A 54,709-nucleotide genomic window follows, 5' to 3' on the forward strand; every position below is an offset into this window, starting at 1 on the left:
CTCCAGTTAATAGGACCTCTAGAAATTTTCCTCTGATTTCCCGTTTTTTTTCGTCTTCCCCGAACCGCTTTCTCAAATCCGCGGGGTTCCCTCCCGCTACCTGTTTCAAAACTTCCACTTCCCCTGGCCAGAGCGGCTTCAGGTCAGGGGAACTCTTACACGTAATCTGCGCCTGAACCAGGTTGGCGCTACTCATTAAGAAAATTAACCATAGCGCCAGGAGCGCCAGTCGGGACTTTTTCATATCATCACCCTCTTTAGTGATTAAAAGGAAATGGACCGAAAGATTTGTAGTCCCGGTAAATATTAATCCGGACTTCCTGGTGGGAATTCGAGAACCAGTCTCCCGAGCCTGGCCGGCAATTTTAACGGAATCACTGTTATGATTCATGATAGCTGAGCGCGGTCATCACGCCGCTATCATTTATACAAATATGTGGGCAACATACAAAAATACCAGGATGAAGGCCCCGGAACTCATCCAGCACAAGGTCTTCTTCTGGGGCCGATACATCATTTCCGTGGCGGCAATGCCGGTCGTAATCATCCCCATCAACCCGGTGCCCACGTGTAGGGTGGACACTACCTGCAATAAGGGCTCTTTAACATAGATAAAAGCCCATAATTTCCAGGATGCCAGATTGATCAGGTTGCTGCCGAAAAAGGTTGCCTACCGCCAGGTCCACTGCGCCGATCTGGAGGGCGCTCAGGGTTACCACCAGCTCGGGCAGATTAGTGGCCGCGGCCGCAAAACGGTGTCCACTGCCGATTTCTGCGTTGGGCTGAGGGACACTCTCTATCACTTAAAAGCAGGATATTAATTGCATAGGCTTTTTATTAATCAAGCCATAAGCCTATCGGCCATTAGACATGAAAAGTCTCGAACAGAAGGTGTCTACAGAATAATATCGTATAACTACTAAGAACTTATCAAATAAACGTATACGGCATAATTTTATTATAAATCTTTAATTAAACTAATCACACTATCGATGTCAATAGAAGAAATTTTATCTGAGCTTTTCCTGTGGGAAAGCCTGTCAGTTGCCCTTTGGGTTTTCAATGATCGCAGCTCCCATTTCCGTGGACAGGAACAAATGTGGTGCAGATTGGTGGCGGGGTAAAATAGAACCTCTCTTGCCAAAGCCTTGCCTTATCATCGAACCAGCATAACTTGTAGGTATGATTTGCATATCGAAATGAGTTCCATGTGGTCCCACTTGCCCTCTGTCTCCAACAATCCCAGCAGAACTACCCCCAATTGCAGCGCTGGATTGTGTGCTGACATACCTATGCCGTCATAAGCCGGAATCAACAAGGAAGGCGAAAAAAAGTAACGGGGAGACGCTTGGGCTGCGTAGAAGCGCAGTTGTAGTCGGCGTCCGCCTGCGTGAGAAAGTCGATGTCCTGTCCGGTCGTCAAGTGGTACTTTACCAAGAAGCACTCGCCTAAGGTGCGCCTTGAGCAACGCAGAAGGTGTCAACCTTAAGGCGCTTTGTTATGTATTTTTGATTCCGATTACGTGACCAGCAGACTGCAAGGGCCTCAAGAAAGGGCGGCGTTACAGACTATTGAAACACCGCCCTCATATGTTGTTATAGCCTCCGTAGATCGTTCAAAACATCCGTAAGCTCATGGCGGTTATCGCTTTCTGATCATCCGATTTGCAGTTCAGAATACGCTTCAGAAGCCCTCGAAGACGTTTATGCTACGATCTGGCGAGGTCGAAGCGGTCAAGGTTCATTACCTTGTTCCACACCGCGGCAAAGTCGTGCAGGAACTTCTCCTGGGAGTCCTCACAGGCATAGACTTCCGCCACGGCCCGGAGTTGGGAGTTCGAACCGAAGATGAGGTCGACACGGGTGCCGGTCCACTTGAGTTCGCCCGTGGCGCGATCACGACCCTCGAACACGTTTTCGTCTTCCGAGGTTGCCTTCCACGTCGTTCTCATGTCGAGCAGATTCACGAAGAAGTCATTGGTGAGCGTCTCCGGCCGCTTGGTGAAGACGCCGTGCTGGGACTGTCCGAAGTTGGTATTCAAGACGCGCATACCGCCAATGAGAACCGTCATCTCAGGAGCGGTCAGCTTCAGCAGGTTCGCCCGATCAACCAGCAGTTCCTCTGCCGTTACTGCGTATTTGGTTTTGAGGTAGTTACGGAACCCGTCCGCAACCGGTTCGAGTACGGCAAAAGACTCCACGTCGGTTTGCTCCTGCGACGCATCCGTACGTCCCGGCGAGAAGGGCACGGTCACATCGTGATCCGCGTTCTTTGCGGCCTGCTCGACGCCGGCGCAACCGCCCAGAACAATCACGTCAGCAAGCGACACCTTCTTCCCGCCGGACTGGGCGGCGTTGAACTCCTTTTGGATACCCTCCAGGGTTTTGAGCACCTTCGCCAGTTGCGCCGGCTGGTTGACTTGCCAATCCTTTTGCGGCGCCAGACGAATACGCGCCCCGTTCGCCCCGCCGCGCTTGTCGGAGCCGCGGAACGTGGATGCCGACGCCCAGGCGGTGGAGACCAGTTCCGAAACCAATAGGCCCGAGGCCAGGATCTTCTTCTTGAGGTTGGCGATATCCGCCGCGTCGATCAACTCATGATCGACTGCGGGCACCGGGTCTTGCCAGATCAGTTCCTCTGCTGGCACATCCGGGCCGAGATAGCGTGATCGGGGGCCCATATCGCGGTGGATCAGCTTGAACCAGGCCCGGGCGAAGGCGTCTGCCATCTGGTCCGGGTTCTCGTAGAAGCGCCTGGAGATCTTTTCATAGATAGGGTCGACCTTCAAGGCAATGTCCGTGGTCAGCATGTTGGGCGTCCGACGCTTCGACGGGTCGTGGGGATCCGGCGCTGTACCGGCGGCGGCGCTATCCTTCGGTTGCCACTGATGCGCTCCGGCCGGGCTCTTCGTCAATTCCCAATCGTAGCTGAACAGGTTCCGGAAGAAGTTGTTGCTCCACTTCGTGGGCGTCTGGGTCCAAATGACCTCCAGGCCGCTGGTGATCGTGTCATTGCCTTTGCCGGTGCCGAAGCTGCTCTTCCAGCCAAGGCCCTGTTCCTCAATGGGGGCGGCTTCGGGCTCAGGCCCCACATGGGACGCCGGGCCGGCGCCGTGGGTTTTGCCGAAGGCGTGACCGCCGGCGATGAGCGCCACCGTCTCTTCGTCGTTCATCGCCATGCGCGCGAAGATCTCGCGAATATCTTTGGCCGCCAGGAGGGGATCCGGGTTGCCGTCCGGCCCTTCCGGGTTGACGTAGATCAGGCCCATCTGTACGGCGGCCAGTGGGTTTTCCAGATCCCGGTCGCCGCTGTAACGGCTCTTGGGCTTGTCGCTCGTAGCCAGCCATTCGCGTTCGGCCCCCCAGTAGGTGGTGTCATCCGGCTCCCAGACATCCTCGCGCCCGCCGCCGAAGCCGAAGGTCTTGAAGCCCATCGACTCGAGTGCGCAATTGCCGGCGAGGATAATGAGGTCGGCCCAGGAGATCTTGCGGCCGTATTTCTGCTTGATCGGCCAGAGCAGCCGGCGCGCCTTGTCGAGACTCACGTTGTCGGGCCAGCTGTTGAGGGGCGCAAAGCGTTGGGCGCCGGACCCCCCGCCCCCGCGGCCGTCGCCGATGCGGTAGGTGCCCGCACTGTGCCATGCCATCCGGATGAAGAGCCCCCCGTAGTGACCGAAATCGGCCGGCCACCAGTCCTGCGAGTCGGTCATCAGCGCATAGAGGTCCTTCTTCACGGCCTCCAGGTCGAGTTTTTTGAATTCCTCAGCGTAGTTGAACTCCACGCCCATGGGATTGCTCATAGGACAGTTCTGGTGAAGAATTTTCAGGTTCAACTGGTTCGGCCACCAGTCCCGGTTCATCGTACCTCTCAAGGTAACGAGTTTGCTATGTTCATTCATAAAGTTTCCTCCTTGCGTTGTCTGAACTTATGCACCGTGCCTCCTTTGCACGGGGTTCGGTAACCTCAAAAAGCCCCGGCGCCCGCACCCTTGGTAGGCACCACCCATCCGGGAAGGCGTTCGCACCTCAATGTGAGCTGACTTCTTTAGGAGATGAACCTCTTGCCTCAGGACGAGCCCGCGCTCACCCGCGGTCAGGCTGTTCTAATTGTTGGCCACCGTATTCCAAAGGTCGTAGGTTAAGGTTTTTTGCTCTTTTCCATATCCTCTTTATTCTGGCGATTGCCTTGACACGTGGGGCAAAGGCCAAAAAAGTTCAACTGCTGATGGGTGATCTTATACCCGGTCTGCTGCGCTATTTCTTGAGAAATACCAGCCAAGGCCTCGTACTCTGGATCAAGGATCTGACCGCATTGGGTGCAAATGAGATGGGGGTGCGGGTAGGGCTTATTGCCGTCGTAATGGCTCCCCATGCTGGCAAAAGTAATTTCGAAGATCTCGCCCACATTCTTTAGCAGACTTAAAGTCTTATAAATTGTGGCCAGGCTGGTTGTGGGATAATCGGCTCTGATCTGTTCGAAAATCTGCTCTGCGCTCGGGTGCCCTTCACTCTTAGATAAGATCCGCAACATGGTCATGCGCTGCGGCGTAAGCCGGCACCCTTTATCCTTCAGCACCCTGATCATATGTTCCAGACGCTCTTGAGGATCAGCCAAAACTCCCCCTTATACTATTTCTCTATAAATAATAACTATCAATTAGATGTCAAGGACCTGCTAACATCGTAGGCGACCATGAACGTCCAACTTGAAGGCAAATGCCCCTCCTCTCAGCATCTCAAGAAACATTTATAAGATAGCGTCTAGCGAATTACTTGCCAAACCCCTCCCTTATCACCAGGCCAACAAAAACTGCATGAATGATCTCCATATCTTGCATGGGTCTTTGTGGGGAGGACGATTTCAGATGTTAAAGATTAAAGGAGGTCAGGAAGCCGAAGGAAATAGCCGGAACCCTTCAGGTCAAAAAGTATTGATATGCTGTGGATATGGAAGAGGGGGGAGGCGACAGTCTGGCTAGCAGGCATTTTGAAAAAGCAAGGGCACCCTGTTAGAAACAGAGTGCCCCATGCCCGTATAGCCGCCGAGGTAGTAGTCCGACTCCCCGGTAAGCTTGAGTATAGCATGTTCACCCTGGTTGAGCATTTTCGGAATCTAGGAATCTGTCAACCGAGGTCGCGATTTTCAAAGTTGATTGAACGGTTATGTGCTGTTTTGCCGTTTCCTTTTTTTCCACGGCTGGGTTTGTTCACCCAACCGTAGCGAACAGAATCGACACTTAAAAGATAGCCTTTCAGTTCTTCTTGTTTGGCTTTGTTAGCACGCATAAAGATGGAGTGAAGCTCATGGTCCACGTCATCGATGTTTGCACCTCTCTTGACCGCCTCGGCAAACCACTCATCACCCAAGCTGTAGTTTCCTTTCTCGTAATACACTACACCAAGAAGTGTGCAGGGATGGAAACTATCGGGATCGAATGAAAGTGCACTCTCAGCCAACTGTATGGCGTCATCGAATTGGTGTAAGTCTCGCTTGCATGCCCCTTTGGTTGTACAAAGTGCCGATTTGAGATGCTTGTTCCGTTGGCTCGTCACCTCTATCTTGCTCAAAACTTTGAGTGCTTCAGTTGGGAGATTTGCCTTTCGATAATGGCTACTGGCATTTACCGCTTGCCAGGGATCGTTGTCCTTTTCGAAAAACCGGCGATACCACATCGCCTCATTTATATGAAATTTCCGCTTAATCCCAGGATATTTGAAAAAGTAGCCATTAGTAGAAAGCCAAAGCACATTCTTTTCCGATAGCCTGTCACCCTTTTCAAGTTTGAGTAGAATCTTTTTCATCGGGTACAGATGATGAACTTCGACATGGTAGATATCGTACTTTTGCCATAACTTTCGGCGAATATTTCTTTTCTCTTGTCCCTCAATTTTAGCGCGCAACATCTTAAAATCAGCCTCTCCCGTTTCTTCCAGCTTTCTAACAAATTCGCACAGATCGAACATGCCTTTATCACGGATCCACTGTTTGTCCTCGACAGATAATGCTCGATTTACATCCAACCGATCGAGAATCGAGGACAATTCACTTCCGACACCCGAATAATCGCCCATGTATGGAACGAAATATTTGGCTATGAGTTGATTATGGCGTTCAATGCTCAGGGGAGAAGACATTAAAGACAAATCCTTTTCAAAAACACCTGACTGGTAATGTCATATCGGCCTAAATCTTTGAAACCATAAATTGTCACCTGGGACGGTGGATTCCTGGTTTGGTGCGGGCACGAACCTCGGTAAAGCTCCATTTGTAGCCCGGGCGCGCCAGGTTCTATGACATATTAAATTCCTCGTTCATGTATTTTCTTGTCAAAAGACGAGAATAGTTTTTCTGGTGAAAATTCTTCTATTTTGTACTTAGAAAATCATCCCTATCCCGGAGGGCAAGGATGCAGGTCATCGATTTTCCCTGGGCTTGGCGTGCCGTTATGAACGCTGAACGAGGAATAGAATATAGCTTGCCAGCCCAGGAACTTATCACCGGTCCAGCAAAAGAAAAACCTATGAACTTCATATCTTCCCAGTGCATATGTGGGGGGAAGAATTTTAGAGGTCTCTGCCGATGGTGTGCAATGTTGCATGCTGGAAAGAGGGTGATCCAGAGGTCGAAAAGAGTCGATCTGTTCTATATATGAAAAATCTGTTCAGCTGGTAATAAGTTAAGAATCAGAGCAGGTATCCGTCTTTTATCATCAAACTTTTCGTCAATATTACAACATGGTTTAAGAGTGATAATAATCAAAGAATCATTCCTAAAAACTGAAAACCGCCCCCAGCAAGGGGCCGTGAAACCAACCGTGGATCGCAATATCCTTAGTGCTACCACTTCCCGAAAAATAACGGCCGCGATAGCCACCGTAGATACGAATGTTTTTATGCACCTGGTAACCCAGCAAAGCCTCAAGCACACTGTCAACGTTGTTGTAAGCGACAAAGCCAAAGCCACCGCAGTCGGCTCTGAGCAGCAGGTTAACCTTCGGCGTAAACCAGAAACCAATCCGCATCCCCAGGAAAGGTTCAAAAATCGAGAACTGGAGTGAACTAACCAGTGACCCGCCGCGGGTTACCAGCTCCTGGCCCGAAGTATCGGTTAGAGTGGCATTCAGGCCCAGCCTGATGTCCTGATTGAGGTAAGTGTAACGAAGACCACCCAAAAGCTCGAATGATGCCACGGGAACCGGCTTGTCGGGAGTGATAGGTATGGTTCCTACGAGATAGCGCACTCCTACATCCTGCCAAAGGAGGCGAGACCAAAGCTTAAGGTTGCCCGAAAGTTGCAGGCGCACCGGAACAGGAAGCAGCTGGCCTTTTAGCTCCCTGGCCCCGCCGGCACTGATGGAATCGCCGATATAGATAAAATTGGTGTCGGATATCAAGCCCCATCTACCATACCAGATCTCCAACCGGCCCATGCCTCCCATGACTTTGCTGAAAAGCAAGGGGACCAGGTTATACCAGGGGACGTCGGCCACGGTGGTGCCCCTGAATCTACCCTGGTGGCTGAGGTCAAGATGAGCCCCTGGAACCCATAAATACGGGGCCAGAAAGAACTGCCAGCCTTTTTTATAGATGGGGAGGCGGTCATCTTCCTTGGCGGCATCAGCTTTTTCCTTGGCGACAACCGACTCCTCTTTGACTAAGGCTGGCTCCTCCTGTGAGTAAGCACCCGTGCACCAGACGAGCAGTAGGATGATGATAAGTGTGACTTTCCATCCCCTCATGGTTTCCCCTCCAGATGGTAATTCCCCGGAGCTCCCTGCACCGGATATTAGAGCGAACCCCTACTCCCAGGCAAAGATCTTTTTCCAATCCTTTTTCATGGAGATGACGAACCAGCCATCCTGCTTCGCCTCATCGTAAAGCGCCTGGGTGAAGGTGCCGACCTTGGTGGCCGGTAGCCCCTCGGCCGGGCCATAGGCATACTCGCGCTGGGCATCGTCATGCAGCACCAGCATCATAAGCCGCGCCCCGGAGCCTGCCCCGGTGTACTCCAGCATCTCCCGGTCGCCCCCGGAGTTGCCAAAGGCGGCCAAGGGGCGCTTGCCGATGAACAGGTTGATACCGATGGCCTTGCCGGCGTGGTCGTCAATGAATAACACCTTGGGCAGCCGCATGAGCACCGGCTTGCGGTCCTGATACTCATACTTGGTGGCGATGCTCGAGCCCACCACCTGCTCCGGCGGTATGTCGTAGACTTGCTCGCTGTATACTCGGACAAACTCCTGGCCGCCGCCGGTGACGATGAAAGTCTTGAAGCCGTTGACCCGGAGATAGTGCATGACCTCCAGCATGGGGAGGTACACGAGTTCGGTGTAGGGCTTCTGGAAGCGAGGATGCTTGGCCCGGGCCAACCATTCCTGGGCGATCTTTAGAAACGCCTCGGTGGTCATACCGGCGTGCGTAGCCCCAATGATTTTGGCCCACTCCTGCTCGGTGAAACTGGCAATGGCCCCCTGGTCGTTCCCCAGGATCGCTTTGAAGGGATGCTCGTTCTTCCACTCTAGATGCTTGGGCGCAAGTTCGTGCACCCGGTCCAGGGCAAACATAGCCTGGGTGTAGATAGGATGTTCCACCCACAACGTGCCGTCCTGGTCGAAGGTGGCGAGGCGGTCCGCCGGCGGCACATAAGCAACGCTGGACTTATCCGTAACTTTCCGGACAAAACTCACGATCGCCTGCTTCGCCGGCCCTTCGTTCCAGGAGGGCAACGGGTCCTGGGCCAGGGCCAGGCCGGTAAAGGTCAAGACCGCACAAGTCCCAATGAGGCAAAGAACCACGATTTTCCTAAGAACATTTCTCCATTTCACAGCTAACCCTTCTGTTGGAGATAAGGGGAGTGCGGGCCAGAGTAGCCCAGGCATGGCTTCCTCCATTCTTGGTTGGTTTCTCAGGCAGCTTCGTCTATGGGCCGTAGCCAGTGGGACGAAGCCGATAAATAGGGTTAGAAAGAGAGAAGCCGCCAGGGGCTTGTTGATGATGATTCCAGCCAACAAATGCGGAACGGCACCCCTCGATTTATTTAAGCATTCTTTTAACTAATTCAAGGATAAGATCATTACTTTGCAAGTGACCCCTCTCTGCGCTGCCTCCTTGACAACGGCTAAATGGGCACTACTTTTTAGCTAATTATTGTCTTCCCAGTTTTCTCACCCTTATGAGCCCTCTCCATGAGCAATGAAAACCTACCCCCCCGAATCCACGTGCTGGCCAAGCCCACCGGGGCGACCTGCAACCTGAACTGTTCCTATTGCTTTTTTCTGAATAAAGAGCAGCTCTACCCCGGCAGTCACTTTCGCATGAGTGATGCGGTATTGGAGCATTACATTCGGCAGCTCATCGAGTCCCATCGCACTGATAAGGTGACGGTGGCCTGGCAGGGCGGAGAACCGACTCTGATGGGCATCGACTTCTATAAGCGCGCCCTCGAATTCCAGAACCAGTACCAGCGGCCGGGCATGAGCTTCGAAAACACCATGCAAACCAACGGCACGCTCCTGAACGACGCATGGTGCGAATTTTTCCGCGAGCAGGGCTTTCTCATCGGCATCAGTATCGACGGTCCGGTTGAACTGCACGATGTCTACCGGGTGGACAAGAGCGGCCGGCCAACCTTTGACCGGGTGATGCGCGGCCTGCGGCTGTTGCAGAAGCACGGGGTGGAATACAACATTCTGACCACCGTTAATCGGCGCAACGCTGATCACCCCCTCGAGGTTTACCGATTTTTAAGGGACGAAGCCGGCGCCACCTGGATGCAGTTCATTCCGGCCATCGAGCGCCTCAACCAAGCAGGGGTTTCCCTTTACCAGGAAGGGACCTCCGTTTCGGAGCGTTCAGTGCTGCCGGAACAGCTCGGCAATTTTCTGAGCACCATTTTTGACGAATGGGTCCGGCATGACGTCGGCCGCGTGTTCGTGCAGACCTTCGAGGCGACCGTGAGAAACTGGCTGGGCCTGCCTTCCTCCGGCATGTGCGTCTTCGATGCCACGTGCGGTCATGGACTTGCCCTGGAGCACAACGGCGACCTGTATTCCTGTGACCATTTTGTCGAGCCCAAGTACCTACTGGGCAACATCCGACAAACTCACATGATGGATCTGGCAGGCTCAGAGCAGCAGCGCACCTTTGGCCGCGCCAAGCTTTCGACGCTGCCCCGTTATTGCCGGGAATGCGAGGTGGGCTTCGCCTGTAAGGGCGAATGTCCCAAAAATCGGTTTCTTACCACGCCGGAGGGGGAACCGGGACTAAACTATTTGTGTGCGGGTTACCGGGCCTTCTTCCACCACGTCGACCGCCCTTTGAAGATCATGGCTGGCTTGCTGCGCCGGGGCCATCCAGCCGCGCAGGTCATGGAAGTCCTCACCGATGAGGCTGGCCGGTCCGCCCTACCGTTTTCCAAAACCGGTCGCAATGATCCCTGCCCGTGCGGCAGTGGTCTTAAGTTCAAGAAATGTCACGGCCGGGAGGTGAATGTCCAGGCCAGGAGAACTTCCCTGTAATTAACGCGGCCTCACCCATGCCGGGAAACCTCTGAACCAGGAGTCCAAGCTTAATGATCAACTGTTTTATTGCACCCTAAAAAGGAGGATTTATGCCAGCAGAGAAGCAACCCAACATTCTGGTCATCTGGGGCGATGACATCGGCATGTGGAACATCAGTGCCTATAGCCACGGCATGATGGGCTACCGGACACCGAACATCGACCGCATCGCCGCAGAAGGGATCATGTTCACCGATTGCTATGGCGAGCAGAGCTGCACCGCGGGGCGTTCGGCGTTCATCACCGGCCAAAGCGTCTTCCGCACCGGCTTGAGCAAGGTGGGGATGCCGGGAGCCGATATAGGCCTGCGCGGCGAAGATCCCACCATCGCCGAGTTGTTGAAGCCGCTGGGCTACGCCACCGGTCAGTTCGGCAAGAATCACCTGGGTGACAAGGACGAATTTCTGCCTACCAAGCACGGGTTCGATGAGTTCTTCGGGTTCCTGTACCACCTGAACGCCTGCGAGGAGCCGGAACTGCGCGACTATCCCCCCGAAGCCGACTTTCCCAACTTCAGGAAGAACTACGGCCCCCGGGGCGTGCTCCGCTGTTCCGCCGACGGCCGCATCGAAGATACCGGCCAGCTAACCAAAAAGCGGATGGAGACCATCGACGACGAGGTCCTGGATGCAGCCACGGAATACATCGACCGCCAGGTCAAAGCCGATAAGCCGTTCTTCGTGTGGTTCAACACCTCGCACATGCACTTCCGGACCCATGCCAAGCCCGAGAGCCTCGGCCAGTCCGGCCGCTGGCAGTCGGAATACCACGACGTCATGATCGACCACGATAAGTGCGTGGGCGCCCTGCTGCAGCAACTGGATGACCTGGGCATCGCCGACAACACCATCGTCATGTACAGCACCGACAACGGGCCGCATATGAACTCCTGGCCCGACGGCGCCATGACGCCCTTTCGCAACGAGAAGGATTCCAACTGGGAAGGCGCCTTCCGGGTGCCTGCTATGATACGCTGGCCCGGCAAGATCAAGGCCGGCACCGTGTCCAACGAGATCGTCAGCCACCTGGACTGGTTACCCACCTTCCTGGCCGCCGCGGGCGACCCGAACATCAAGGAGAAACTCCTCAAAGGCCATCAGGCGGGGGCCAAGACCTTCAAGGTGCACCTGGACGGCTACAACCTCCTGCCTTTCTTAAAGGGCGAGGTTGAGAAAAGCTCTCGGGTGGAGTATTTCTACTTCTCCGACGACGGCGACCTCATGGCTCTGCGGTACGATAATTGGAAGCTGATCTTCATGGAGCAGCGGATGGTAGGCACCCTGCGGATCTGGCAGGAGCCGCTGGTGCCGTTACGGTTTCCAAAGCTCTTTAATCTGCGCACGGACCCCTTCGAGCGGGCGGACATCACCTCAAACACTTACTGGGACTGGGTGCTCGATCACGTTTACCTGTTTCTGCCGGCGCAGAAAGTCGTGGGAGAATTTCTGATGACGTTCCAGGAGTATCCCCCGCGCCAGAAGGCGGCGAGCTTCACCATCGACCAGGTGTTGCAGAAACTCCTGGGGGGCGCCGGTAGTCGTTAACGTTATCTTAATACCCCGCAGATTCAATGGCACAGAGGATTTGCGGGGTACGCCTTTTCAATAAACATCGGTTATATCGGGTCGAAAGCAGGAGGCCCCGATCATTCCATCAAATAGCCAAAGCATCGAGGTTCGCATGCCTCTCTTGCACATCTCAATCTCAGACGCTTTAATAATTTTCTTTTTAACTCTCGGTCCGCTCAAGGCCATTGCCCCTTTTGCGCAGTTGACTCAGGGAACCGACTCTGCCTTTCGCCGGACCTTAGCCTGGCGGGCCACGGCGATTGCCACGCTTATCGTGATTATTGTGGCCCTGTTAGGTGCAGTCATCCTACAAAATTGGCATGTTTCCGTCGCCGCGATCGTCATCACCGGGGGCCTCATCCTCTTCTGCCAGGCATTCCAGCTGATCATGCAGCCCTCGGCCGTTGCGCCACCTCCCCAGCAAAAACCCGGACAGGCTCCGCCAACCATGGCGATGGCCCAATTCTCCCTGGCCCTTCCTATCCTGGTCACTGCTCCCGGCATCGCGGCCATTGTCGGATTCATGGCTATTGCCGGAGGCGATTGGACTCAAAAAGGCATTGTCTTCGCGTCGTTACTGGTGATCATGGGGCTGAACCTGGTCACCCTACTAAACATGGAGGCGATTTTAAAACGTGGCCCCTCACCTGCGCTTAAAGTCCTGGGATGGGTGATGGCCATACTCCAAGCGGCGCTGGCGGCGCAATATATAATTAATGGTCTGGTTCGGTTAGGGGCGCTCCCCACTCTGGGATCATAGGGTAAGAAATGAGATGAATGTCTCCAACGAACTCGCTAGAGAACGCACCCGCGAGGCTGCTGACCGAACCCTTATGGCATGGATTCGTACCTGCCTCTCGTTGATTGGGTTCGGGTTTGGCATCGCCAAATTCCGGGACATTTTGGTTGAAGGTGGTCTTATCCGCCGAGCCGGCGATAATATTAACTCCACCATGATTTTTGGATTGAGTTTTATCTCCCTCGGCATCCTTGGTCTCCTCGCCGCGGTTATCCAACATTGGCGAATTCTGCACCATATCAAGCTTGAGGATTTCCAATATACCGGCTTCCGCCCAGTGGTAATGATAACCGCGATCCTATTGCTGCTCATCGGGCTCTTTGCTTTCATCTCTATCCTGCTAAGGGTTTAATAGTAAATGAAAGATAGAATTATGAAGGCTCAATAGATTGAAAAGAACCAGTATTTGAGAAGGGCCTTCGTACTTGATAGCTTGCCATCCCCTTCACTTATCAGCGAGCCATCAAAAATAGCATGAATGATTTGCATATAGAAATGGGCCTGTTGTAAGGCGCATTTTCAGGCTCCATCACATTGAGGAAAGGACAAGGACCCAATAGTTTTAAACCTACCCTCACGGTTGTCACCCCAAAAAGCGCTGTTAAAAGCTTATCTCAAGCATCATTCCCAGCCAATCCCTTCGGTACTTATCAATTCAATAGATAGATCAAGACACTAATATCAGTACTATAAGGAATCTTTATATTATTAGCGCAATTACTGCAATTAAATACCATAGTTACTTGCTAAGGAGAGTTATAAAGCCATCTTATTTGACTTTACAAGCTATTTGTGTTACATTTACAATTATGACACACCAAAAGCAGGCCTCAAAGCGTAGTATTGAGATAGTAAAGCAAATTATTAAGGCTCATCAGAGGCTATTTGATGATGTCTTTGTTGAAGATGCACACGAAATACAAGCTATTCTGCAGCAAATGATTCATGGGAAGCCTAACCACAAGTCTGTCATGCTTTATCAATACTTACTTGGATGCTTTCTTTTTGCTGGGGGTGGGGACCAGTCGAACTTAGGCTACTACGCCAAGCAGCGGGTCAAACCGACCTTAAACAGGGTCAAACGAGTTGTCACAGCCGCTCAGTGCCCGAAGTTAGCCACTTTTGAAGCGTTTAAGAGTTGCGGCTACCAAAAAACCACGCAAAAGTGCAATGAACCGGCTTTCTTGGGAACCTGTCCACTGCCGACTTTCGACATGAAACGGGGGTCTTTGAATCACATGGCGTTCTCGCTGTTCTTTTTTCTGCGAGATGTCTGTAGGAGGGACTTTTACGCATATGTCATGCAGCACTTTGGGGAGGGCCAGTTGCCCGCTGGGGCCATCAACGAGCGCCTCCACGACTTCATCAAGAAAGTCACCACAATTGCCAACGTCGGCCCGAAGCTGGCTCACATGGCCCTGTCCAGCCTGTTCTTGACCCGCTACCCTGGCTGGGACTATCGCCAAGTGGGGCTGCACATGATTGCCGTCGACAGCCTGGTTCACAACTTCCTTCACCGGACCGGTATTTTGGACAGCTACCAGCTCGACCATGCCTATGGACCTCGCTGCCACACGGAAAAGGGGTGTTTGGGGGTGATCCAAGATTTGGCCAGCCGAATTGACTGCCGGGAGTTTAACCCCAACCTTCCAGCCCACTTTCCCCGGTTCATTCAGTACCACATATGGGCCTATTGCGCCAAAGACGGCGAAAACATTTGCAACGGCAACAAGTGCAAGTCCGGCAAGCCGAACTCGGCATGCATCCTTCACCAACAGCGGTTGTGCAACCAGTTGCCGCCGCAAAAACCAGCCAATCAACCTGTGGACCCTTACTTATTCCCATGAACCACGCCAAGAAGGGGTATTTAACCATGTCAACGTTAGAAGCCCACTGCCAGGAGTCCATGAGGCGGTTTGGACAGGCGTTCGAGGCAGTCCACCGGTGGCTGGATGAACTTGCAGGAAAGCCGCCTTATGGGATGCGTCACCGCCGGGTCCGGCACCATGAGGCTGGCATGAGGGAAGCCAAGGTCCTGTTTGGTGACATAGCTGGCGAAGTGGCTCGGCACCACATCATTTCCGACCTCAAGGAAGAAGGCTGGACCGAGACTGATCCATTTCCCCGGGATGAGCAGCACTATGTGGCATTGGGCCTGTTTTGAACCGAGTGGCTCATGAACAACAAGGAAGGCCATGGACAGCGAACGTGAACTAAAATGTTTGGCAGCAGTGTGGGCCCTGAGGGGGATTCTCACCCCGGCAGGGTTCAAAGACTTTAAGCTGAATGACGGGTTGGTCTTCTGGGACAAGGAAGAGCTGGAAGACCTGCTGGACTATGTCAAAGCCAAAGAGACGCCGGCGACGGCAAAGCTCCTGTCAACCAACTCCCGTAACACCATAGAAGAAGGGGTGGACGCGGTCAACTTGACTCGGAATGGGGTGTTTTTTAAGAACTTGGCACAGTTAGGTGGTTTGCTGAAGCTGACCGAAGTCGAACGGGACGTCCTCCTGTTTGCCCTGCTGTTCCGTGAGGAGCCCGGTTTGCGGCAAGCGCTGCACGAACTGACCTATTGCGGAATCCAAGCATATTTTGACCACTTGGCCCGCATTCTGAAGGTGCCCGAGGCCGAACTTCGGAAGGCGGTGCGCAAAGACGGCACTCTTGCCACGGCAGGCCTTCTCGAAGTGTTTAAAGGCACCCACGGCTCGTTTGAGCTAGAGCCCTTGGAAGGCCTCTACCAAGCCTTAGGGAAGCCAGAAGGTGGAGTGGAGGGCATACTGTCGTCGTATTTTACCAAGTCTCCGGCGCCAGTCCTGTCATTGCAGGATTTTGCCCACTATCCCAACTTCAGCCTTTTGGTCCGTTATGTGCGGAAAGCGGTGAAAGCGCGGGAACCGGGGACCAACGTCTTGCTGTATGGCCCACCCGGTACCGGCAAGACCGAATTGGCCCGGACTCTCGCACAGCATGTCAAGGCGCGGCTGTTTGAAGTGAGCACCGCAGACGACGACGGAGAGGCTTTACCAGGTGGGCAGAGGTTACGGGGTTACCTCCTCAGTCAGCGAGTGCTGTCTCATGCCTCAGACTGTCTTTTGCTGTTTGATGAAATTGAAGATGTCTTCCCTTGGCCCGATTTCACTCTATTTAAGGACTTGCATCAGCACAACTCCCGGAAAGGGTGGACTAACCGCCTCTTGGAAACCAATCAGGTCCCGGCGGTGTGGATTTGTAACCGAATGGACGGGATTGATCCCGCCCATGTCCGCCGGTTCGACCTAATCATCGAAGTCCCTCTGCCGCCGCTACGTGCCCGAGAGAAAATGCTGGCAACCAGGCTGGGCGGCTTGAAAGTAGACAATGCCAGCCTTCGGGAATTGGCTCAAAACATCCACCTGGCCCCGGCTCACATCGACAAAGCCGCGAAAGTGGCATCATACTGCGGAGCCCGGACGGCCGAAGACACCGGCACAATCCTCCAAGCCGTCATTGGCAACGCTCACAAGGCGCTGAACTTGAAGCAGGGGAAAGAGTTTGGGCACCAATTGGACGCTGCCTACAGCTTAGCCCATGTCAATGCCGATCATGATTTGCAGGGGCTGGTCAAGTGCTGCCGCCGATCCCATTCCATTCGCCTTTTCCTCCATGGCCCGCCGGGGACCGGAAAGAGCGCTTTTGTGCAGTATTTGGGGCAAGTATTGGGAAAAACGGTACTGCTCAAAACCGCTTCAGACCTCCTCCGGCCGTATGTTGGCCAAACGGAAAGGGAAATTGCGGCGATGTTTCGGAAGGCTGGTGATCAAAAAGCGATCCTCTTCGTTGATGAGGTGGACGGCTTTTTTCAAAACCGCCAGCAGGCCCATCACTCGTGGGAAGTAACCATAGTAAACGAGTTTTTGGGGCAGCTCGAGCGGTTTGGCGGGACCTTTGTCGGCGCCACAAACCTCAAGGAAAGCCTGGACCTCGCTGTGTTCAGGCGGTTTGATTTCAAGGTGGGGTTCACTTACCTGAAGCCGGAGCAGGCATGGCTGTTGTTCAAGGCCATGGCGAAGGATTTGCAGGCTCATTTACCCCTTTCGGAGATCGGGCCTTTCCAGGCAAGATTGGCCCGCCTGCATCATTTAACGCCCGGGGATTTCGCCGTTATGAAGCGCAAAAGTCTAATGCATGAGAAAAAGCCAACTGCCGAAGCGCTGCTCACCTGGCTGGAGCAGGAAATTTCCGCCAAATCAGGTCTTAAAAAGGGCTTGGTCGGCTTTTAAGGCCCGATTAACTACAACTTCCGAAAAAATCTCACTTATTTATCTGTTGGACGCCCTTCTTTTCCTTTAAACTTTATGCATGCCCCAAGGCTCTAAATTCAATCTAGACCCCTTTCATTTCCGTAATATTCATCCCCTCATTGCCATCGGTACGGCCAGTGATCGTTATGCCGGCTAGATCGGACCAATTTATTCACCCGACCGGTACCAAGGCCGCATAACCCAACGAAGCAAAATCATAGCCGGAAGAACATTTGTCGAAAAAGTCCTGCCAGTAGATAGTGTCGAAGAGTATTTCGAACATTTTTCGGTTCTCGAGATCGATTTCTCGTTTTACCGGCAGCTCCTGGACCAAAACGGCGACCCAACCCAAAACTACCGGGTGTTGAAAGACATACGCCAAGCACCTTAAAGACGATGACCGAATCATTCTCAAGGTCCCGCAATTGGTCACCGCCCAGAAGTTCCACAAGGGCGACCAATACCTTGACAACCCAGCCTATTTCAACCCCAAACTCTTCACTAGCCAATTCTATGAGCCCGCCGTAAATCTCTTGAGTACCAACCTCACCGGCTTTATCTTTGAACAGGAATACCAGCGGAAGGAAGACCGGGCTCCTGTGATGGCGATGGTCCACGGTTTGGATAAGTTCTTCAGCCAGATCCCCAAAGACCCCCGGTACCACATCGAATTGAGAACCGACCTTTACCTCAGGGATCAGGTGTTTGAAGTTTTGGGGAAACACGGCGTAGGGCAAGTCTTATCCCATTGGACCTGGTTACCGCCTTTGAGGAAGCAATTGGCCAAAGCCGATGGACGGTTCTTCAATGCCGGGAATGAATGTGTGGTCCGGCTACTGACGCCTCTGAACATGCGGTATGAAGACGCTTATGCAAAAGCCTATCCTTTCGACAAACTCGTAGACGGGATGCTCCAGACGGAGATGGTTTTGGAAACGGTGGACATTATCAAGGGCGCCATTGAAAAAGGCCTGCTGGCCAACCTCATCATCAACAATAGGGCCGGCGGCAACGCCCCGATGATTGCCCAAATAATCGCTGAAAAGCTATTCCCAAAAGCCCCGCCAAAAAAGAAAGGCCAACTGAGCCTCTGGTAGCTGCCATTGATTCCCGGTCCATCATTGAAAAGCTTGGAGAACTGTAGTATTGCTATTGTACTACAGGGCCCAAGATCCTATGTTAAATGCAGACTGGAGATAAGCAGTGACTTCCGTCTTTATTTCCTATTCCAGCAACGACCTGATGAGGGTTGAACGGTTAGCCGAAGCCTTGGGGCAGGAACAGGATATTACAGTTTGGCTTGACACCACCAACATCTATCCCGGTGATGATTTTCTGGAGGAAATGAAAAAGGGGATTCGGGCAGCTGACAAAATCATTATTTGTCTGAGCCCTTCCTTTAACAAAAAGCCCCCTGTTTCGTGGGTCAAGAAAGAGCTCAAAATGGCCATGTTGAGAGAAAGTGAGACGGGCAAAGGCATCATCATTCCCGTGAGAATAAAATCTGGAGGACAAATCCCAGAAGAAATCGGCACCAAGGCATATGCCGATCTATCGACCAAGAACAGGTGGAACCGGAACCTGCCACGGTTAATTGCAGCGATTAGGCGATCGGTTTAATTGATGGTGAACTTAGAGGGTAGTAAGTGCCCGGATTGCAAGGAATTGAGGCTTTTTCTGGAAGGCTGCAAGGTCTTCCAGCGCCAATATCGTATGGGCCATGGTGACATCAAGCCTTTATCATTATTATAAAGGGTTTTCGTCACCATTGCTTGATTCCCGAGTTTGAAGCATGACCGGTAAGGACTTGAAAGGTAGCTACCAAATAACGCCAACTTAGTTCAAGGAGATGATCCCATGCCCAGCGAAATTCTCAATTTAACGGCGCAGATCGTCATATCCCATGCCTCCATGACTGCACTGACTCCCAAAGAATTGCTGGCGACAATTAAAGCAGTCCATGATGTTTTGGTATCATTGGATAAAGAGGATAAAGTTGAAGTTCCGGAAACCAAACCTTCAGCCAAACTTCAGCGAAAACCTCGAAAAGTAAAAATGAAAGAATCACCTGAGGCCAAAGCAGTTGAAAATGAGGAAGGATTGCCTGTTGGAGACCCAGATTACATGGAGTTTATGGAAAGCCGAGAGGGGTAAACGGCACCAGGTACCGTCTCAACCCATTCTGACTTGATTTACCCTATAATCAATGAACCAAAAGGAGATAACTCCATGTCCAGCGAAGTTTTGAAACTAACCACAGAGATTGTCATTTCCCATGTTTCCTTAACCGAACTGACCCCTGAGCAATTGGTGCAAGAAATCAAAGAAGTCTACAATGTCTTGGCTTCTCTGTATGGCGGGGGAATTTTGGAGGAAGCGGTTTCTGAAAAAGCCGAAGAAGCTGGCGTTGTAAAACCTTCAATCCCCTTGAAAGATATCGTCAAAGCCAAATATGTGGTCTGCCTGGAATGCGGCAAAAAGCTGAAGACTTTGAAAAGACACCTGCTCAAGGCTCACGGTTTAATGCCGAAAGAATATTATCAGCGCTATGGCCTTGATCCCAAGAAATTCCCGCTGGTTTGCAAGGATTATTCTGCGGCCAGGAGCAAAATGGCTAAGGACCGGGGATTTGGGACGAAAGGTGCCACGGTAGAGTAACGGGACCCAGCAATGTTATTTTGTACTCAATTGAGGGACCTGTCGCGGTCCCTTTTTGTTGGGCCAAAAAATAGGTAATATTATCAGAATATCTAAAAACTTGCCAGGAGCTTATAAGGCATTGTCAAATCTCGAGAAGCTACACACGCCGGTCCAAGGGAAAACTTACTCACTGTTTGCCGAGGGTGACGATAGCGAATATTACTACACAGAAATAAAGCGCTTGGCAGATGTTTTCCTCCAGCGCTGCCCTGACGAAAAAAGGCTATTGGGCCTGATACAGAAGGTGGGAGAAAGGCCCTTTCTTTTGGGCTGGAAAACTACGAGGGCTGATCGGAAGACACTCAAATTTGTTAGAAAGACTCTTAGGCAGTCATTGTCAATCTATACCCAAAATGTTTCGAACCACTTGAAAACCTTGCCCCTGGCGAAGAGAATGGACAGTACGCTTGTCACGACGGAGGAGCAATACCATCTGTACATGCTTGAGATCGAATTAGTGAATAGAATCTACAGAGAAGAGTTCAAACGCTCCGAATACAAGTTCGCTCTCATGGCCCACTGCCTGCGTGACTTCAGGCCGGGCTGCCGCTCAGAAGAAGGTGAATTCGAGGCCGTGTGCAGGGGTTGCACCGAGGACTGCTTCATTCACCTCGGGAGTGTCCTCCTCGAGAAATATGGCATTAAACCTTATATTTCTGTAGAAATGGACCAGGAAAGGCTCTTTAGAAGACTCAAGCAAGAGCACTCCAGCATCGGTGCCCTCGGAATCGCATGTATTCCGGAGCTTGCCATGGGCATGAGGCTGTGCATCCGCACAGGCATCTCACCCGTTGGAATTCCATTGAATGCAAATCGATGTGCCAGGTGGATGTCGCAGGCTTACGAGACCTCTTTCAACCTCGAACAACTTGAAGAGCTTCTTAAGTGAGCACCAATGTAGTTCAAAAATAGCTGTCACATGGGGCAACAAAATCTTCTGACCCAAAAGTATTGTTATATTCTGGATATGAAAGGTTTTTGGCTTCGTGATAAGTGTCGGGTCATAGCAGTTATCTCGCCATTTCTGCAAGTAGTGCCCCTGCTTAATGGCGGCGGCCCAGATGGTTGCGGATGGCTAAAAGAAACAAGGAGGATGAGCCGATCACCAGGTTCCCGAGAGCTATCTGGGGAACTCTATGATAAATTTTGTCCCGGCTCCGGGTTTGCTCCAGACCAGCAGCCGGCCGTCAACTTTCTCCAACAGATGCAGGGTCACCTTTATTCCCAGGTGAGAGCTCTCGGCCTCCCGCCGGTCACCAGGGATCAGCAGATGCTCCCTGAGATTTTCCACCTCCAGGCCGGGGCCGTTGTCCTCTACTTCAACGGCTACCTTGCTATCTCTTCCCTCCACCCTAATCTGAATTTGATCGGCGTATTTCATGGCGTTGCCGATAATATTCTGCAAGATGACTTCCATGGTGTAAGGCTCGAAGGGAAAGACCAGGGAACACCGGCATTCCTCGCAAGAACCACCATCTATTTGAACTTGTACTTCTTTATCCTGAAAACGCAGTTCCTTCAGTTCTTCTATGCAATGGATCAGGACGGGATAAAAGTCCCGGGACGTAAGGTGCAAGGTATCGCTGGTAAGGGCCTTGAGGAACAGGACTTCCTGCCCGAGGGTATGGGTCAGGCGTTGGGCGGCATCTTCAACGACGGTAAAGCTAGTTACCAGAGAGTCGAATTCCGGTTGTAATTCTTCATAAGAGGGACAGTTGCCCTGAGAAAGACAATGGTGAAGGGTCTTGTCCAGATTGGCCAGCTTCCGCTTGATCCTGCCAGAGAAACCGTGAATGCCCAAAGCCAGGTTTTTATAATGGTGTCTTAAGGTGGCCACCTGGAATTCGAACTCCTGGTGCAAGGTGTCCAGACGCAGGCGGTTATCTCTAAGACGCTTTAATACGAAACCTATAATTCCCCAGGATATCCCGCCAAATACGGAGAAGAGAAGCATCATGGGCCACATATGGAAGGCGAAGCTATGAAAAAGAGCGTCGGTCACATTACAAGTGGTCCCTGACATCAAACATTCGTGAAAGTTAAACGCCAGCATGGCAAGGGGATGCCCGATCAGGATGCCGCTGGCCACGCCGAACATGACGCCTACCCAGGGATAGAACCAGGTTTTCTCTTTATGGGTAGGGGATTTCAGCACTACCGGATTGGGAAGTTCATCGTTCATGGGACATCCCTCGGAGACTCGAACGCTTTCAGCCGGGCTTCGAGTTCTTTTTTCAAGTCGATCATCTTCGTCTCCCAGGAGCCGATATACCGGGCATGTTCGATTTCCGTCAAACTTTCCAGGGAGGCGATCACCGCGTCGATTTCCCGGGAGGCTTGCTGAATCATCTCTAACTGCCGCTGGGCCTCCGGGTCGGGAGCCTGCTTGATGAGGCGACTGCTGAAGCCGCCGATCACCACATTGGCGTTTCGTACATGATGCGCCAGGGTGACTATCAATTCCTGCAAGGTCTCCAGGGCTACCTGGCGTCGCTGCGATTCAAGCCTCTCCTCAGTCAGCCTCTCTTTCTGGAGGTACCAAATCCCCATGCAGAAGCCCGCCAGCCCGCCCATGAAGGCAAAAGCCATGCCCATGGTCAGCATCTCCGGACCGAAGGAGACTCGCAGATGGTGTCCCCAGAAGGAGAATGCCACGGGAAAGTGAGATATGCGGGGGCCAAGAGTATTGGCCAACATGGCGAAGGGATGGATCAGGAGGTAGCCCAGTAACATCCCGGCCAGGGTGAACCAGATTATCTTGCTTTTTTGCATAATAAAAAGTTCCTTAGGCTTCCAAGGACCCGCCCTTGCACTCCTGGTAATTAAATAGGGATGTCGGCGGCCTGGCGGTATTTGACGCAAGGGGTCCATGATCTTAGCGGCCGCTTACATCCCTTGCAGGACGTCTGCCCCTGGCGCTGCTTGCAGTAGCTATTAATGACGTACTCGAAGATCCTGGCATTCCGAATGGCAAAGGCGATTTCTTCGGCGATGGAGTCCAGTAGAAGACGTTCTTCGTCCGTAAAGGGCTCGCCACCGGATTTATTAAGGACCTCCATCACGCCGATCTTTTCCTCGCCCGCGGTCAGGGGAATGGCGATCAGGTTTTGGGTGACAAAGCCATGTTCGGAGTCGATCTTCCCAAAGAAGCGTGAGTCGGAATGCACATCGTTGACGACCTCCGACCTCTGGGTTTGCAGGATTGACCCCGCTATACCCTTGTCGGCGGGGAAGGTCACGGACATGAGGCACTGCTTGGCAGGGCCCTCGATGCTATAGAACCGGAAGTTCACCTGATCCTCGTCCAGGAGAAGAACAGAGGCTCCTTCCGCAGACACGGTTTCCATGATGATGTTCAAAACCGCCTCCAGGAGTTCGTGGGGATCCAGGCATTGGGCGACCATGGAGCTAATCGTCAGGTAGGTGTTGAGGTACCTGGTCTGTTTCAGAAGTTGCCGGTTCGAGGCGTCCAAGCGTAAGCGACTCTCTCGGAGACGCTGTAAAATGAAGCCTATGAAACCCCAAACTATCGCTCCAAACCCGGCGAAGATGAGCGACATGGGCCACATATGCCAATGAAAGCTGTGGGAGAAGGCTCTACTTATATCCAACGGGGCGCCCGAACTAATAGAATTGTAAAATTCATGCGCCAGCATCGAAAGTGGATGGCCGATTAAGATTCCCACAGCAATGCCAAACAGGATGCCTATCCAGGGATATACCCAGGTTCTCTCCTGTCGGATCGGTTCGCACTGGTCAGGATTCATATATACCCCTTGATTGACTTGGTAACCATACCCAGCGACTTAGTAATTGAACATAAGCGGTCTCTGCGTTCTCTGCTCCTCTGCGCTGAAAAATAATTAACCGCAGAGACGCTGAGGGCGCAGAGACAAATATGTCAAATTGTTTATGAGGCTATGTGTATTTGAGTATATGTTAAATTTTTTTCTTCATTTCAAAGTGCCATTTCCAGGTGATGAACACTGCTGGGTAGATCAGCAGTTCCAGCATCAATGATGAAAAAACACCTCCCACCATGGGAGCGGCGAAGCGCTTGGCCACCTCCGCGCCGGCGCCGACGCTCACCATGATCGGCAGCAGTCCGAACAGGTTGGCCATGGAGGTCATGAGCACGGGCCTGAGGCGTGAGAGCGCTCCGTCCATCACCGCGTTCCGCAAGTCTTCCAGAGTGTTCATCCGGCCTTCACGGATACCTTCCTCATAAGCCATGTTGAGGAAGAGGAGCATGATCACCCCGGTCTCCACGTCCACCCCGGCCATGGCAATGAACCCAACTACCACGCCGATGCTGATGTTGTAGCCCAAGAGGTAACAGAGCCATAACCCGCCCATGATGGAAAAGGGGAGTGAGAGCAGGATGATGGTTAACTGCACCACTGAGCCGGATTCGAAGAAGAGCAGCAGAAATACCAGGGCCATGGTGACGGGCACCACCACCAACAGTCTCTCTTTGGCTCGCTCCAGGTACTCGAACTGCCCGCTCCACGTAAGCGTATAACCCGGGGGCAGTTGCAGTCTGGTCTTGATGGCCTCTTTGGCCCGGGCGATGTAGGTGCCCAGGTCGATGTCCCGGATATCCACGTAAATCCAGGAAGTGCGCCGGGCGTCCTCGCTTTTGATCATGTCCGGACCCTGGTGAATGTCAATGGCGGCTAACTGCCCCATAGGCACCTGGGCGCCGGTGGGCGTGGGAATAAGTACCCGGTTGAGAGCCGGGAGGTTGTCGCGGTAATCCTGAAAATAGCGCAGGTTCACGGGATAGCGTTCCAGGCCTTCCACCGTCTGGGTGATGGTCATGCCCCCCAGAGCGCTCAAAATCACATCCTGGACCTCCCCAACGGTAAGCCCGTAGCGGCCTGCTTCCTTACGGTTGATTTTGAAGTCCAGGTAGTAGCCCCCGGTAGTGCGTTCGCCGTAGACGCTGGCAGTACCCGGAACGGTTCGAAAAATGTTTTCCGCGTTTTCCGCCAGGGTATTCAAGACTCCCAAATCCGGTCCCAGGATTTTCAGACCCACCGGAGACCTGATGCCGGTGGAAAGCATGTCGATGCGCACCCGGATGGGAAAGCCCCAGGTGTTGGCGAGGCCTGGAAATTTGACCGCCGCGTCCAGTTCACGAATAAGTCGCTGGGTATCATAACCCGGCCGCCATTGACTGGGGTCCTTGAGTTTGATGGTGGTTTCAATCATGTTCAGGGGCGCCGGGTCAGTGGCCGTCTCCGCCCGGCCGGCCTTCCCAAAGACATACTCCACCTCCGGAAAAGTATAGATGATACGGTCAGTCTGCTGGAGCACGGCCTTGGCTTCGGTAACCCCGATTCCCGGCATGCTGGTGGGCATGTACAGGAGATCCCCCTCGTCCAGGGGTGGCATGAACTCTGTACCCAGCTTCAAGAGGGGGTATAGGCTGATCAACAAGAGGGACACCGCGATCAGGATGGCGGCTTTGGGATTTCGACAGGTTGTGTGCAAAATGGGCCGGTAAACCGCGGTGGACCAACGCACCAGGGGAATCTTTTCTTCCGGGCGGATCTTTCCCCAGACGAAGTAGTACATCAGGACGGGGATCAGGGTAATGGCCAGGATGGAAGCCCCGGCCATGGCAAAGGTCTTGGTGAACGCCAGGGGGCGGAAGAGCCTGCCGCTCTCGCCTGTTAGGGCAAAGATGGGGAGAAAGGAGACCGTGATGACCATGAGGGAGAAAAACAGGGACGGCCCCACTTCCTGGGCTACTTTCAGGATAATGGACTCCCGGTCGGCCTCCGGGCCGGCGGCGTGGAGGCGCTTGTGGGCATCTTCCACCATGATGACCGCGGCGTCCACCATGTCCCCGATGGCCAGGGCCAGCCCGGAAAGGCTCAGGATATTGGCGGTGATGTTAAGTTGATGCTGCAAGATAAAAGAGATTAAAATCCCCAAGGGCAGGCTGATGAAGGCCACAATGGAACTCCGGAAGTGGTACAAAAAAAGGCCGCACATCAGGGAGACGATGATCAATTCTTCCGTCAGGGCCTCTTTCAGGGTGTCCACGCAGCGCTCGATGAGCCCGGAGCGGTCATAGGCCGTAACCAGGCGAACCCCTTCCGGCAGCCCGGCCTTCAGTTCCTCCAACTTAACCTTAACCCGGTCGATGACCGCCCGGGCGTTTTCCCCGAAGCGCATCACCACGACGCCGCCCACCACTTCGCCCTTGCCGTTGGCCTCCGCCAGGCCCCGGCGCATGTCCGGCCCCAGGCGAACTTCCGCCACGTCCTTGATGCGGATGGGAGTCCCTTTGTCGGTGCCTACCGCGATATCTTCCACGTCCTCCAGGTTCTGGATGTAACCCAGACCCCGCACCATGTACTCGGTTTCGGCCATTTCAATGACCCGGCCGCCAACATCCTGGTTGGACATGCGGATGGCGTCCTTCAATTTGGACAGGGGAAGATTGTAGGCCGCCAGTTTGTTGGGGTCCACCAGCACCTGGTACTGCTTGACGAATCCTCCGATACTGGCAACCTCGGCTACCCCAGGCACCCGCTGGACCTGGTAGCGCAGGTACCAATCCTGGATGGTGCGCAGGTGGGCCAGATCATGTTTGCCGGTGGTGTCTTCCAACGTATAGATATAGACCCAGCCCACTCCGGTGGCGTCGGGACCGAGGGCGGGATTAACGCCCTCAGGCAGCCTCCCCCGGACATAATTGAGGTATTCCAGCACCCGGGAACGGGCCCAGTAGATATCGGTGCCGTCCTCGAAGATGACGTACACCAGGGAGAGACCGAACTGGGAATAGCCTCGCACCACCTTGGAGCGGGGGACCGCCAGCATGGTGGTGGTCAAAGGATAGGTCACCTGATCTTCCACCACCTGGGGAGCCTGCTCGGCAAATTCGGTGCGGATAATCACCTGTACGTCGGAAAGATCGGGAATGGCGTCAATGGGGAGGTTATAGGTAGCGTAAAGCCCCCAGATCAGAATGAGGGTCCAGATGACCAGGACCAGGAAGCGATTGCGGTAGCAGGCTTCAATAAACCGGGCGATCATGGAACCGGAACTCCATCATAAAAAAGGCTACACTTGACGATCAATGCCGGTGAACCGGCGGCGGAGCCTCAGGCGGTGGAGCACTGGGTGCTGGAGCCCCTTCCAGCTTGGGAGGCTGCAGCATCTTGGTGGCCGCTTCCCGGAACCGGGATTCGGAATCCAGCAGGAAGACCGCGGAAGTGACCACCTCTTCACCGCCTTGCAGGCCTTTGAGAATCTGCACGAGCCCCTCTCCGCTTTGGGCGCCCAGTTTTACTTCCCGGGGATCGAAGCGCCCCTGTCCCAGGGCCAGAAAGACGTGCTGCTTTTCACCGGTGTTCAAGACGGCTTCCCTGGGCACCACAACTGTGGGATGCTTCAAGGGTGATTTGATTTCCACCTGGGCGAACATATCGGGTTTCAGCTTGAGCCCGGGATTGGCGAATTTCAGGCGCACCTTGGCGGTGCGGGTCATATCCTTTAAATAAGGGTAAAGGTACTCGATGTGGCCGGTGAAGGCTTTTCCCGGGAGATAGCTCAAGGTCATTTCGGCCCGTTGGCCCACCGCCACCCACGGCAGCTCATACTCGTAGATATCCGCTTCCACCCAAACCGTTGACAGGTCGGCCACCTCCAGAAGGGTCATACCCGACATCACGAACTGGCCTTCGGTCACCATGCGTTTGACCACGATGCCGTGCACCGGGGAAGTCAAGAGCAGGTCCTTTTTCACCTTGCCGGTTTTTTTCAGGGCCTCGATTTGGGAGGGACTGATGTCAAAATATTCCAGCCGCCGGCGAGAAGCCTCGGCCAGACGCTTGCCACCCTCGGCTATTTCGGGAAACGGGCTTTTGGCCAAACTTTGCTCATACCTCAACGCCAGCAGATATTCTTGTTGGGCCGGCACCAACTCCCGGCTGTAAATGCTGAGGAGCGGCTGGCCCTTCTTAACCAGCTCGCCGGTGGTTTTGATGTAAAGGCGGTCCACCCAGCCTTCCATCTTGGTGTTCACCAGGGTCAGGCGGCGCTCGTCATAGGCCACTTTGCCCACCGCCCGGATGGTCCTGGATAGAGGTCGGACCTCCGCCTTTGCCGTTCTCACTCCCATGGATTGCAGAGTCTGGGGGTCTACGGCGATGGTGCGGGGACCCATCCCGGGCTCGTCTTCATAAACCGGCACCAGGTCCATGCCCGTGGGGTCCTTACCAGGTTTGTCGCTGACGTACTTGGGGTCTATGGAGGACACCCAGTGCTTTACCTTGCGGCCTTCTTTGGCTGCGGGAGCAGGAGTCAGGGGACCGGGGGCTGCGCCGTGCAGCATAAGGCGGTAACCTTGCCAGTAAAGTACGCCTCCGGCAGCCATCAGGATGACCAGGCCTAGAACCAAACCCGGCAAAAATCGACGGGTGTTCATCCCTTTACCTCCAGCCAGCGGGGCAGCTCTCCCCCACCAGCCATTCCAACGCGGTCTACCTTCAAGGTCATCGGAATATTGGGCATCGCCATCATCGCCGACCTCCGGTTTCCATGGTGCTCGCGCTTTCAGAAATCTTGGGAGCCTTTTCTTGGTCTCCTTTCTCCTTAAGAACTTTTGGCCATGCGCCTGGCATCTTGCCGCATCAACCACTTGGTCACTTCCACCACCGGGAGGAGCAGAAAAGCCAGGAACGCGGCGAAGAGCCATTCTTTCCAGCCCAGAGGCACCGCGTGGAACAGTTGCGCCAGAGGAGGCACCTGCACCACCGCCACCACCATAATCAGAGAGATGAGCGTGGCGAAGAGCAGAAAACGGTTGGCAAGCACCCCCACCCTGAAGATTGAATGATATTCCGAGCGGCAGTTGAAGGCGTTTACCAACTCCGCCAGGACCAGGGTCACGAAGACCATGGTCTGGGCCCGGGTTAGCGATAGCTCCTGGTCCCCGATCACCGCCAGATAGCCGTGGTAATAATGGTGAAACAGAGGAATCAGGCCCACGGTGAGATAGGCGGTGATCACCACCATCAGGGCGATCACCGATTTGGTGAACACCCCTTCTTCCGGCGGGCGGGGCGGCCGCTGCATGATATCCGGGGCTTTGGGGTCCACCCCCAGGGCCAGGGCGGGAAGACCGTCCGTGGTGAGGTTCACCCAGAGGATTTGCAGGGCCACCAGGGGCAGGGGCATGCCCAGGAAGAAGGTGCCGGTCAAGACGGTGATCTCGCCGAGATTGGCGCTCAGAAGAAAAATCAGGTATTTTTTGATGTTGTCGAAGATGGCCCGCCCTTCCTCCACCGCGGCCACCAGGGTGGCGAAATTGTCGTCGGCCAGGATCATGTCCGCGGTCTCCTTGGTGACCTCGGTGCCGGTGATCCCCATGGCCACGCCTATGTCGGCTCTTTTCAATGCAGGAGCGTCATTGACCCCGTCCCCGGTCATGGCCACCACTTCCCCTTGAGCCTTGAGCAGATTCACCAGGCGCAGCTTGTGCTCCGGGGCCACCCGGGCAAACACCGGCGCTTGAGGTAAAGCCATGGATAATTCTTCGTCACTCAAGCGGGACAGGTCGGCCCCCGTTAACACTGCGGCGCTGGTCTGCACTGGGGGGACCAGCCCAAGTTCTCGGGCAATAGCCACAGCGGTGTCCGGATGATCGCCGGTGACCATGATCACCCGGATGCCCGCCTGATGGCATTTGCTCACGGCCTCTTTGGCCTCGGAGCGAGGCGGGTCCATCATTCCCACCAGTCCTACCCACACCAAATCCATCTCCATCTCTTCGGAAGGCGACTCCGGGACCGACTCCAATTTACGGTAAGCCAGTCCCAGGACTCTCAATGCCCCCCCGGCCATGTGCGCGGCTTCGCTCATAATGACCTGGCGATTCCCTTCGGTGAGAGACCTTTCCCCAAAGGTTGAGAGAAAATTCCGGCAACGGAGCAGGAGACCCTCTGGCGCGCCCTTCGTACAGGCCACAACAATTGAGGGGCAGTGAAAGGTGGTCATGCGCTTCCGCTCCGAGTCGAAGGGAATTTCCGCCACCCGGGGGCACTCTCGGGCCAACACCGCTTCATGGAGACCGGCTTTGCGGCCCAGCACCACCAGGGCCCCCTCGGTGGGGTCGCCCTGGATGGTCCAGGCCCCCTCCACCGTTTCCGTCAAGACGGCGTCATTGCACAACATGGCGATACGGGCGGCTTCCATCAGGACCGGATCATCCCCCGGGGCAATAACGTTCTCTTCTATGAAAAAGTCGCCTTCGGGCTCATATCCCAGGCCGCTGACTTCAACCTCCCGGTTATCCAGGAAAAGCAAGCGCACGGTCATTTCGTTTTTCGTGAGGGTGCCGGTCTTGTCGGTGCAGATCACCGTGGTGCAGCCCATGGTTTCCACCGCGGGCAGGCGCTTGACGATGGCGTTGCGCCGGGCCATGCGAGTGGTGCCGATGGCCAGGGCCCCGGTCACCACTGCAGGGAGGGCCTCGGGCACCGCCGCCACCGCCAGGCTGATACCCCAGATCAGCATTTGCAGCCAGTTGTTACCCTTCAGGACCCCAAACACTATGGCCCCGGCGCTCACCGACAGGCACAGGATGCTCAAGACCAGGCCGATGGAAGCCATGCGGGCCTCCAGGGGGGTCTTCTCCTGAACCACCTCCCCCAGCATGCGGGCGATGCCGCCGAATTCGGTGTCCATGCCGGTGGTCGTCACCACCGCCCGCCCCCGTCCGTAGGTGACCACGGTGCCCCCGAAGACCATGCCCTTCTGGTCGGCGACGGGAAGGTGAGGGCGGGGATCGGGTGCCGCGGTCTTATTGACGGAGGTCGATTCGCCGGTGAGCAGGGATTCATCGTTCTTGAGGTTGATGGCTTCCAGCACGCGGCCATCGGCGGCCACCTTATCGCCGGTATGCAGGACTAACACATCACCGGGGACCACCTCACGGGCGGGAATGACCTGTTCTCTGCCGTCCCGAAGCACCGCGGCCTCTGGCGCCGCCAGTTTCTGGAGGGCCGCGGCCGCCTGCTCGGCCCGGTACTCCTGGACGAATCCCAGGACGGTGCAGGCCAGGATGATCACCAGGATGACGTAAGCGTCCAGGTGTTCCCCCAGAAAGAAGGAAATGCCGGTGGCCGCAATCAGAATGATGATAAGGAGATTCTGGAACTGCCACAAAAAGATGGTCCAGGGAGAGATTTTTTTCGGCGGGGTCAGCTCGTTAGGACCGTATTGCTCCAGGCGTTCCCGGGCCTGGGAAGCGCTAAGCCCGGAGGGGCCGGTGTCGAAGATCGACAAAACTTGCTCGGAAGGGAGCGTATAATATGGACCCTCGGCGGTTTCTGGTTGAGCTTCTTCAGGAATAGGCATGCCCTCTCGCCTCCTCCTTCGGCATTGCAAGAAAATCCGATGACTAGAATCTATCGGTTATTTTTCTGTGGCTCTCCATCCGGTTGAAGATCATACAAGGCGAGGCTGCCGTTTTTCGGCAAAAATTAACCACCTCCCTGAGAGTCCACCCACTGTGGCCAAAACTGTGGATCACTTTGTATCCTCTGTTCCATGATCTTTTGCTTCTGCTTTTCCAAAAGACCCTGAAGGCGCCCGTACGCCGCTTCATCCCCGATGTACATGGTTTTCGAAGCTGGGTCTGAAAAGGCGTAACACTTAGCGCCTGGCCGCTCATGAACCATTAGCGTATCTGATGGGCAGGTTTGCAGATGGGCCATTTTTTGGGGCGTATCCGCGACATACACCTTGAAGCCGGCGGCTTTGAGCATTTCAGGCATGTTCTTGGTTGGAGCCGTGGCAGTGGGTCCTGTTGAACAACCGGCCAGGCCGATTACGATAGCCCCGACCAGCATGATAAATAATAGCGACGCGGTTCTCTTTTCCATGAGTAATTTCCTCCTGGATAGTTTATTTATCGGGTTCGGCTGTTCTCATAGAGGCCGGCGCCCATTCGGAGTGCCCCCGCCTCCGGCGCCTTGTGTCTCCGGGCTTTCCCAAGTTAATGCTCGTGCTCCTGCTCCTGCTTTGACTTCGGTTTCTGCTTCGGTTTCTGCACCTGGCCCTTCATCTCCTTGAGCCGCTGCTGCATCTCTTTAAGCTGCTGGGTCTGTTGCTGCTCCATCTGGGGACTTTGAGGACCTTGCATTTCCTGCTTCATTTGGTTCATCTGGTTCATCATTTGCCGCATTTGGCGCTGCTGCTCCGGGGTCATCTGGTGCGACCCCATCATCTGGTGCATCTCATCCATCATTTGGTTCATCATGTCCATGTTGTGCTGGCCCATCATGTGCTGCTGCCCGGCGCCGCCGCCGTGCATCCCGCCGCCGGGGTGCTCCTGAGCCTCTCCCGGTCCGTGAACCAGACACAAGGCCGCCGCCAGAATTGCAATCATTAATCTTTGTTTCATGTTCCACCAACCTCCTTTAATGGCATTATTAAGGGTAGGGAGTAAAGTCCCAGCCCTAATTCAACCATAAAATAGTACCCCCCCGAAATCCAGGATGGTTCCTAAGTATTATTGATATCCCTGGAGATGGCTAAAGGCGGCGGCTTCGCCGAAGTTGGCGCGTCTTGGCAGCGAAACCCCTGGCCCCGGCCGCCTCTTTGCAGGCATGGCTCCGGCGCGGCGCAACCCGTAAACAGAGCAGTTAGCAGGGCCAGGCCGATGAGCCGATAAAGCCTTGAAAGATTCATCGAATGCGCTTGCATATTCGGGCCTTACCTGGGGCCGGAACTGATCACTCTCCCCCTGAGGAGGATTTATCTGAATGACTATCCAGCCAATCAGGTTCCAAAGGAGGGCGGGAAACTGGCATCAAGGGCGCATCTTGCGGCTTTTGGAGCCGGCAGCAACCCAGGTCTAATTCCCATCCCATATTCGAAAACACGATGGCAGCGGTCAATTTACATATAACGCTCTTGCCTTCCCGCCTTGATTCTATAAGATCTTCATTGCGCAGGATTTTCAGATGATGGGAAAGGAGGCTCTGTTCCACCCCCAATTCCTTCGCCAGCTCCCCCACGGTCTTCGGGCCGTCCATAAGCATTTCGATGACCGCCCATCGTATTTTGTCAGAAAGGGCCTTAATCCGACGCAGGCAAGATTGATTTCGAGAGGCATGTTGCGATTTCATAGGTTCCCTCATTTAATGAATATAATTTCATATGAATATTTACTGAAATGAAGGTAGTAATTTACTTGGGTTTGTCAAGGGTCAATCCGTTGGGGAAGATATGCGCCAGTAATTAGGCCGGGAAATGGGGAGACCGGGGCCCGGATCAAACGTGGGCCTTGCATAAGCCGGGAATCGCTGATCTTCTGAAACTCGAGGATAATCTTTCAGGTCTGCGGCTTGCCGCTATAGAATGGACAATGAAGGGGACGGGTGCTGGCTCAGCCCTCCCCGTAACGCCGCGGGTTATTTTACGACAGCTTTAATGTCCTTAAGTGCTTCTTCGGCATTGCCGAAGACCCCCACATGGACCCAAACAATTTTTCCGGATTTATCCAGAACCATCGATACCGGATAATTAGGGAAATTTAAAGCCTTGGCAAAGGCGCCGCCGGGATCGGCGATCATGGGGAACGGCACCTTGTGGAAGGCCTTCCACATCTTCATCGCCATTTCATCATTGTCCTTGCCCACTCCCATGAATTTCAGCTTGCCTTTGAGAGCCGGGTCTAGTTTGGCCAGGTTGTAAAGCTCGTTCAGCACAGGAGCGTGTGCCATACAGTACTGTCAGGTCGTGTTCATCTGCTCCACCAACACGTATGGAGCTTTGATGTCCTGCAAAGTGAATTCTGCAGGTTTTCCCAGCCCCAGGTATTTGGCGTCTTCGTCGGACATGGGTTTGGTGAATTTCACGTTGCCCACCGTTTGCCCCACTTTCGGCTCTGCATCTGCGGCCAGGGATGCAGCGCAAAACAGGAAAATCAGCGCCAGGCCTGCCATTGCCATTGCCACCCCGTTTCGATTCATTGGACCTCCTTTATTTTTGATCTTATTGTATTACAGCGCCACTCATTACATAGATGGTCACGGTCCTTAAGGATTTTCGATATTCAAATCCACAATGTCATTTGGTTTGACGTCGCCGGTCACTATCTTCGCATTTGCCATGTGGCTTTCAACTTCCGTGATCTTCACCGTGCCCACAGAGTCAACCCTATACTGCCCTCCCCGCGATCCTCCAATTTTCACGTATCTACGTACCGTAAGTACCTGCCCCACTTTTGCTCCCTGCTCAGTGCCCAGGCAAAGGTAAGCTGTCCCGTCCTGGACTTCCAGAACCTGGCCCCTCATGAAGTATTTGTGTCTCGCAGTCTCCAGGGTAGCACAACCCATGGCCATCAACAAAATCACCAGCAATGTGCTCACAACCGTTCCATTTCTCATAACCCTTGGTTTCATTTTACGGCTCCTTTGGGTCTATTTATCCATCCGAAATGGATAGATTTTACGGCGACCTTACCCACTTAAAAAATTGAGCACCGCGTTTCCCCTCAAGCAGGCGGACACACCGCTTTCCGCAGATTCAACAAATACTGCCGGGCCGACAGGGCGGCCTTGGCCCCTTCGCCGGAGGCGATGATGATCCTCTTGCCAAAGGCGTCGGTCACGTCACCGGCGGCAAAAATCCCTGGGTAAGAGGTGGAGCAATCGCGGGAAATGATGATCTCTCGCCGGGAGTTGAGCTTCAGCAGGGGAGCGGCCAGGAAAGAGTTAGGTTCCAGACCTACGGCGATGAATGCGCCTTTTGCCGGGAGATCCAAGGTGCCGGCGCCAGCCATCTTCCTGATGGTTAATCCGGTTAAGGTCCCATCACCGATAAACTGGACGACTTTATAACCAATATAAGTCTGCAAATTTGAAAGACAACTGACACGCTCCACTACCGCCGGGTCCGCCGTCAATTCCGCCCTGGAGATGAGATGGATATTACGGGCCACGGTATGAAGGTTTTCCACGATTTGTAAGGCCGAATTGCCCCCACCGATGATCGACGCGTCTTCCCCCTCCACAAAGGAGAGATCCTGGAGGTTGCCATAAGAAATGCCCCTTCTCAGGAACTTTTCTTCTCCGGGGACCCCAAGGCCCCTCCGGGTCATGCCGGTGGCGATGATGAGAGCCTTGGCGGTGTAGATAGCCAAACTCTGCGGTGGTGACCTTAAACCCGCCTTCATGGGGCTCAATGCCCTCCACCTCGCTCATCAGGTGGTCGATATAATGAGAACCAAAGAGATGGTGCTTGAATTTGTCGATCAGCTCCGGACCGGTAATGAAATCGAACCCCAGGTAATTCTCGATTTTGGTGCTGTCCACCGCCTGCCCGCCCAGGTCCTTGGCCAACAGCAGGGCCTCCATTTTCAGAGTGGCGGCGTAGACCGCCGCGGTCAGACCGGCAGGTCCGCCACCGATGATGATCAGGTCGTAGGCGGTACGGGCGCAGGTTCGCTCTTTGAGAAACTTATCGCGGCAACCCTCCGAACAAAAGTAATGGATGGCGCCGTCGCATTCGGCGGTGACAGCATCCTCTTCCCTGACCTCCATCCGGCAGATGGGATCCCTTTTCATAATTTTTCCCCACCTGATAGATCTACCCGGCCTAACAGGGCCAAGACATCCGCCCAGGAAAGGCCCTCCGGATATCTCTAATTATCCTGCCTCTGGGGGAAGCAGACTGAATTAATATATATTAAAAGATATGTATCTTAGCGACTGAAATCAATGCCGCGTGAATCCTCTCCATCACTTAGCACGATATCTAGATTTACCGGTTCCTTGATGCCTTCGGGTCGGTTTTGGAGTTACGGAGCACCACAATTACCTTGAGAACTTCTGTCATAAGAATCAACCGGCGGGGGACTTAACAAAATGCCGAAATGGCCTTTGCAATATTCTTTTCTGGCAGTTCAGTTTAACAGCCTGAAACTCCTCTCCCTGATTTTGGGATGTGTGCCGTTCTGCCTGGCCGGTATGGTTTACGCTCTCTACCTGACGAGGCTTCCCCTGGGAGCCACGGTGGTCATCGGGGTGCTCATCGTGGTGGCGGCTATGGTTAACGAAGGGGTGCTGCTCTTGACCTTTGCGGAAGAACAGCGGCAACGAGATCAGCTTTCTCCACGTGACGCTGTCATCGGTGCCGCCAAGATTCGACTGCGGCCCCGGGCCATGATCTCTTTCGCCATCATCTTCGGGTTCATCCCCCTGGCCTTAAACCTGGAAGAAGGCGGCGAGATGCTCCAACCCATGGCCGCTGGAGCCATCGGCGGACTCACCCTTGGGAATCCTGGTGGCCCTGTTCATGATGCCGTGCCTTTATGTAATTTTTGCGGGAAAAAGGCAGGGGCAGACTTCCTCAAGCACCTTACCTGAGACAAACCATCGGTCCATATAGCTTGCCACTATACGCCCTTCTCCAATTTTAAAGGTTTGAAATTCATATCGAAACCTCCTTTCCAGATTATCCAGCCACCACAGCCCAACCCATAAAGATTTATCCTTCCGCCCTTCCTCACCTTGTAAAACCTCCCGAAAAAGAATCAAAAGTATGGTATCAATAATGCTATGTGCGCATTTCAAAGAAAAGTGGTGGGTTTTACTTCATCAACTATGCATTAGCCAGCACATCTAAACAATACAGGCTCAACAATAATGCGTTATTGACAACAACACTGGATTGTGCTATAATAAATAACAATAATTAAACAGCAACAATCGCTGCTGCAACTCTCATTTCTCCATCAAAGGGGGCCAACCGGCCTCCTTCACTTCTTTAGAGGGTAGGTCAATTTTTAGAAGATAGAGGTACGGGCATGTTATTCGATGAACTCGGGATTTATGGGTGGGACGTTGTTGAGCCGTTAGTGCTCGCGGCCATTGTGGCTGACCTGCCGGTATTGCTGGTTGGGGACATTGGCACCAACAAGACCGAAGGGTCGAAAACTATTGCGCGAGCAGTATTGGGCGCTGGAAGCGCGTTTCGCCACTATGAAGTCCCCACTCTCAATTTCGACGACTTGGTGGGGTTTCTCAACCCGAAAGGACTTGCTAAAGGCGTTCTCGAGTTTGTCCCTACCCCGCTGTCCATTTGGAAGGCCGAAGCCGCCCTCTTCGATGAACTCAACCGGGCGAACCCCTTTATTCAATCGAAGCTCCACGAGCTCATCCGGACCCGGCACATCATGGGGCTGCCGACCAAGCTCAAACTTGTCTTCGCAGCGGTCAACCCACCACAGAGCTATCAGGCCGGCTACATGGACCTCGCCCTCGCGAGCCGATTCGTTGCCGTCCAAGTACCGAACCTCAAGGCGATGAAAGACGCCCAGCTGGACCGGATACTTGGGAAGAATGGCCACAAGAAGAAACCCGCCTTTCGGGCCATGCTGCGTGATGCTCAAGGGGCGGCAGCCAGGCCGAAAGACCGGCAAAATGCGCAAAACTTGGCGAAGAAAGTCGCCCGGGACCTGTCCCAAACCGAAATCGTCTTCAACCCCCGGCAGCTGACCATGATGGTCCGGCTCTTGTTGGGCGGGTTGGCCCTGAGAACGGTCACCGATAACTCGCGGTTTTCCGATCCGGATGCGAACACCGCTTACATCGAAGCCGTCATTCCCGAAATTCAAGGGATTGTCCGATCGAAAGTCAACAAAGAAATGGTGCACGGGGTCATTCGGACGGTGGTTGGCGGCTTTACCCTGGGGGACCCGGTAATGGTCGCCCGGAACCTTGAAGAATTGGCTGCAGTCGAAGTCACCGACAGCCTTGCCTGGGTGACGGCCATGGCCAAACGTGTCGACCAGGAAGAAGACCTCAAGACTTTGACCCGGGTGCTGGCTAAAGTCAAAGACCTAACCATGAAGGAGGTGATTGAGCGGGAACTCGGAGAAAAACTAATCCGGCAGTTGGCCATGCAACTTACTACTCAAACCCTGTTAACCGAGGATGTTCCCGTGGCCCAGTTGAGCCAGCGGGTCGACCAAATCTTGGCATCCATCTAAGGGAGAGCACCATGCCTAATCCTGAGAAAGTCTATCAGAGCCCAGCCCTGACCCAGGGATGGGAAAACCTCCAGGACGGAGAACTGTACTTGTTCGACACCATCAACGACTACGCGAAAAAGTACCACCTGGACAAGAAAAACACCCCCATCGGGTGGGATGAAGACCCGTACACGGTGGAAGAGGCCAAAGAATGCTGCGGGGACGACGCCTGCACGGCCATTCTCGCGACCAAGAAAGAAAAGGTCTTGGTAATCGTCAAGGCCGACCTCCCTTGTGTCTTGATCCAAGGGAAAGGGGAGACCCAAGTCGGGTGGGAAGCATATGCCAAAGACGGAGTCATAGCCATTAAGAAGCTGTTCAAAGGCTATGCTCTTGAAGCCGTGGTCATCAACCCGAAAGTTAAAACTCTCGAAGGCCTCGGGGTCCTCAAAGCTATTATCCAACGGGTCATGGCTGGGAAAGACTTGATGAAAGGAGCCGATGATGCACCTGCTCAAAAGCCGAATCGAAAAGATAAAGTCAGCTCTAAGGGAAAAGCACCTAAACCAGGCAGCAACCCTGCTGATTCACACCCTCGCGAGTGATGAAGTTTTCAGCTACTGGTCGGACTGCTGCCAGGGGTCGGAGCGGGTCCCGAAAATTCTCAAATACATCCACTAAATCACCTTCGACGCGGCCCTGCCGACCGCGTCAGTTGACCTCCGGAAGGGAGACCTAACAATCGGCGTCCAGTTCTTCCTAGACCACATTACCGGCCCGGAAGACTTGCTGTTCATTCTGATTCATGAGCGAAACCACTTAATCCTGAGGCGGCTTTACCCGGACGTACTGCCAGGGGCTGACTACCCATCAGAGCTGTTCAACTTCGCCGAAGACGCCTATGTCAACGCGATCGGCCGGCGGCAGGTGGCTTCGACCTTGCCGGAGCGGTTTTATCACCAACCGGGGGAACTGCTCCTCACTGGGCGGCACAGCCACATCGACTGGACTCTCTTTAACAGCGGAGGGAATGGCGGCCACAATTACCTCAAGCAAGCTCACGCCGCCCTCTACCAGTGGAACCCTGTCCTGCTTCAAGCGTTGGGCGAAGTGGTGGGGGCGCCGTCTGGCTTTTCGGGCTACCGGCGGTGGATGGACTTGGTCTGCCAATGGTACCTGGAAAAGCAAGACGAAGAGGTTTCCAAGGCAGAAATGACGGCAAGCCACGCCACGGCTGGGAGTGATAACCAAACCGCACCAGACCCGCCACCAGCCACCCCCCGGAAAGAAGCCCCTAAAGGCGAACCGGAAGGGGCTGTCAAAGACCAAGCCAGCCAGGATGATGAACCCGAGAGTGCTGAGGAAGCGTTGACCCAAGCAGATGGAAGTGGTAAGAGCCCAGAGCCTGTCAAGGAAGAGCCTCCGCCCGCGATTGGCGAAACCATACCTGAACCGGAAACTCCGGAAGCCGAGGAGGCTGCGCATTCTGATGCTGGGGAAACAGTTGCAAGTGACGAGGGGTTCCCGGGGCTGGCTGAGGTAATCAAAACGTACGCTCCCTTAGTACAGGGCAGTTCTACCCTGGAGATTAGTGGGTTGGAACCGTCGGAAGTCGACTCAGGCACAAGACGAATTCCCATACCGGATCTGAGGCCAGGAGATCCAGTCTTCAACATGATATTGGAAACCTCCGACCTCAGTGAATTCCGCCACCGGGTCCGGCTCTTTGAGCCTGGGGCGCTGGAAGGAATCGAAGGGGTGATCCAGGGAGTGCTGGCCGACCGGGCCACTGAAAAGACCCTCGAAGGCTACTCCATTCCGGTTCCCGCAGCCATCACCCCGAAAGACCTCTTCAGTCTCGCTGGTGGAGTCATCCCGGCGGTGTGGGAAAGACGGTGGGGAGTCGAACGACCCCACATCGACCTCTACATTGATGTCAGTGGGTCGATGGGCCATTACTACGGCTACATTCCGTACATTTATGACGCCTTGCGGGCCGTCCGGGGCCGGGTCTTTCAGTTTTCGACCAAAGTTGTTGAAGTCGACCCGGAAGACCCATTCCTTCATACCACCGGGGGGACCCGGTTCGACGCCGTCGCTCAGCACATCATAAAGGAAGGGACTCGGGCGGCGATCATCCTAAGCGATGGCCATGGAGTCCTGGCCAACCGTTACCTGGACCCCCTCCGGGCTCAGCTCGAAACCCTCGTCTACATCAAAGTCCAAGAGAACCGCGAACAGAACTGGGAGTTGGCCGCAACCGAAGTTGTTGTCCTGACCTGGAGTGACGACCCGGAAGGGTGAGCGCTCCCCAGACCGTAATTTCAGATCGTTAATTTTCCAACTTAACCCAAACCTGGCCGGGTCCCACGTCGGACTGCAGGGAGACGTGCGCCTACGTGAGGCCTGGCTGGCTTGCCGAGGAGGAGTGTGACATGGTAGTCGGATTCATTTGCGAGAAAACCGGGGAGCGGCTCTCTTTTGAGGCCTGTCTTGAATGTGCCCGGACGAGGCTCAACCGGAAGCTGGACTGTCCATTTGATGAGGCGACCATTGCCGGGATGATCCTGAATGAGCGGAAGGGGACGGACATTTCGGTGACCATGATTACCGGGTGCCACCGGGGAGTCTTCATCAGCCGGTTTTATGAAACTTACGTCGCCCCGAGCCAGCTCTATTGGGCCTTCCGGGGGCAAATCGCCCACAAAATCCTTGAGGAGGCCAACCTCCACCCGGACGCGGTCAAGGAGCAAAAGTTCACCAAGGCCTGGGACGGGATTGACATCGTTGGCCACCCGGACTTGATCATTCCAAGTCAGAAGGTCCTCAAAGACTACAAAACCACCAAAACCGTCCCGTCTTACCTCAACAAGGATGGAGTCATTGCCGCCTACGAAAACCACCGGACTCAACTCAACCTCTACCGGTGGCTGGTCCCCCAGGACATTGCCGAAATGGAGGTCGTCTACTTTTCGATGGAAGAAACGCTGATTTGTCCGGTCGACATTTGGCCGGAGGAGTCGACCAGAAAGTCGGAAATGACCGTCCGGCGGGTGATGGAAGAGAACCTGGTGCCTCTAAAAATGGCCCTCGATTCCGAAACCATGCCCCCGTACCAACGCAACTGGTCTTGCGACGCCTACTGCAGCGTTTCGGATATTTGCTTCCTGGAGCTCAAAAAAGAAATTCTCGCGGCCCGGTGGGCCCAGCGCATCAACCAAGGAGGAAAGAAAAATGGCCAACCCCGTTCCCCTAAAAAAGGCACCCGAGCCGTCCGTTCGGCTTGAACTCGCGGCTGAAGACCTCGTCGCCCGGACCCGGAAGATCCTCGAAATTAAAGAAAAGGTGATGCGGGAGAATGTTCACTATGGGACCATTCCCGGCTGCCGGAAGCCGTCTCTCTGGAAGCCTGGGGCGGAAATCCTCTGCCAAGGGTTCCGGCTCGCCCCCGAGTTTGCTACCACTTCCAGCCAGGACTATAACCATACCATCAAGTGGGAGAAGTGGGACTACGACAAGCGGGAGAAGGTCGAAGGCCTGACCAAGGGCTACTTCGAATACGACACCCAGTGCACCCTCGTCCACATTCCCACCGGAGAGGTCTGGGCCAAAGCCGTCAGCGGGTCGTGCAACAATTTTGAAGCCAAGTACCGGAGCCTCAACCCCCATGACGTCAAAAACACCCTCGAGAAAATGTCAGAGAAGCGGGCCCTGGTCGCCGCCGTCCTGATCGGGGTCGGGGCGTCGGATATTTTTACCCAAGACCTGGAAGACTTGCCGGAACTTGGGAGTAAGGCTTCACCGGAAGAACCTACAGGGCAGAAGGAGCCGCCAAAAACCAAAACTAAAACCAATGCCCAATCAAGCCGATTTGCCACTACCAAACAGGTTGCCTTCCTCAAGGACCAAATTAAAAAGAAAGGTATTCAAGAGAAGGCCTTTTTCAGAGAGTGGGAGGGTGAGTTCGACTCTTGGCAGGATATTCCGTTCGGGCTGGTCAATGATATTTTGGATTGGATAAGGGAGCAGAAAAACGGGAAATGAATCTTTCAAGTCTTGGCAGGGTTAACGGCCTGATCAATCTTTGCCATTTGTTAGAGTTGGTCTGCAGAATAAGATGTTTGACGATTCTTTGGCCACCATTCAGCCTTTTAACCGGCAATTTCAGCTTGGCAAAACGGGACAAGAGGCGGTAGAGTGGGGCTATGGATTTGAGCTTAGCGATGCCATGTTAGCCATCGTGAATACGTATACTTGAAGAGCCTATTTTCCGGAATCATCGGCTGAATCGAATTATTGGCTGCAGAAGGTAGGTGGGAGTATCTTGGCGATGGTTAAGTGAAATGAGAGAAGGGCTCTCCTGAGGGATGACCTTTAGAGAGGCGAGCAGTTAGGCTATCAATGCTTCGGAGGGTATTGAACATGGATAACAAGAAATGGGCTGTGGTCTTCGAATATGATCTTCGTCAAGGATTATGTGTCCTTGCCAGAAAAGATGCAGGAGTGGGCCCGGAATGGAAAGTCACAGGATTCTGGGATCAGTTCAGCTTGAACCTGGGCGCTTGGTGATAACGGCTCAGGGCAAAGAAAGGTTTGCTCTTGGGAAACAGCTTATTGAGAATCTACTGAAAAATTTGATCAAACATCGTATAGATTCCGTCCAGTCACTTGGGTCGATGATGGAGGAAAAGGCAACGGTAAAATCGAAAAAATCTGATGAGGAAATTCCTGAAGAAATCAAACAGGCCCTCATAAAAGATATGTATGATAACCACTATCGAGAATGGCTGGATTCCCCTATACCCGCCTTGGATGGAAAAACTCCCCGCAAAGCCATCAGGTCCAAAGAAGGCCGACACAGGGTAGAGGATCTGTTACGGCAAATGGAATATTTACGTGATGAAAGTGACAACGCATATGACATTTCCTGGGTGAGAAAGGAGTTGAAGTTATAAAATTGCGGCGGCTCCATTTCAATTTTCCGCAAGCCGATATCTCAAATGCGTGTACCGTTTCTTCGTCTTGTCGTTTCCGATTCCTATAGCCAGCGCCTTTTTAGACCCCACCATGACCACCAGTTTTTTGCCCCTGGTAACGTATCAGGTCGGCCATGCTTGAGGGAGTAAATGTAAATCCCAGGGGTTCTCAGTCGCTATACCCAAGATTACGCAGGGTGTTCCTTTAACTTGGTTTCCCGACTCCTTTATCTCCCTATCATCAGTCTTACAAAATGCGCCTTAAAGATTTTGAATAAGCGGTTTAAGAAAAACTGCTGAATGTCCGATTAGGTTAAGTGAATCGTGCGGGGAAAAATCGAGGCATCGGAATTGCACGCCGCAATATAGGCATTCCATTCAGCGGCTTTAGCAAAATCGACAAGGAGAGGGTATGGCGCCCAGGATTTCGGTCTGCCGGAAAGGCGATGATATTTTTTTAACTATTGAAGGAGGTTTCACTGATGAATCACTCCAGGAACTGCTTTTGTCGGTACGTCAATTATTGTTGACCTCATTGAAATGCGCCACGCCCGGATCCCAGGTGACTTTTTGCCTTAAAACCCGAGGTAAAGTTGACCTCAATAAAATGTTTTATTTTCGGGACATGATCAATGATCAACCCTCCCGCCTCGACGCTTATGTGGATACACCAGAGGGGCAGACGCTTGGAGTAGTGACATTTCAGGAGGGATCCCCTCAGCGCCAACCCCGCAATGGGTTGATTCTGGTAAAGGGCGGAGCTCTGTAAGCCGGGCAGAGAGTCCGTTGGCAGCAGTTCATCCAACCCAGAGATGGCCTTCAAGGATATCCAGACTTGGGATATCGTCGCCTATCTCCGTGGCCTTCGCAAAAAAGATATTATTTATCCCGCAAACCCTCTTTAAGACTGCCATCATTATTTTTTTAAAGCTCTACCGAGTCTGAAAAACCTTGCGATAAACCCCAACCGTAAACACCCATCATCTAAATCGGATAAAAGTACCTCTGGACATTGATTCGCTATCTACTACCCTTAAATTATAAAATTATAGCGTTTGCCAAAAGTTTTTTCCGTAATAGGAGATACTTTAACACCCCTAACCCCAATACTGTTCACTTAGGCATTGGCGATATCTATTCGGATGTAGGGGCGGGGTTTCCCCGCCCAGCCCGGGCCATTTTTTGAACCAGGGCGGGGAGACCCCGCCCCTACAAGTGCTTAAGTGAACAGCATTGCCCCTAACCCCCCTTTGGTAAAGGGGGGAACTATAAGGAATTACTTATAAAGTCCCCCTTTGAAAAAGGGGGATTTAGGGGGATTTAAAAATCAGCCAGCGGCATAAATTTATGGCAAACGCTATAAATCATCGTAGGATAAGTCCAGTCTGGAAAGGAAAAGACCATGGAAGCCTCTGGAGAAAAGGGCCTGTCTGACGAGGCTCAGCCCCGGGCCGATGCGGGCGCACCGGTGCAAAGTGGGGCCTCAAAAGGCGCTTGGTGGCGGCCGGTTCTGCTCCTTGGCGTTATTATCGCGGTCCTTGTGCTGGCCCATGTCTTTGCCCTGGGCGAGAAGTTGGGAGCCCTGCGGGATTGGCTCCTCACCCTGGGTCCATGGGGGCCCCTGGTTTTTCTGCTGATTTATATCGTGGGGGTGGTAGCAGCCCTTCCCGGCGCAGCTATTACTATCGCCGCAGGAGCCCTCTTCGGCTCGGTGCTGGGAGTCATCCTGGTGAATATCGGAGCAACCGTGGGCGCCAGTTTAGCCTTTTTAATTGCCCGCTATTTCGCCAGAGATGCAGTAGCAAACTGGCTTTCCAAAAGTGACAAATTTCAAAAACTCGACCACCTGACCGAAGAACATGGCGCCATCATTGTCGCCCTGACCCGCCTGGTTCCCATCTTTCCGTTCAACCTGCTCAACTACGGCTTCGGGCTCACCAAGGTGTCTTTCTGGACTTATGTCTTCTGGTCCTGGCTGTGCACCTTGCCAGGCACCATTCTGTTCGTAGTGGGGGCGGACGCGGTAACCAAGGCTTTGATGCAGGGAAGGGTGCCTTGGGTTCTGGTCGGCGCCTTTGTTGTGGCGCTGATCCTGTTGACCATTCTGGTGCGGTCCGCCAAACGCAAGCTGCGCCTCAAAGAGCTGCAAGTTGTGGCCGGGGTGGCGGGTACCGATGCACCTCGAGCCATGCCTGAGATAAGCCCTCAGGATATTTATAATAAATCTTTGGTGGCCAATGTCCGGCCGCCGGACTGGACGAACCCTGAACCTGCTCCCCGTTATAACCTGGTGGTCATCGGGGGGGGCACCGCCGGGTTGGTCACGGCTGCCGGGGCCGCCGGTTTGGGGGCTAAAGTGGCCCTGGTGGAGCGGCATCTGCTGGGAGGGGACTGCCTCAATTATGGCTGCGTACCCTCCAAAGCTATCATCCGGTCTTCACGGGTTGCTGCCGACATTCGGGATGCCGGGCGGTTTGGCCTGCAGGTCCCGGAGGGCACTGAGGTTGATTTTCCGGCAGTCATGGAGCGCATGCGCCGCTTACGGGCCGACATTAGTCAACACGACTCGGCGGCGCGCTTCCGCGCTCTGGGGGTGGATATCTTTTTGGGAGAGGCCCGCTTTACCGGTCTCGATACCGTTGCCGTGGGAGGCGCAACCCTGCGCTTCAAAAAGGCGGTCATTGCCACCGGCGGCAGAGCAGTACATCCCTCTATTCCGGGGTTGGCGGAGACCGGTTTTCTCACCAATGAGACAGCTTTTTCCCTCACCGATCGGCCCTCGCGTCTTTTGGTGATGGGCGGTGGGCCTATAGGCTGTGAGTTTGCCCAGGCCTTGGGACGTCTGGGGTGTCAGGTGACCCTGCTCCACAAATATGATCGCATCATAAACAGAGAGGATACGGATGCGGCCGAGCTGATCCAAAAGGTATTTCTGAAAGAAGGCATTGACCTGATCCTCAACGCCAAACCCCTTCAGGTTGCCAAGACCGCAACGGGAAAGCTGGTACAGTTTGAGAGCAACGGCAACAAGGGGGAGATTGAAGTTGATGAAATTCTCATCGGCGCGGGCCGGGCCCCCAATGTGGAGGGTTTGAATCTGGAGGCCGCCGGGGTTCAGTATGAGGCCGGCAAGGGCCGCGGGGTGTTGGTCAATGATTACTTGCAAACCACCAATCATAATATTTATGCAGCCGGGGATATCTGTCTCCCCTATCAATTCACGCATATGGCCGACTCGGCTGCCCGGATAGTTATTCAGAACGCCCTGTTCTTCGGCCATAAAAAGCTGAGCGCCCTGACCATTCCCTGGTGCACCTACACTGATCCGGAAGTGGCGCACGTGGGCCTGTCTGAGGCAAGCGCGGCCAAGCAAGGCATCCAGGTCCAGACCTTCGTGAAACCGCTATCCGAGGTGGATCGGGCCATTGTGGACGGCGAGGCGGAAGGATTCGTCAAAATCCACGTCAAACCCGGTTCGGATAAGATCCTGGGAGCCACCGTGGTGGCCCGTCATGCCGGTGAGATGATCAGTGAGGTCACGGCGGCCATGGTGGGCAACATCGGGTTGGGCGCGCTGGCTTATGTCATTCACCCGTACCCCACTCAGGCTGAAGCGATCCGGCAGACCGGTGACCTGTATAACCGGACCAGGTTGACACCGGGCTTAAAGCGCCTGTTTACCAGGTTCCTGGCCTGGAGAAGATGACTCGAACCAGTTCCTCTCATCTGTCTGCGAAAAAACTCCTCATTTGAGCTTACCATTTTCCAGCCTTGGCAATATAATCCCAATACCACAGCGAAAATCAGAGGCTTGGCAAAAAGCTCAAAGGTGGCTTTGCGCATATGAAGGAAGATGGCATAATCAAGCCACCATCCAGTTGGGAACTGAGCAAAACCTTTCTTCATTTGGGGGCCACTGCCTATGGCGGCCTGGCCATGGTGGAGCCCATCCGCAGGCGCATCGTCCAGGAAAAGGGCTGGTTAAATCAAAAAGAGTTCTTGGACGGGGTGGCCCTCTGTCAGTTGGTGCCGGGAGCCACGGTGGTGCAATTGGCCGCCTACATCGGTTTCCATCTGCGTAAGACCAAAGGCGCCCTGGCCGCGGCAGGCGCCTTTATCTTCCCCGCCTTTATCCTCATGCTGGGCCTTTCCTGGCTCTATTTTCGTTATGGCGAGCTGGCCTGGGTAAAAATAGTTTCCAAGGGCCTGGGGGTCGTGGTCATTGCGCTGCTGGTCCAGACCCTGTGGCGGTTTCACGAAATTGTCCGCCGGCACTGGCTGGATGCGGCCCTCGCCCTGTTGACTGTGGGAGCGCTCTGGGGCGGAGCCAACTACCTGGTCGTGTTCCTGGGTGCAGGTCTTCTCCGGCTCGTTCTGGGCCGGATACTACTGGCATCCCCCGGTTCCTTTGAAGCGGGGACGGCCGGTTCAGTTCCCAACCCCGGCATGATGGCCGCCCAGGTTGCCGGTTCCCTGTCCATCCTGGCCCTGGCGGTTTGGGGATTGTGGAGCGTAAATAAGCAGTTGGGGCTGATGTCTCTCATCTTTCTCAAGATCGGGGTTATCGCCTTCGGCGGCGGCTACGTTATGATCCCCATCCTCCAATGGGATATGGTGGACCACCTGGGCTGGCTCACCCTGCGCCAATTCCTGGACGGCATCCTCCTGGGCTTTGTCACTCCCGGCCCCATTATTATCACCGCCACCTTTATCGGATACTACCTGCAAGGCGTGGTGGGTGCAGTGATTGGCACCGCGGCCATCTTTCTCCCTCCCATCCTGATAGTTATCTTTTTAAGCCCTTATTATTATTGGGTTAAAGAAACTCAGTGGATGCGCCCGGTGATCCAGGGCGTTCTCTGTGCCCTGGTGGGGATGCTGATCCTGGTGGTCATCCAGATGGGGCGGGCGTCTCTGGTGGATTGGCAAAGCTGGGTCATTATGGTGGGGGCGGCAGTAGCCCTCATTGCCTTCCGGATAAATCTCCTCATGGTGGTGATCGCTGCGGCCTGTCTTTCCCTTTTACTATTTTAAGCCAGCAAAGATACGACTTAAAAAGCCACTTTCTAACCAGCCCTGGACAGGATTCACTCCATAATTTCCACCAGCCGCTCTTGGGCGAGGATTTCCACGGTTTGTCCGGAAAAGTGTACCAGGTTTGCATGTTCCAGTTCTTTGGCGGTTCGATAGAAGGTCTCGTGGGTCATGCCCAGGAAGTTTGCCAATTCTTTACGCGGGACAGGGAGGGTAATTGAGCGGGAATCTTGCATTTCAGCCAGGAGCAGAATATAGCTGGCGATTCTCGCCTTGGGGGTTTTGAGCGACAAGTCGGCCAGACGTATCCGGAGGCGAATGACCATCAGGGACAACATGCGTATCCATTCCGCAGCGAACCTTATATCCCCGTTTACCAAGTCTAAAAATTCCTTCTTTTTTATTAGGTAGAGACGGCTGTCTTTCAGGGCCGCGGCAAAGCAATGATAGGTATCGGAAAACGGGCTGGCTAAGGCGAAGGGGCTCCCACGACCGGCGATCTCCTGGGTGATCTCTTTGCCTTGGGGAGATATCCGGTAAACACGCACTGCACCTTCATGAACCATATAGAACCCCTGGGTCGGGTCCCCTGGGGCAAAAAGCATCGCCCCCTTTTTCAAAAAAATTTCCTGGGCGATCCTTTCCAATTTCTCGAGATGTTCCCGCCAAATATTGGCAAAGATCGGGAATCCTGCCAGCATCCGTTCCACCCCATGAATCTTTCTCTTGAGTAGATTTTTCGTCTTTATGATTCAAATCATACTTCTTTTTATGGCGGCATCATACCATTTATCCAGCAAGCGGATCAAAGGAGCCTTTATGGATAATGAAAGATCGCGCCGGATGGTTTTAGTCCTGGGGTTGATGGTTTTTTGGGCTAATGGAGATAATTATGTCGCGGCTCCGCTCATCGTGGAGATAGCCAAAGCCTTTCACCTGGATATCGGCACAGCGGCGCTAACGGTCACCTCTTACATGCTGCCTTTCGGCCTGTTCACCCTGATCTTCGGGCCGCTGGCTGACCGCTATGGCAAGGCCAGGATCATCAACCTGGCGGCCTTCGGCTCGGCCATCTTCTGCGGCCTGGGGGCGCTGGCCACAGACATCTTCTCCCTGAGCGCCATCCGGGCGGTGAGCGGCGCGTTTGGCGCGGGCATCCTGCCGGTTACCATGTCGTTAATCGGCGACAGTTTTGGCCGTGATCCCAAGGCCCTGCAAAACACCCTGGGCCAGATGCTGGGCATGGCGTTCCTGGGCGGGGCCGCCGGTACGATCATCGGCGGAGCCCTGGCGTTCATGGGGTCCTGGAGGCTTGTCTATCTGGTTTATGGCCTTACCGGGCTGATAATCGCAACTATTATGCTAAAAACCATAGAAAGACAACCGGGGACCACCGCCCAATTTAGCCTCAGGAGGGCCTACCAGGAAGCCTTTGCCAATACAGATCTACTGAAAACGGTGAGCATTATTTTCCTAATGGGGGCCTCGGTCTTTGGTAGCTTCACCTATGCGGGCAAATTCGTAGAAACCCAAACCGGGGTTAATATTCTCTGGGTTGGGGTAATCTTGACCTGTTTCGGGGTGGCCACCATCATAGGAGGTCGCCAGGCGGGGGCCTGTAGGCAGAAACTGGGTAACCGGGTCCTCCTTTTTGGCGCCCTCATGGGTTCGGTCTCCTGGGCGGTCATGGGAGCCTGGCACTCCCCGGTATTCATCTCTCTTTCTTTAGCAGGATTCGGGCTTGGATTCATCCTCATTCAATCCAGCCTGCTGACCACGGCACAACAGTTAATGCCTCAGCGGCGCGGCACTGTCATGTCCCTGGCGTCTTTCAACATGTTTGTTGGCGGCGGTTTGGGTACCTTGATGAACGGACATATTCTCACGAAGTGGGGGTTCGAAGCGGTATTTCTGGGAGCCGCAGGGCTGATTCTTCTTGCGGGGATCATTGCCGCCCGCCTCTTGGACCGAGTTTCCCCGGCTATCCCTTCAAAAGCCTCATAAACTTAAGCGCCAACTGCGTGTGTCGCGGCTTCAGATCCTTTAATGCGCAGAACCTCACGAAGATTCTGGAAAAATTCCCTGAAACGCGCCGAGTTTGTCCATTGCTGGTGTTTAACCTAATGAATCCTGACCAATGAGCCAACGTTGGAGTATTTGATGCGTTTTCCATGTAAAACCTTTCTGGCTTTAGCATTCACCTGCACTGTAATCGCGTTCCCTCTCTATGTGGCTGCCGCGCAACCATCCGATTACCGGGCCCTCAGCCTGGATGACTGCCTGGTCCTGGCCCGGCAATATAATCCGGTCCTGGCCGCCAGCCAGGAGAAGATCCAGGAGTTGGTGGCGGATTACCAGGCGGCCCGCTCCACGTTTTTTCCCCGCCTGGTATTAACCTCCTTCTATACCAGGCAACCTCCCAACCGCTTTGCCCCGGGCGGTTCAACCCCGGTTGAGCTGTTCAAGCGAGAAGGCTTTACGGGCGTTTATGGCAAGCAGTTAGTCTTTGACGGGTTGAAAACCTATTACAATTCCCAGGCCGCCAAGACCGGCACCCAGGCGCAAAAGCAGGAAGTCCAACGGACTTCCGACGAACTGGCCTTTACGGTGGCCCAGGCCTTCTACCAGTTGATCGAGGCCAAAGAGAATCTGCACGTGGCCCAAGATGCCCTGCAACAGCGCCAGGAGTTCGGCAAGTTGACCGGAGCTTTTTACCAGGCCGGGAAGGTTACCAACCTGGATCACGTGCGCGCCCAATCCCAGGTATCCGAGGCCGAGCAGGCGGTCGTGGAAGCCCAAAACGCGGTGCGCCTGGCCAAAGAAATCCTGGCCCGCACCCTGGGGCTGAAAGAGCAGGTCCAGGTGGATATTAAAGGAAGGCTCGCGCATGAATATACTGCTGCGGGGAACTTAGACTCTTTGTGGCAAGAGGTGCTCAAGCGGAATCCGGAAATCAAAAAATTAGATTTGGATATTGCCCAGAGCCAGACTTTGATCAAAGCGGCCCGGGGTGGCTATTTCCCGGAAGTCAGTCTGCAGGCCGGGAGCGATGTGCGCCATCGGGACCTGGGCGGCACCAAGCCGGAATGGATCGGGGGCGTCTTTATGGAGTTTCCGTTCTTCGAGGGTGGCCTGACCAAGGCCCAGGTGGCCAAAGCCGCCTCCCAATACCGGCAATTACTGGAAAAAAAGCGGGACCGGCTTAACGGCATCAAGGTGGACCTGACCACGGCCTGGAAGGACCAGGAGAATGCCCGCCAGGGAGTCGTCACCATTAAGCAAACCGTGGCCACCAACCAGGAGGCCTATGATAGCTCCCAGGCCCTGTATCGCCACGGCAAGGCCATCGGGCTGGACGTGCTCCAGGCCCAGGTGGACCTGACCGGCTCTCGTTTCCAACTTATCAGGTATGCCGTGGCTTACGAAATCGGCAAGGCACGCGTTGAGCAAATCAAAGGCGCCGGTCCCTTTGAACCGGAACGGCAAAATCACGCGGGGGTAAAATAGTGAAGCTTCCTGGGGGAAAGAAAGCCGTCGGGATGGCCGTGGGAGCGATCATCTTGATTCTGATAGGTTACCGCCTGATCTGGCACGCTCCGGCGGTGCCGGTGATCGTGGTCAAGCAGGCGGAAATCCAGGGGAAAGTGCAAGGACCCGGCACAGTGCAATCCAGGGTGCCGGTGGTGGTCAGCCCCAAGATCACCGGTATCCTGGAAAAGCTCTATGTCGACCAGGGTGACCGGGTGCAAAAAGGACAGCTCCTGGCGGAGTTGGACTCCCTGGAACTGCGGGCCCGGCAGGCTGCGGCCCAGGCCGGCAAAAACCGCGTTCAGCGCGATCTGGGCAGGGCCCTGGCGGATATGGGCAAGGCCCAAGCCAACCTGGGGTTAGCGCGCAGCAACTACGAGCGTGACCTGGAGGTCTTCAAACCCGGCTACATCTCTAAGGCGGCCTTTGACACCACCAAGGCCCAGCTTAAAGTGGCGGAAAGTGAGGTAAACGCCTATCAGGCCGGCGTCACCGCCTTGCAAGCCGCGGTGAAGCAGGCCGAGTCTGAAACCCATGCCGCGGCAGCGCTCCACAATTACACCCGCATCACAGCACCCATGCACGGACTTATTACCGTTCGCAAAGCGGAAGTGGGCACTACTCTGGTCCCCGGCAGCCCCATCTTTCAAATGGTGGATCTGGACCAGATCTGGATGGCTGCCTGGATCGATCAGTCTTTTGTGGCTCAACTGCGGGAGGGCCAGCCCGCCCGGATCATTCTGCGCTCCGGGCGGGAATTTCAAGGGCAGGTGGAACGGCTCAACCAGGAAAGCGATACCGTGACCCGGGAGTTGGAAGTAGATGTGAAATTTGACCAATTGCCCAAACCCCTGGTTATCGGTGAGGAAGGCCAGGTCGAGATTGAGACCGGCCGCGAGACTGCCCTGGTCGTGCCTCAGTCGGCCATCATTACCAGAAACGGCGGCAACGGCGTCCTGGTGGTGGATAATGGCCTCCTGCACTTCCGCAAAGTTGCCCTGGGCCTCCAAGACGGCTCCAGGACCGCGGTAACGCAGGGCCTGAAAGCAGGCGATCTGGTGGTGGTCAAACCCGCAGGTCTCACGCCCGGCAAGAAAGTTCGCCCTGAAATAAAAAAACCGGCGGCTAAGGCGGACTGATGGATTTAGCAGTCTGCGACCTCAAGCTCCACAAAGGCCGGTTCATTGCCACCATCATCGGCGTGGGCCTGCTCTTTACCATCGTTTTGGCTATGAACGGCCTGTACCGGGGCAATATCTACGAGGGCTTGGCGGTCATCAAGGCCACCAATCCAGACCTTTGGGTGGTGGAACGCTACCGGGGCGGACCTTTCAACGAGCAATCCGCCCTGGCCGAGTATTTCCATTACAGCGTCAAGGCCGTTCCCGGGGTGGAGAAGGCAAGTCCCTTTATCTATTATACGGTGGAACGCCGGATCGGTGACCAAAGCCGGCATTTCAGCATTATCGGGTATGATGTCTTTACCGGGTCAGGCGGGCCTCAGGGAATTGTCGCCGGGAGGAGCATACGGCAGGCCCACTACGAGATGGTGACGGATAAAAAACTGGGAGTTAGCCTGGGAGACCGGGTAACCTTGGGCCTCCATACCTACACGGTGGTGGGCCTGACCAAGGGAGCCATCGATACCAACGGCGACCCGCTGGTTTTTCTCTCTTTGCCCGACGCCCAGGAAGTGGCGTTCCAGAAAGATAATGAAGAGGTGCGCACCCAGCGGGAACGGCTGGCCCGGACCTTGAACGGCCAGAAATCCCTATCCCCCGCGGCCGCGACCAACCTGGCCGCAGCCCTGGCGCCGGACACCCACATCATCAATGCCGTCCTGGTGCACCTTTCGCCGGGGGCGGATCGGGCCGCCGTGGCCAGTAATATCGAAAAATGGCTCTACTTTTCGGTTTATAGCACGGACGAAGAGATTCAGCTCATGCTGAAAGGGCGTCTGGCAGGCATGACCAAGCAGCTCCTGTTGTTCAGGACCCTGCTGATGATCGTCTCGGTGGTCATCATCGCCCTGGTGATCTACACCTTCACTATGGAGAAGATCCGCTCCATTGCGGTCATGAAGCTCATCGGCGCCCCTAACCTGGTGATCATCCGCCTGGTACTGGAACAATCCATGCTCCTAACCGTCAGCGCTTTTTTATTCGCCCTGGTCCTCATCAACCAGACCTATACCTATTTCCCCAAGACCATCCTGTTGGTCCCAAGCGATGAGGTCCTCACCTTTATCGTGGTCTTTTTCGGAGGGATCCTGGCCAGCATCCTGGGGTTGGTTCAGGCCTTGAAAACCCAGCCGGCTCTGGCTCTGGGGGGCCAGTGATGGAAATTTTACAGATAGAGGGTCTGAGCAAAATCTTCGGTTCCGGGCGCCTGGAAGTTCGGGCTTTGGAGGACATCAATCTCTCCGTATCGGCCGGTGACCTGGTGGCCCTCCTGGGACCGAGCGGTTCCGGCAAGACCACCATGCTGCTGTGCGCCAGCCTGATTCTTGACCCCACCGCCGGCAAAATTATCTTTGACGGGCAGACGATCTTTCAGAAAAACGGCTGGACCGGAGGGGTAGATATCCGCCGGATTCGCCGGGAAAAAATGGGCTTTATCTTTCAGGCCCACAATCTCATTCCCTTTTTGACGGCCCGGCAAAATGTCCTGTTTCCCTTGAGTCTGGTGGGGATCAAAGGCGAGGCGGCAGACCGCCGGGTCATGGAACTCCTGGAGTACATGGAGATCGCCGACCGGGCCGACTACCAGCCTGCCCTCCTCTCAGGCGGGGAACAGCAGCGGGTGGCCATTGCCCGAGCCCTGGCCAACAATCCCAGGCTTATCCTGGCCGATGAACCCACAGCCTCCCTGGATACGGTGCGCGGCAAGAAGGTTATGGAATTATTAAAGAAAATCGCCAAAGAAAATCAGTCGGCCGTAATCGTGGTCACCCATGATGTGCGAATGATCGAGGGATTCGATACTGTTTACCACCTCAAGGATGGCCATTTGAACCATCAGGCTGCCTTATAGCGTTTGCCAAAAGTTTTTTCCGTAATTAGGAGACACTTTAACACCCCAAATCCCCCCTAACCCCAGTAGTGTCCGGCAAGGTTTTTGCTATAGATAGATGAGAATATGATTTCTTAAAAGAGGCCATTACCTAACTTCCGGATTTTTAATGTATTTTCCCTCTCCCCCAATGGGGGAGAGGGTATTTTGGTGGCACAGGCTTTCCAGCCTGTGCGGGCGCAGGCTT

At 54.3% G+C, this 54,709-nt stretch carries 51 protein-coding genes (1 of these 51 only partly in view); 28 read left to right on the top strand and 23 right to left on the bottom strand.

What is annotated here, in order from left to right; all coding sequences use genetic code 11:
• The 8 genes from WC600_05895 to WC600_05930 all read right to left on the bottom strand — a co-directional run.
• Positions 1–244 carry the beginning of a pentapeptide repeat-containing protein gene (locus tag WC600_05895; protein ID MFA4902261.1) on the bottom strand. The gene continues 1,862 nt to the left of window position 1, outside the view, so the window shows 244 of its 2,106 coding nt (coding positions 1–244); it begins with the start codon at positions 242–244; its stop codon lies beyond the left edge, outside the window.
• Positions 245–424: 180 nt separating this feature from the next.
• A complete protein-coding gene (locus tag WC600_05900; GenBank protein ID MFA4902262.1) occupies positions 425–583 on the bottom strand; it encodes a hypothetical protein in 159 nt (52 codons plus the stop codon).
• 19 nt (positions 584–602) lie between these two features.
• Positions 603–803 (bottom strand): hypothetical protein, encoded by a 201-nt coding sequence (locus WC600_05905; protein MFA4902263.1) that lies wholly within the window; start codon positions 801–803, stop codon positions 603–605.
• Between the two features lie 905 nt (positions 804–1,708).
• On the bottom strand, positions 1,709–3,898 hold the full coding sequence (katG, locus tag WC600_05910; GenBank protein MFA4902264.1) for a catalase/peroxidase HPI: 2,190 nt from the start codon (positions 3,896–3,898) through the stop codon (positions 1,709–1,711).
• Between the two features lie 239 nt (positions 3,899–4,137).
• Positions 4,138–4,614: a transcriptional repressor gene (locus WC600_05915; GenBank protein ID MFA4902265.1), complete on the bottom strand. Its 477-nt coding sequence runs from the start codon at positions 4,612–4,614 to the stop codon at positions 4,138–4,140.
• A 509-nt stretch (positions 4,615–5,123) separates the two neighbouring features.
• A complete protein-coding gene (locus tag WC600_05920; GenBank protein ID MFA4902266.1) occupies positions 5,124–6,134 on the bottom strand; it encodes a tetratricopeptide repeat protein in 1,011 nt (336 codons plus the stop codon).
• 635 nt (positions 6,135–6,769) lie between these two features.
• The gene (locus WC600_05925; GenBank protein MFA4902267.1) at positions 6,770–7,738 is read right to left on the bottom strand and encodes a hypothetical protein; all 969 of its coding nucleotides are present in this window, start codon (positions 7,736–7,738) and stop codon (positions 6,770–6,772) included.
• Between the two features lie 60 nt (positions 7,739–7,798).
• Positions 7,799–8,824, bottom strand: coding sequence for an HAD family hydrolase (locus WC600_05930; protein ID MFA4902268.1), 1,026 nt, complete (start codon positions 8,822–8,824; stop codon positions 7,799–7,801).
• Positions 8,825–9,184: 360 nt separating this feature from the next.
• Between WC600_05930 and WC600_05935 the strand changes: the two genes are divergently transcribed.
• The 7 genes from WC600_05935 to WC600_05965 all read left to right on the top strand — a co-directional run bounded on the left by WC600_05935 (position 9,185) and on the right by WC600_05965 (position 17,187).
• On the top strand, positions 9,185–10,516 hold the full coding sequence (locus WC600_05935; GenBank protein ID MFA4902269.1) for an anaerobic sulfatase maturase: 1,332 nt from the start codon (positions 9,185–9,187) through the stop codon (positions 10,514–10,516).
• Positions 10,517–10,608: 92 nt separating this feature from the next.
• On the top strand, positions 10,609–12,102 hold the full coding sequence (locus tag WC600_05940) for an arylsulfatase (GenBank protein MFA4902270.1): 1,494 nt from the start codon (positions 10,609–10,611) through the stop codon (positions 12,100–12,102).
• A 136-nt stretch (positions 12,103–12,238) separates the two neighbouring features.
• A complete protein-coding gene (locus tag WC600_05945; protein ID MFA4902271.1) occupies positions 12,239–12,886 on the top strand; it encodes a MarC family protein in 648 nt (215 codons plus the stop codon).
• Between the two features lie 13 nt (positions 12,887–12,899).
• Complete coding sequence (locus tag WC600_05950) at positions 12,900–13,277, top strand: DUF202 domain-containing protein (GenBank protein MFA4902272.1); 378 nt, start codon at positions 12,900–12,902, stop codon at positions 13,275–13,277.
• Between the two features lie 949 nt (positions 13,278–14,226).
• Entirely contained in the window at positions 14,227–14,772 is a 546-nt protein-coding gene (locus WC600_05955; GenBank protein MFA4902273.1) for a hypothetical protein, read from the top strand.
• A 26-nt stretch (positions 14,773–14,798) separates the two neighbouring features.
• Positions 14,799–15,089 (top strand): hypothetical protein, encoded by a 291-nt coding sequence (locus WC600_05960; protein ID MFA4902274.1) that lies wholly within the window; start codon positions 14,799–14,801, stop codon positions 15,087–15,089.
• Between the two features lie 31 nt (positions 15,090–15,120).
• Positions 15,121–17,187 (top strand): ATP-binding protein, encoded by a 2,067-nt coding sequence (locus WC600_05965; GenBank protein MFA4902275.1) that lies wholly within the window; start codon positions 15,121–15,123, stop codon positions 17,185–17,187.
• Positions 17,188–17,380: 193 nt separating this feature from the next.
• Here WC600_05965 and WC600_05970 read toward each other — a convergent pair whose 3' ends face one another.
• Positions 17,381–17,617 (bottom strand): hypothetical protein, encoded by a 237-nt coding sequence (locus tag WC600_05970; GenBank protein MFA4902276.1) that lies wholly within the window; start codon positions 17,615–17,617, stop codon positions 17,381–17,383.
• Between the two features lie 16 nt (positions 17,618–17,633).
• Between WC600_05970 and WC600_05975 the strand changes: the two genes are divergently transcribed.
• The 5 genes from WC600_05975 to WC600_05995 all read left to right on the top strand — a co-directional run bounded on the left by WC600_05975 (position 17,634) and on the right by WC600_05995 (position 20,797).
• Positions 17,634–18,305, top strand: a complete 672-nt coding sequence (locus tag WC600_05975) for a DUF72 domain-containing protein (protein MFA4902277.1) — start codon at positions 17,634–17,636, stop codon at positions 18,303–18,305.
• A gap of 106 nt (positions 18,306–18,411) precedes the next feature.
• Positions 18,412–18,828: a toll/interleukin-1 receptor domain-containing protein gene (locus tag WC600_05980; GenBank protein MFA4902278.1), complete on the top strand. Its 417-nt coding sequence runs from the start codon at positions 18,412–18,414 to the stop codon at positions 18,826–18,828.
• Positions 18,829–19,065: 237 nt separating this feature from the next.
• On the top strand, positions 19,066–19,362 hold the full coding sequence (locus tag WC600_05985; protein ID MFA4902279.1) for a MucR family transcriptional regulator: 297 nt from the start codon (positions 19,066–19,068) through the stop codon (positions 19,360–19,362).
• Positions 19,363–19,437: 75 nt separating this feature from the next.
• Complete coding sequence (locus WC600_05990; GenBank protein MFA4902280.1) at positions 19,438–19,866, top strand: MucR family transcriptional regulator; 429 nt, start codon at positions 19,438–19,440, stop codon at positions 19,864–19,866.
• 121 nt (positions 19,867–19,987) lie between these two features.
• The gene (locus WC600_05995; GenBank protein ID MFA4902281.1) at positions 19,988–20,797 is read left to right on the top strand and encodes a DUF116 domain-containing protein; all 810 of its coding nucleotides are present in this window, start codon (positions 19,988–19,990) and stop codon (positions 20,795–20,797) included.
• A 231-nt stretch (positions 20,798–21,028) separates the two neighbouring features.
• Here WC600_05995 and WC600_06000 read toward each other — a convergent pair whose 3' ends face one another.
• The 13 genes from WC600_06000 to WC600_06060 form a co-directional block, all read right to left on the bottom strand.
• Complete coding sequence (locus tag WC600_06000) at positions 21,029–22,090, bottom strand: HAMP domain-containing sensor histidine kinase (protein ID MFA4902282.1); 1,062 nt, start codon at positions 22,088–22,090, stop codon at positions 21,029–21,031.
• Positions 22,087–22,680: a hypothetical protein gene (locus WC600_06005; GenBank protein MFA4902283.1), complete on the bottom strand. Its 594-nt coding sequence runs from the start codon at positions 22,678–22,680 to the stop codon at positions 22,087–22,089. Before WC600_06005 ends, WC600_06000 begins: the two co-directional genes overlap by 4 nt.
• Positions 22,681–22,730: 50 nt before the next feature.
• Positions 22,731–23,468, bottom strand: coding sequence for a GAF domain-containing protein (locus tag WC600_06010; protein MFA4902284.1), 738 nt, complete (start codon positions 23,466–23,468; stop codon positions 22,731–22,733).
• Between the two features lie 379 nt (positions 23,469–23,847).
• Entirely contained in the window at positions 23,848–26,961 is a 3,114-nt protein-coding gene (locus tag WC600_06015; GenBank protein MFA4902285.1) for a CusA/CzcA family heavy metal efflux RND transporter, read from the bottom strand.
• A gap of 40 nt (positions 26,962–27,001) precedes the next feature.
• Positions 27,002–28,354, bottom strand: coding sequence for an efflux RND transporter periplasmic adaptor subunit (locus WC600_06020; GenBank protein MFA4902286.1), 1,353 nt, complete (start codon positions 28,352–28,354; stop codon positions 27,002–27,004).
• Positions 28,355–28,521: 167 nt separating this feature from the next.
• Positions 28,522–31,287 carry a cation-translocating P-type ATPase gene (locus tag WC600_06025; protein MFA4902287.1) on the bottom strand — a complete coding sequence of 922 codons (2,766 nt, stop codon included), beginning with the start codon at positions 31,285–31,287 and terminating at the stop codon, positions 28,522–28,524.
• Between the two features lie 125 nt (positions 31,288–31,412).
• Positions 31,413–31,814, bottom strand: coding sequence for a hypothetical protein (locus WC600_06030; GenBank protein MFA4902288.1), 402 nt, complete (start codon positions 31,812–31,814; stop codon positions 31,413–31,415).
• Positions 31,815–31,927: 113 nt separating this feature from the next.
• Positions 31,928–32,335, bottom strand: coding sequence for a hypothetical protein (locus WC600_06035; protein ID MFA4902289.1), 408 nt, complete (start codon positions 32,333–32,335; stop codon positions 31,928–31,930).
• A gap of 101 nt (positions 32,336–32,436) precedes the next feature.
• The gene (locus WC600_06040; GenBank protein MFA4902290.1) at positions 32,437–32,622 is read right to left on the bottom strand and encodes a hypothetical protein; all 186 of its coding nucleotides are present in this window, start codon (positions 32,620–32,622) and stop codon (positions 32,437–32,439) included.
• Between the two features lie 725 nt (positions 32,623–33,347).
• Entirely contained in the window at positions 33,348–33,659 is a 312-nt protein-coding gene (locus WC600_06045; protein MFA4902291.1) for a redoxin family protein, read from the bottom strand.
• Positions 33,660–33,668: 9 nt separating this feature from the next.
• A complete protein-coding gene (locus tag WC600_06050) occupies positions 33,669–33,908 on the bottom strand; it encodes a hypothetical protein (GenBank protein MFA4902292.1) in 240 nt (79 codons plus the stop codon).
• A 66-nt stretch (positions 33,909–33,974) separates the two neighbouring features.
• Positions 33,975–34,340 (bottom strand): hypothetical protein, encoded by a 366-nt coding sequence (locus WC600_06055; protein MFA4902293.1) that lies wholly within the window; start codon positions 34,338–34,340, stop codon positions 33,975–33,977.
• A gap of 92 nt (positions 34,341–34,432) precedes the next feature.
• Positions 34,433–35,113: an NAD(P)/FAD-dependent oxidoreductase gene (locus WC600_06060; protein MFA4902294.1), complete on the bottom strand. Its 681-nt coding sequence runs from the start codon at positions 35,111–35,113 to the stop codon at positions 34,433–34,435.
• A 43-nt stretch (positions 35,114–35,156) separates the two neighbouring features.
• Here WC600_06060 and WC600_06065 point away from each other — a divergent pair, with 43 nt between their 5' ends.
• The 11 genes from WC600_06065 (at position 35,157) to chrA (ending at position 47,922) form a co-directional block, all read left to right on the top strand.
• Positions 35,157–35,585, top strand: coding sequence for a hypothetical protein (locus WC600_06065; protein ID MFA4902295.1), 429 nt, complete (start codon positions 35,157–35,159; stop codon positions 35,583–35,585).
• A 219-nt stretch (positions 35,586–35,804) separates the two neighbouring features.
• Positions 35,805–36,305: an efflux RND transporter permease subunit gene (locus WC600_06070; GenBank protein MFA4902296.1), complete on the top strand. Its 501-nt coding sequence runs from the start codon at positions 35,805–35,807 to the stop codon at positions 36,303–36,305.
• Positions 36,306–36,745: 440 nt separating this feature from the next.
• Positions 36,746–37,930, top strand: coding sequence for an AAA family ATPase (locus tag WC600_06075; protein MFA4902297.1), 1,185 nt, complete (start codon positions 36,746–36,748; stop codon positions 37,928–37,930).
• A gap of 11 nt (positions 37,931–37,941) precedes the next feature.
• A complete protein-coding gene (locus tag WC600_06080) occupies positions 37,942–38,517 on the top strand; it encodes a hypothetical protein (GenBank protein ID MFA4902298.1) in 576 nt (191 codons plus the stop codon).
• Between the two features lie 181 nt (positions 38,518–38,698).
• Complete coding sequence (locus tag WC600_06085; GenBank protein ID MFA4902299.1) at positions 38,699–40,216, top strand: hypothetical protein; 1,518 nt, start codon at positions 38,699–38,701, stop codon at positions 40,214–40,216.
• A gap of 131 nt (positions 40,217–40,347) precedes the next feature.
• The gene (locus WC600_06090) at positions 40,348–41,199 is read left to right on the top strand and encodes a hypothetical protein (GenBank protein MFA4902300.1); all 852 of its coding nucleotides are present in this window, start codon (positions 40,348–40,350) and stop codon (positions 41,197–41,199) included.
• Positions 41,147–41,956 (top strand): hypothetical protein, encoded by an 810-nt coding sequence (locus tag WC600_06095; protein MFA4902301.1) that lies wholly within the window; start codon positions 41,147–41,149, stop codon positions 41,954–41,956. The genes WC600_06090 and WC600_06095 overlap by 53 nt, the downstream gene beginning before the upstream one ends.
• Before the next feature lie 73 nt (positions 41,957–42,029).
• Complete coding sequence (locus WC600_06100) at positions 42,030–42,170, top strand: hypothetical protein (protein MFA4902302.1); 141 nt, start codon at positions 42,030–42,032, stop codon at positions 42,168–42,170.
• Positions 42,171–42,426: 256 nt separating this feature from the next.
• Entirely contained in the window at positions 42,427–42,867 is a 441-nt protein-coding gene (locus WC600_06105; protein MFA4902303.1) for an MbcA/ParS/Xre antitoxin family protein, read from the top strand.
• Positions 42,868–44,290: 1,423 nt separating this feature from the next.
• Positions 44,291–46,594 (top strand): FAD-containing oxidoreductase, encoded by a 2,304-nt coding sequence (locus WC600_06110; protein ID MFA4902304.1) that lies wholly within the window; start codon positions 44,291–44,293, stop codon positions 46,592–46,594.
• Between the two features lie 137 nt (positions 46,595–46,731).
• Positions 46,732–47,922, top strand: a complete 1,191-nt coding sequence (gene chrA / locus WC600_06115; protein ID MFA4902305.1) for a chromate efflux transporter — start codon at positions 46,732–46,734, stop codon at positions 47,920–47,922.
• Between the two features lie 53 nt (positions 47,923–47,975).
• Here the strand turns inward: chrA and WC600_06120 are convergent, their stop codons facing one another.
• A complete protein-coding gene (locus WC600_06120) occupies positions 47,976–48,623 on the bottom strand; it encodes a Crp/Fnr family transcriptional regulator (GenBank protein MFA4902306.1) in 648 nt (215 codons plus the stop codon).
• A gap of 118 nt (positions 48,624–48,741) precedes the next feature.
• On the opposite strand from WC600_06120, the gene WC600_06125 reads away from it, so the two are divergent.
• From WC600_06125 to WC600_06145, 5 genes are all read left to right on the top strand, one after another.
• A complete protein-coding gene (locus tag WC600_06125) occupies positions 48,742–49,926 on the top strand; it encodes an MFS transporter (GenBank protein ID MFA4902307.1) in 1,185 nt (394 codons plus the stop codon).
• A 156-nt stretch (positions 49,927–50,082) separates the two neighbouring features.
• A complete protein-coding gene (locus WC600_06130; GenBank protein MFA4902308.1) occupies positions 50,083–51,429 on the top strand; it encodes a TolC family protein in 1,347 nt (448 codons plus the stop codon).
• A complete protein-coding gene (locus WC600_06135; protein ID MFA4902309.1) occupies positions 51,429–52,589 on the top strand; it encodes an efflux RND transporter periplasmic adaptor subunit in 1,161 nt (386 codons plus the stop codon). The genes WC600_06130 and WC600_06135 overlap by 1 nt, the downstream gene beginning before the upstream one ends.
• The gene (locus WC600_06140) at positions 52,589–53,788 is read left to right on the top strand and encodes an ABC transporter permease (protein MFA4902310.1); all 1,200 of its coding nucleotides are present in this window, start codon (positions 52,589–52,591) and stop codon (positions 53,786–53,788) included. The genes WC600_06135 and WC600_06140 overlap by 1 nt, the downstream gene beginning before the upstream one ends.
• Positions 53,788–54,483: an ABC transporter ATP-binding protein gene (locus WC600_06145; GenBank protein MFA4902311.1), complete on the top strand. Its 696-nt coding sequence runs from the start codon at positions 53,788–53,790 to the stop codon at positions 54,481–54,483. The genes WC600_06140 and WC600_06145 overlap by 1 nt, the downstream gene beginning before the upstream one ends.
• Positions 54,484–54,709: the final 226 nt, after the last annotated feature.

It is taken from the genome of Desulfobaccales bacterium, assembly GCA_041648175.1.
GTDB lineage: Bacteria > Desulfobacterota > Desulfobaccia > Desulfobaccales > 0-14-0-80-60-11 > 0-14-0-80-60-11.

Coding starts and splice junctions, on each gene's coding strand:
- WC600_05945 (MFA4902271.1), top strand. CDS start 12,239: ATGCCTCTCTTGCACATCTCAATCTCAGACGCTTTAATAATTTTCTTT.
- WC600_06055 (MFA4902293.1), bottom strand. CDS start 34,340: ATGAAACCAAGGGTTATGAGAAATGGAACGGTTGTGAGCACATTGCTG.
- WC600_06020 (MFA4902286.1), bottom strand. CDS start 28,354: ATGAACACCCGTCGATTTTTGCCGGGTTTGGTTCTAGGCCTGGTCATC.
- WC600_06075 (MFA4902297.1), top strand. CDS start 36,746: ATGTTATTCGATGAACTCGGGATTTATGGGTGGGACGTTGTTGAGCCG.
- WC600_06090 (MFA4902300.1), top strand. CDS start 40,348: ATGGTAGTCGGATTCATTTGCGAGAAAACCGGGGAGCGGCTCTCTTTT.
- WC600_06030 (MFA4902288.1), bottom strand. CDS start 31,814: ATGGAAAAGAGAACCGCGTCGCTATTATTTATCATGCTGGTCGGGGCT.
- WC600_06035 (MFA4902289.1), bottom strand. CDS start 32,335: ATGAAACAAAGATTAATGATTGCAATTCTGGCGGCGGCCTTGTGTCTG.
- WC600_06045 (MFA4902291.1), bottom strand. CDS start 33,659: ATGGCACACGCTCCTGTGCTGAACGAGCTTTACAACCTGGCCAAACTA.
- katG (MFA4902264.1), bottom strand. CDS start 3,898: ATGAATGAACATAGCAAACTCGTTACCTTGAGAGGTACGATGAACCGG.
- WC600_05965 (MFA4902275.1), top strand. CDS start 15,121: ATGGACAGCGAACGTGAACTAAAATGTTTGGCAGCAGTGTGGGCCCTG.
- WC600_06010 (MFA4902284.1), bottom strand. CDS start 23,468: ATGTCGCTCATCTTCGCCGGGTTTGGAGCGATAGTTTGGGGTTTCATA.
- WC600_05990 (MFA4902280.1), top strand. CDS start 19,438: ATGTCCAGCGAAGTTTTGAAACTAACCACAGAGATTGTCATTTCCCAT.
- WC600_06025 (MFA4902287.1), bottom strand. CDS start 31,287: ATGCCTATTCCTGAAGAAGCTCAACCAGAAACCGCCGAGGGTCCATAT.
- WC600_05970 (MFA4902276.1), bottom strand. CDS start 17,617: ATGATTCGGTCATCGTCTTTAAGGTGCTTGGCGTATGTCTTTCAACAC.
- WC600_06060 (MFA4902294.1), bottom strand. CDS start 35,113: ATGAAGGCGGGTTTAAGGTCACCACCGCAGAGTTTGGCTATCTACACC.
- WC600_06100 (MFA4902302.1), top strand. CDS start 42,030: ATGTTTGACGATTCTTTGGCCACCATTCAGCCTTTTAACCGGCAATTT.
- WC600_06000 (MFA4902282.1), bottom strand. CDS start 22,090: ATGAACGATGAACTTCCCAATCCGGTAGTGCTGAAATCCCCTACCCAT.
- WC600_06070 (MFA4902296.1), top strand. CDS start 35,805: ATGCCGAAATGGCCTTTGCAATATTCTTTTCTGGCAGTTCAGTTTAAC.
- WC600_06105 (MFA4902303.1), top strand. CDS start 42,427: ATGGAAAGTCACAGGATTCTGGGATCAGTTCAGCTTGAACCTGGGCGC.
- WC600_06095 (MFA4902301.1), top strand. CDS start 41,147: ATGGCCAACCCCGTTCCCCTAAAAAAGGCACCCGAGCCGTCCGTTCGG.
- WC600_05950 (MFA4902272.1), top strand. CDS start 12,900: ATGAATGTCTCCAACGAACTCGCTAGAGAACGCACCCGCGAGGCTGCT.
- WC600_05955 (MFA4902273.1), top strand. CDS start 14,227: ATGCAGCACTTTGGGGAGGGCCAGTTGCCCGCTGGGGCCATCAACGAG.
- WC600_06065 (MFA4902295.1), top strand. CDS start 35,157: ATGAGAACCAAAGAGATGGTGCTTGAATTTGTCGATCAGCTCCGGACC.
- chrA (MFA4902305.1), top strand. CDS start 46,732: ATGAAGGAAGATGGCATAATCAAGCCACCATCCAGTTGGGAACTGAGC.
- WC600_06130 (MFA4902308.1), top strand. CDS start 50,083: ATGCGTTTTCCATGTAAAACCTTTCTGGCTTTAGCATTCACCTGCACT.
- WC600_06005 (MFA4902283.1), bottom strand. CDS start 22,680: ATGCAAAAAAGCAAGATAATCTGGTTCACCCTGGCCGGGATGTTACTG.
- WC600_05935 (MFA4902269.1), top strand. CDS start 9,185: ATGAGCAATGAAAACCTACCCCCCCGAATCCACGTGCTGGCCAAGCCC.
- WC600_06120 (MFA4902306.1), bottom strand. CDS start 48,623: ATGCTGGCAGGATTCCCGATCTTTGCCAATATTTGGCGGGAACATCTC.
- WC600_05940 (MFA4902270.1), top strand. CDS start 10,609: ATGCCAGCAGAGAAGCAACCCAACATTCTGGTCATCTGGGGCGATGAC.
- WC600_06080 (MFA4902298.1), top strand. CDS start 37,942: ATGCCTAATCCTGAGAAAGTCTATCAGAGCCCAGCCCTGACCCAGGGA.
- WC600_06015 (MFA4902285.1), bottom strand. CDS start 26,961: ATGATCGCCCGGTTTATTGAAGCCTGCTACCGCAATCGCTTCCTGGTC.
- WC600_06050 (MFA4902292.1), bottom strand. CDS start 33,908: ATGAATCGAAACGGGGTGGCAATGGCAATGGCAGGCCTGGCGCTGATT.
- WC600_06145 (MFA4902311.1), top strand. CDS start 53,788: ATGGAAATTTTACAGATAGAGGGTCTGAGCAAAATCTTCGGTTCCGGG.
- WC600_05985 (MFA4902279.1), top strand. CDS start 19,066: ATGCCCAGCGAAATTCTCAATTTAACGGCGCAGATCGTCATATCCCAT.
- WC600_06140 (MFA4902310.1), top strand. CDS start 52,589: ATGGATTTAGCAGTCTGCGACCTCAAGCTCCACAAAGGCCGGTTCATT.
- WC600_06125 (MFA4902307.1), top strand. CDS start 48,742: ATGGATAATGAAAGATCGCGCCGGATGGTTTTAGTCCTGGGGTTGATG.
- WC600_05925 (MFA4902267.1), bottom strand. CDS start 7,738: ATGAGGGGATGGAAAGTCACACTTATCATCATCCTACTGCTCGTCTGG.
- WC600_05960 (MFA4902274.1), top strand. CDS start 14,799: ATGTCAACGTTAGAAGCCCACTGCCAGGAGTCCATGAGGCGGTTTGGA.
- WC600_06110 (MFA4902304.1), top strand. CDS start 44,291: ATGGAAGCCTCTGGAGAAAAGGGCCTGTCTGACGAGGCTCAGCCCCGG.
- WC600_05920 (MFA4902266.1), bottom strand. CDS start 6,134: ATGTCTTCTCCCCTGAGCATTGAACGCCATAATCAACTCATAGCCAAA.
- WC600_06040 (MFA4902290.1), bottom strand. CDS start 32,622: ATGAATCTTTCAAGGCTTTATCGGCTCATCGGCCTGGCCCTGCTAACT.